Origin of the sequence: Microbacterium paraoxydans, assembly GCF_018224615.1 — a bacterium.
GTDB classification, from domain to species: Bacteria; Actinomycetota; Actinomycetes; order Actinomycetales; family Microbacteriaceae; genus Microbacterium; species Microbacterium paraoxydans_B.
In genome coordinates this window covers 621,725-678,424 of record NZ_JAGTUK010000003.1, presented here as the reverse complement: position 1 = coordinate 678,424, position 56,700 = coordinate 621,725, and the positions used below count along the sequence as shown (strand labels likewise).

The following is a 56,700-nucleotide window of genomic DNA, read 5'->3' as shown; positions in this document are numbered from 1 at the left end:
CGCTACGGGCTCACGCGCGAAGCGCAGGACCAGGTCGCTGCGCTCTCGCATCAGCGTGCCGCCGCGGCGCAGGAGTCCGGAGTGCTCGATGCGGAGATCGTGCCGGTCGAGGTGCCGCAGCGCCGCGGGACGCCCGTACGCGTCACAAGGGACGAGGGCGTGCGCCCCGACACCACGGTCGAGACGCTCGCCGGGCTGCGGGCCGCCTTCGCGGAGGGCGGCAGCATCACCGCGGGGAACTCCTCGCAGATCTCCGACGGGGCCTCGGCCGTCGTGGTCGCCACGCGTCGTGTCGCGGAGGAGAAGGGCTGGCCCGTGCTGGCGACCGTGGGAGCGAGCGGGCAGACCGCGGGGCCGGACAACTCTCTGCAGGCGCAGCCCGCGCGGGCGATCGAGCGTGCGTGCGAGAAGCAGGGCATCGCACCCGCGGACCTCGACGTGGTCGAGATCAACGAGGCCTTCGGCGCTGTCGTCGCCCGGTCCCAGACCGAGCTCGGGCTCAGCAGCGACATCGTGAACGTGCACGGCGGAGGCATCGCGATCGGACACCCGATCGGAGCGTCCGGCAATCGCCTGGTGGTGCACGCCGCTCACGAGCTCGTGCGCCGTGGTGGGGGTACCGCCGCCGTCGGCCTGTGCGGAGGCGGAGGTCAGGGGGAGGCGCTCATCCTCACGCGCTGACCCGTGGGAGCGAGTCCCGGGGGTGCGTCAGGAGCGCTTGTCCTGCGCGTGCCCCTGGGCGTCGGCGAGGGCCTTCTGGGAGCGGAACTGCAGACGCTGCGCCTTCTTCGACTTCTTCACCGACTGCGGCGAGTCCGCGTCGACCGGGATGCCCCGGCGCTCGCGACGCATGTCGACGACCGCTCCCACCGCGAGGGCCATCGTGATGCCCCAGCTCACCCACGACAGGAGCGAGCGCCAGGTGATGGGTTCGTTGCGGGTGCCGCGCAGCAGCGAGATGCCTGCCGAGATCGCGGCGACGAGTCCGGTGCTGAAGAGGTAGCGCATGCCCCTACGCTACCCGTGCTCGCACGCGGGGCACCCGTGCCTTGACAACACGGCGCGGAGGCTGGCAGGGCCCGCGTCCAGGAGCGGTCGTTATCATGGAGGAGTCGCGGGTCACCCGCGGCCGCACACACCGTGTATCTACCGGCCGTCGGCTTCTCCGGCGGACAGCGGCGGCACCCGACTTCGCGTCGTCGACGCGCGAGAGCCATGACACACGTCTCCGTCCCCACTCCTGCCCGTGCCGGCGAGCCCAGTCTCTTCCGCCTCGCCGGCCTGCCCTACTTCCTGATCGCCTTCATCGCGCGACTGCCGTTCGCCATGATGGTCGTCGGTGTGCTCACGGTGGTGGTCTCCGCCCGGGGCTCGCTCGCCCTCGGCGGCCTCACCTCCGCCGCCGTCGGCCTCGGCACCGCGTGCTTCGGTCCGCTGCTGGGCGCCGCGGCCGATCGGTTCGGTCAGCGTGCGGTGCTCCTCGTCCTGGCGCTCGGCAACGCCGCGATGCTGCTGCTGTTCACCGCCGTCGTGTACGGTCCGGCGGCGGACGGCTTCGTGCTGCTGGCGGCGGTGGGGATCGGCGCGACGGCACCCCAGGTGGCCCCGCTGTCGCGTTCCCGGCTGGTCACCCTGATCGTGGAGCGCATGCCCGAGGAGCGTCGCACCAGGACCATCTCCGGCACCATGGCGTACGAGTCGGCGGCCGACGAGACCGTGTTCGTGTTCGGGCCGTTCCTGGTGGGCCTTCTCGCGTCGGCCCTCGCGCCGTGGGCTCCGCTCGTCGGCGCGGCCGCGCTGACGCTGGTCTTCGTGGGGGCGTTCGCCCTGCACCCCAGCGGCCGTCACGTGTCGCAGGACCGCGATGCCGACGGACGTGCGCCCTCATCGGTGTCGGAGCTGTTCCGGCCCCGGCTGCTCATCGTGGTGCTCGGCATCCTGGGCGTCGGGCTGTTCTTCGGCGCCATGCTCACCTCGCTCACGTCGTTCATGGCCGACCGCGGCGTTCCCGAGCAGGCGGGTCTGCTGTACGGCGTGATGGGCGTCGGTTCGGCGGCGCTCGCTCTCGGCGTCGCGTGGCTCCCGGCACGCTTCACGCTGCGGGCGCGGTGGCTCGTGTTCTCCGCGATCCTGCTGGCGGGGACGTTGCTGCTCGGGTTCGTGGACAGCCCGGCGACCATGATGATCGCGCTGGCCATCATGGGTATCGGTATCGGTCCCACGCTTGTCACCCAGTACAGCTTCGGCGCAGCGCGGAGCCCTCGCGGGCGGTCCGCGACGGTCATGACCATGCTCGGCTCCGGTGTCGTGGTGGGGCAGTCGATCGGTGCCGCGGTGGCGGGGGAACTCGCCGAGAGCGCGGGAACCGAGGCGGCTCTGCTGCTGCCGATGGTGGCCGCGGCGATCGCGTTCGGCGCGGGCGTGGCCAACTGGGCGCTCAGCGGTGTGAATGGTCGACGGGCTCTCGTCAAGCCCTGAGCGCAGATCAGCGGCGGGAGCGGTTCCTCGATAGCCTGGACGAAACCCCCAAGGAGCCCCCGTGACCGCTGCTGACTTCGTCGTCGTCGCCAACCGCCTACCCGTCGACCGGGTGGTGGGCCCCGGCGGCGAGGAGTCGTGGCGTACCTCGCCCGGCGGCCTGGTGGCAGCGCTGGAACCCATGATGCGCCGGGTGCACGGCGCCTGGGTCGGGTGGCCGGGGCAGGCGGACGTCGAACTGGAGCCCTTCGAGGCGGACGGCATCGACCTGATCCCGGTGACGCTGAGCGCCGAGGAGGTCGCCGACTACTACGAAGGCTTCGCGAACGACACGATCTGGCCGCTGTACCACGACGTGATCGCGCCGCCCCAGTACCACCGTGAGTGGTGGGAGGCGTATGTCACCGTAAACCGGCGCTTCGCCGAGGCGGCCGCGGCGGCCGTCGCGCAGGACGGCACGGTGTGGGTGCACGACTATCAGCTGCAACTCGTGCCGCAGCTGGTGCGCGAGCTTCGTCCCGACGTGACGATCGGCTACTTCCATCACATCCCGTTCCCGGCGCACGGACTGTACGCACAGCTGCCCTGGCGTGACCAGGTGCTGCGCGGCCTGCTCGGCGCGGACGTCATCGGCTTCCAGCGGGCGCAGGACGCGACCTACTTCCTCACGGCGGTGCGGCGTCGGCTGCGCTACGAGGTCAAGGGCGCCAACGTCGCGGTGCCCGAGGGCGACGGCACCAGGACCGCGCTCGCGAAGGCGTTCCCGATCTCGATCGACACGGCACCGTACCTCGAGCTCGCGGCCCGCGAGGACGTGCGGGCCAGGGCGGCCGAGATCCGGGCGAGCCTCGGCAACCCCAAGCGGATCCTTCTCGGCGTCGACCGCCTGGACTACACCAAGGGCATCGGGCACCGGATCAAGGCGTACGGCGAGCTGCTGGAGGACGGGCGGCTGGCCGTGGAGGACGTGACGCTGATCCAGGTCGCGAGCCCGAGCCGCGAGCGCGTGGACGCCTACGCTCACCTGCGCGACGAGATCGAGCTCGCGGTCGCCAGGATCAACGGCGATCACGACACGGTCGGTCACTCCGCCATCCGCTACCTGCACCAGGGCTACCCCCGCGAGGAGATGGTGGCGCTGTACCTGGCGGCGGACGTGATGCTCGTGACCGCTCTCCGGGACGGGATGAACCTCGTCGCCAAGGAGTACATCGCGACGCGGACCGACAACCACGGAGTGCTGGTGCTGAGCGAGTTCACGGGCGCCGCGGACGAGTTGCGCCAGGCGGTCCGCGTCAACCCGCACGACATCGCCGGGCTCAAGGACGCGATCATGGAGGCCGTCGAGATGTCGCCGGGGGAGCAGGCGCGGCGCATGCGATCGCTCCGGCGCCGCGTGCTCGACAACGACGTGAACGCCTGGTCGTCGTCCTTCCTCGACGCTCTCGCCGCCGTGCGCGGGCGCTGAGCCCGCCGGCACCCGCCCATCCCTCGAAGGAGAACCTGTGACGCGCCCTTGGACCCCCGGAACCGCCGACGCCGCCCTCACCACGCTGGCGACGACCCCACGCCTCGTCGTCGCCCTGGACTTCGACGGCACCGCGTCGCCGCTGGTGGTCGACCCGATGGCGGCGAGGGCGCTTCCGGCCGTCGCGACGCAGGTCGCCCGGCTCGCGGCGATGCGCGACACCGTGGTCGCGTACGTGTCCGGCCGCAGCATGCACGACCTCCGCGAGATCACGGAGCACACGGACGACTCGGTGATCGCACTCGCGGGGTCGCACGGCGCACAGTACTGGTTCCCCGGTGAAGGCGCGGCGGACGCCCCGGGCGACGCCACGGAGGATGGTGCCCGCGAGGAGCTGTGGGCGGCCGCGCAGCCGATCATCGACCGCTACGAGGGCGCCGAGCTCGAGCCGAAGACGTTCGGCATGGGCGTGCACACCCGCCGTGCGGACCGGGAGACCGAGGAGCGCGTCTTCGCCGAGATCGATGCGCTCGTCGCCGAGCGGTTCCCCCACTGGCGCCGTCGATCGGGTCACCGCGTGCTCGAGTTCTCCTCGCGCACCGAGGGGAAGGACGCGGCCATGGCCGTGCTGCGCGAGCGGTTCCGCGCGACCGGCATCCTGTTCGCGGGAGACGACGTGACCGATGAGGACGCGATGCGCGTGCTGCAGGAGGGCGACCTCGGCGTGCGCGTCGGCCCGGGGGAGAGCGCCGCGACGCTGCGGGTGGAGTCGCCCGAGCAGGTGGCGGCGCTGCTGGAGACCCTCGCTGACGAGCGTCAGAGCGCGTTCGGGGCCTGAGCCCTTCGCGCCGGGGCGCGCGTGTGGACTCCCCACAACAGATCGTCGCGCTTCTGGAGGCGGCGGCGGACGAACCGGTCTCCGCGCAGGAATAGACTCTCGTCATGTCCTCGCATGATCCCTCCTCCAGCGCGCCCATCGACATCAAGCCCCGCAGCCGCGTCGTCACCGACGGCATCGAGGCCACGACCTCCCGCGGCATGCTCCGAGCCGTCGGCATGGGGGACGAGGACTGGGACAAGCCCCAGATCGGCATCGCGTCGAGCTGGAACGAGATCACGCCCTGCAACCTGAGCCTCGACCGGCTCGCACAGGGCGCGAAGGAGGGCGTGCACGCCGGCGGCGGCTACCCGCTGCAGTTCGGCACGATCTCGGTGTCCGACGGCATCTCGATGGGCCACGAGGGCATGCACTTCTCGCTCGTCTCGCGCGAGGTCATCGCCGACTCGGTCGAGACCGTCATGATGGCGGAGCGCCTCGACGGCTCCGTGCTTCTCGCCGGCTGCGACAAGTCGATCCCTGGCATGCTCATGGCCAGCGCCCGCCTCGACCTCTCCAGCGTGTTCCTCTATGCCGGCTCGATCGCTCCGGGCTGGGTCAAGCTGTCGGACGGCACCGAGAAGGACGTCACCATCATCGACTCGTTCGAGGCCGTCGGCGCGTGTCGTGCCGGCCTCATGAGCGAGGAGGACCTCAAGCGCATCGAGTGCGCCATCGCGCCGGGCGAGGGCGCCTGTGGCGGCATGTACACCGCCAACACCATGGCGTCGGTGGCGGAGGCGCTCGGCCTCAGCCTCCCCGGATCCGCGGCCCCGCCCGCGGCCGACCGTCGCCGCGACTACTTCGCCCACCGATCCGGCGAGGCGGTCGTGAACCTGCTGCGCCAGGGCATCACCACGCGCGACATCCTCACGAAGGAGGCGTTCGAGAACGCGATCGCGCTGGCGATGGCGCTCGGCGGCTCCACGAACGTGGTCCTCCACCTGCTCGCGATCGCCCGCGAGGCCGAGGTCGAGCTGAGCCTGCACGACTTCAACCGCATCGGCGACCGCGTGCCGCACGTGGCCGACATGAAGCCGTTCGGCAAGTACGTCATGAACGACGTCGACCGCCACGGCGGCATCCCCGTCATCATGAAGGCGATGCTCGACGAGGGGCTGCTGCACGGCGACGCCCTCACCGTGACCGGCAAGACCCTGGCGGAGAACCTCGCCGACCTCGACCCGCAGCCGATCGACGGCGAGGTCATCCACACGTTCGACAACCCGATCCACGCCACGGGCGGCCTCACGATCCTGCACGGTTCGCTGGCCCCCGAGGGCGCGGTCGTGAAGACGGCCGGATTCGACGCGGCCGTGTTCGAGGGCCCGGCCCGGGTGTTCGAGCGCGAGCGCGCGGCCATGGACGCGGTCGCCGAGGGCTCCATCGAGCCGGGCAGCGTCATCGTCATCCGCTACGAGGGCCCCAAGGGCGGACCGGGCATGCGGGAGATGCTGGCCATCACCGCGGCCATCAAGGGCGCGGGGCTCGGAAAAGATGTACTACTCTTGACGGACGGACGATTCTCAGGCGGCACAACCGGCCTGTGCATCGGCCACATAGCACCCGAAGCGGTGGACGCTGGTCCCATCGCCTTCGTGCGCGATGGTGATCTGATACGGGTCGATATCGCAGCTCGCTCTCTCGACCTACTCGTCGACGAGGCGGAGCTCGCCTCCCGCCGTTCCGGCTGGGAGCCGCTTCCCCCGCGCTACACCCGAGGCGTTCTTGCCAAGTACTCGCGCCTCGTGCGGTCCGCCGCCGAGGGAGCGACCACCGGCTGACCCGGATGCATCGGCATCCGGCGTCCTCCACAGTTCACCAGAAGGAAAGTCATGACTGCTGACACTGTCTCGGCCGTGCCGAGGCCGCCCGCCCGTTCATCCGCCCCGGAGATCACCGGTGCCGAGGCCGTCGTGCGCTCGCTCGAGCTGCTCGGCGTGACCGACGTCTTCGGTCTCCCCGGTGGCGCGATCCTCCCGGTCTACGACCCGCTCATGGACGCGTCGCAGCTGCGGCACATCCTGGTGCGTCACGAGCAGGGGGCCGGTCATGCGGCCGAGGGGTACGCCTCTGCGTCGGGCAAGGTCGGCGTGTGCATCGCGACGTCGGGTCCCGGCGCGACGAACCTCGTCACCGCGATCGCCGACGCCTACATGGACTCGGTGCCGCTGCTGGCGATCACCGGCCAGGTGTTCTCCACGCTCATGGGCACGGACGCGTTCCAGGAGGCCGACATCGTGGGCATCACGATGCCGATCACGAAGCACTCCTTCCTGGTGAAGGATGCGGCCGACATCCCCGGCGCGATCGCCGCCGCCTACGAGATCGCGGGCACCGGTCGCCCCGGTCCCGTGCTCGTGGACATCACGAAGGACGCGCAGCAGGCCGTCGCCCCGTTCGTGTGGCCTCCGAAGATCGACCTCCCCGGGTACCGTCCGGTCACCAAGGCACACGGCAAGCAGATCCAGGCCGCGGCCGCGCTGCTCGCCGAGGCCAAGAAGCCGGTGCTGTACGTGGGCGGCGGTGTCGTGCGGGGTCGCGCGGCCGCCGAGCTGCTGGAGCTCGCCGAGTCGACCGGCGCCCCCGTCGTGACCACGCTGATGGCACGCGGCGCCTTCCCCGACTCGCACCCTCAGCACCTGGGCATGCCCGGTATGCACGGCACGGTCCCGGCCGTGCTCGCGCTGCAGGAGGCCGACCTGATCGTGTCGCTCGGCGCGCGCTTCGACGACCGCGTGACCGGCAAGGCGGCCCTGTTCGCCCCTCACGCCAAGGTCGTGCACGTCGACATCGATCCGGCGGAGATCTCGAAGATCCGCACCGCCGACGTGCCGATCGTGGGGGATGTGCGGGACGTGCTGACCGACCTCGACGCCGCGTTCCGCGGCGCCACGGGTGGCACGAAGCCGGACATCGAGGAGTGGTGGTCGTACCTCGACGGTCTGCGCACCGAGTTCCCGCTCGGCTACGCGCCGACGACCGACGGTCTGCTGGCTCCGCAGTACGTGATCCAGCGCATCGGCGAGCTGACCGGTCCCGAGGGCATCTTCGCCTCGGGTGTCGGGCAGCACCAGATGTGGGCGGCGCAGTTCATCAAGTACGAGCGCCCCAACGCCTGGCTGAACTCCGGGGGAGCGGGCACGATGGGCTACTCGGTCCCGGCGGCGATGGGGGCCAAGGTCGCCGAGCCCGAGCGGCAGGTGTGGGCGATCGACGGCGACGGCTGCTTCCAGATGACGAACCAGGAACTCGCGACCTGCGCGATCAACAACATCCCGATCAAGGTCGCCATCATCAACAACTCCTCGCTCGGCATGGTGCGGCAGTGGCAGACGCTGTTCTACGACGGCCGTCACTCCAACACCGACCTGAACACGGGCCATGGCACCGTGCGCATCCCCGACTTCGTGAAGCTCGCGGAGGCCTACGGCTGCCTCGCGATCCGTGTGGAGAAGGAGGAGGAGGTCGACGCCGCCATCCAGCTCGCGCTCGACACCAACGACCGTCCGGTGGTGATCGACTTCGTGGTGAGCGCCGACTCCATGGTGTGGCCGATGGTGCCGCAGGGAGTCAGCAACAGCTACGTCCAGTACGCGCGCGACCACGCGCCCGCCTTCGATGAGGAGGACTGAGCCATGTCGACCCACGTGCTGAGCCTGCTGGTGGAGAACACCCCCGGCCTCCTGACCCGCGTCGCCGGGCTGTTCGCCCGTCGCGGCTTCAACATCGACTCCCTCGCGGTCGGCGTCACGGAGGTGCCGGGCATCTCCCGCATCACGGTCGTCGTCGATGTCGAGGAGCTGCCGCTCGAGCAGGTCACGAAGCAGCTCAACAAGCTGATCAACGTGATCAAGATCGTCGAGCTCGACCCGTCCACGTCGGTGCAGCGCGAGCACATGCTCGTGAAGGTGCGCACCGACAACGCCACCCGCTCGAACGTGATCGAGGTCGTGAACCTGTTCCGCGCCTCGGTCGTCGACTACGCCGCCGACGCGCTGGTGATCGAGGTCACCGGCGACAAGGGCAAGGTGGAGGCGCTCCTGCGCGCCCTCGAGCCGTTCGGCATCAAGGAGATCGCGCAGTCGGGTCTCCTCGCCATCGGCCGCGGCGGCAAGAGCATCACCGAGCGCGTCCTGCGCGGCTGACCAACACCCCGACTCTTCCCGAACCACAATCAAGGAGAAACACACCGTGAGCACCGAGATCTTCTACGACGACGACGCCGACCTGTCCCTGATCCAGAGCAAGAAGGTCGCGATCGTCGGCTACGGCTCGCAGGGTCACGCCCACGCTCAGAACCTGCGCGACTCGGGCGTCGAGGTCGCGATCGCCCTCAAGGAGGGCTCCACGTCGGCCGCGAAGGCGGAGGAGGCCGGCTTCCCGGTCAAGACCGTGGCCGAGGCGACCCAGTGGGCCGACGTCATCATGATCCTCGCGCCGGACCAGCACCAGCGCACGATCTACAGCGAGTCGATCGCCCCGAACCTGGCCGCGGGCAAGACTCTCGCCTTCGCGCACGGCTTCAACATCCGCTTCGGCTACATCGACGCTCCCGAGGGCGTCGACGTGATCCTCGTCGCGCCCAAGGCCCCCGGCCACACGGTGCGCCGCGAGTTCGTCGCCGGCCGCGGCATCCCGGACATCATCGCCGTGGAGCGCGACGCCTCCGGTCACGCCTGGGACCTCGCCCTCTCGTACGCGAAGGCGATCGGCGGTACCCGCGCGGGCGTCATCAAGACGACCTTCACCGAGGAGACCGAGACCGACCTGTTCGGTGAGCAGGCCGTGCTGTGCGGTGGCATGAGCCACCTCGTGCAGGCGGGCTTCGAGACGCTGGTCGAGGCGGGCTACCAGCCGCAGATCGCGTACTTCGAGGTGCTGCACGAGCTGAAGCTGATCGTCGACCTCATGTGGGAGGGCGGCATCGCCAAGCAGCGCTGGTCGATCTCCGACACGGCCGAGTTCGGTGACTACGTCTCCGGGCCGCGCGTGATCGACGAGCGCGTGAAGGAGAGCATGAAGGGTGTGCTCTCCGACATCCAGTCGGGCGCGTTCGCGAAGCGCTTCATCGAGGACCAGGACAACGGCGCGCAGGAGTTCCTGGCGCTGCGGGCCAAGGAGGAGCAGCACCCGATCGAGGCCACCGGCAAGGAGCTGCGTGCACTGTTCGCGTGGAAGCAGCAGGACGAGGACTACGTCGACGGCAGCGCCGCGCGCTGATTCGATCCTCGAACGAACGGGCGTCCCTCACGGGGCGCCCGTTCGTCGTTTTCGGTGACGTCTCCCTCGTCAAACATCGGATGTCTATGCCAGGATGGGAGGCATGCGACAGGAATGGTTTGACCACGCCCGCTTCGGCATGTTCGTGCACTTCGGGCTGTACAGCGGCGCGGCGCGGCACGAGTGGGTGCAGAACTACGAACGCCTCACCGGCGAGGACTACCGGCAGTACTTCGACAACTTCGACCCCGACCTGTTCGACGCGGCCGCCCTGGCCAAGACCGCCAAAGAGAGCGGGATGGGCTACGTCGTGCTCACCACCAAGCACCATGACGGCTTCTGCCTCTGGGACTCCGCGCTGACCGACTTCACGTCCGTCGCGGCCGTGGGGCGAGACCTCGTGCGCGAGTACGTCGAGGCACTCCGCGCCGAGGGTCTGCGCGTGGGGCTGTACCACTCCGTGATCGACTGGCATCACCCGGACTTCACTGTCGACTGGAACCACCCGCGCCGCGACGACGAGAACGCGCACGCCCTCAACGAAGGCCGCGACATGGCCCGGTACCGGGAGTACCTGCACGGGCAGGTACGCGAGCTGCTCACCGCCTACGGCGACATCGACTACCTGTTCTTCGACTTCACGTACCCGGACGAGAAGGACGGGTGGGCGGGCAAGGGCCCTCAGGACTGGGACGCAGAGGCGCTGCTGGCGCTGTGCCGCGAGCTGCAGCCGGACATGCTCGTGAACGATCGCCTCGGGATCCCCGCCGACTTCGTCACCCCGGAGCAGTATCAGCCGACGGCGCCGCTCGTGCGCGACGGTGAGCCGCTGGTGTGGGAGGCGTGCCAGACGCTGAACGGGTCGTGGGGCTACCACCGCGACAACACGGATCAGAAGTCGTCGACGCTGCTGGTGCAGATGCTGGTCGACTCGGTCTCGATGGGCGGGAACATGCTGCTCAACATCGGGCCGGACGGTCGAGGGGCCATCGCGCCGCGCGACGCCGCGACGCTCGCGGAGATCGGCGAGTGGATGCGCCTGCACGAGCGTGCGGTGATCGGGGCGGGGCACGCGCCGTTCAGCCCGCCGCGCGAGGGTGTCTACACGCTGCGCGGCGACCGGCTCTACCTCAGTCTGTTCAGCTGGCCGCTGGGCTTCGTGCACCTGCCGGGACTCGCGGGACGCGTGACGTACGCCCGCCTGCTGAACGACGGCTCGTGGCTCGCCACCTCGGTGTCGGATCCCGACCAGCAGGCCGATCTGATGACGCCCGCGGGCGAGGCTGAGGGGACGCTCACGGTTCATCTCCCGGTGCGTCGTCCGGAGGTGCTGGTGCCCGTGATCGAGTTGCGTCTGACGGCGGAGTGAGGGACGCGGTGGCGGCGCTCAGGCCGTCGCCACCGGGATCTCCATGCCCTCGAGCGCGAGCCGCGCGGCGCCATGCAGGATCGCGTCGGCGCCCGTGGTCGCCGCCTCGATGCGCAGTCTCTGCGTGGCGAGCGGGTGGCACGCCTCGTACACCCGGCTGCGCACGGCCGCGATGAACGGTTCGGACGCGCTCATGCTGCCGGTGAGGAAGACGGCGTGCGGGTTGAAGAAGTTCACGACGCCGGAGAGCGCCTGACCCAGATGCGTGCCCGCCGTGCGGACGAGCGTGGTGGCCACGGGGTCGGCGTCGCGCGCGAGGGTGAGGACGTCGCCCGTCGTGCGGACGGCGGTGTTGCCCCGCTCGCGCATCTGCCGCACCAGGCTCGCACCGCTCGCGACGGTCTCCAGGCAGCCGGTGTTGCCGCACGAGCAGGGGATGTCGCCGCTGCCGTCGATGCGCGTGTGGGTGATGTCGCCGGCCGCGGCGGTCGCCCCGCGGTGTACCCGGCCGTCGACGATGATGCCGCTGCCGATCGCCGTTCCGGCCTTCACCGTGATGCTGTGCTGCGTGTGCCCGAGCTGTTCGCGGTGCTCGCCGAGCGCGGCGAGGTTCGCGTCGTTGTCGACCACGACCGGCACGCCGAAGCGGTCGGCGAGGTGCGCACCGACGCGGAAGCCCGGCCATCCCGGCATGCGCGATGGCTGGTCGACCGCGCCCGTCGCGATGTCGACCGGCCCGGGGAGGCTCACGCCGATCGCGTGCACCCTGGTCTCCGCGACCAGGCGGTCGAAGACCTCGGCGACGCGGGCGAGAGTGGTTTCGGGTCCGTCGGCGACATCGATCGCGATCGTCTCGCTGTCGAGGAGCGCGCCGCTCAGGTCGTGTCGCCCGATGCGGGCGTGTCGGCCACCGAGGTCGGCCGACAGCACGATGCCGTCGGCGGCGATCCGCAGCACCCGCGGGCGGCGGCCGCCGCGGGAGGTGCCCGCTCCCGCCTCTTGCAGCACCCCGGCGTCGAGCAGCGCTTGCACGCGGAGGCCCACGGTCGACGCGGCGACCCCGAGCGTGGCGGCCAGCTCTGATCGCGAGCGCGCCTGACCGCGGGCCACGAGGTCGAGGATGCGCCGCGTGTGCGGGTCGTCGACGGGGGTGTCGGCGGGGTTCGTCATGGGAGCCCTTCGTCTCGGAGCATCGTCAGCGTAGCGGGGGAGCGGCGTGTTTCGGGGAGATGACGCCGTATCACCGTCCGATAAACATCGGATGTTCAGGTTGCGGCACCCCACGAACTATGACAGCGTAACTTCATACGAAATCCTATTAGGTTAATTCGACCCGCGAAATAACCTTTCCCTTCTCAGGAGGCATTCAATGAAGAAGTTGCGTGTGGGGGCCCTCGCCGCTGTCACGGGCGTCGCCGTGGCGATGACCGGTTGCGCCAGCACCGGCGGCTCCGGAGGCTCGGCCGACGGCGACACGATCGTCGTGGACATGTGGGCGGGCAGCGAGTCCGACGTCGACGCTCTGGAGGCGCAGATCAAGTTCGCGCAGGAGCAGAACCCGGACATCACCATCAAGCTGCAGACGTCGCCCTGGAGCGACTTCTTCACCAAGCTCACCACCAACATGGCCAGCGGCAACATGGCCTGCATCACCGGCATGAGCGGTGCCCAGCTGGGCGGCTACACCGGCGGGTTCCGCGAGCTGAGCGACGAAGACCTCAAGACCGCCGGCATCGACTGGTCGGAGTTCAACCCCAGCGCCGACGGCATCCTCAGCTTCGAGGGCAAGGTCTACGGCGTGCCGTTCGACGTCGCCACCATGCTCGTCTACTACAACCAGGACATGCTGACCGCCGCGGGCGCAGCGACCCCCGAGATCGGCTGGACCTTCGACGACTTCGCCACCATCGCCGCCGACGCCACCAAGGACGGCAAGTACGGCTTCGGCATGGGCATGGGCGGCTACCAGTGGATGTCGATGCCCATCGCCTACTCCGCGACGCAGCCCGCCTCCGAGGACGGCACCCTCCACATCGACGACGAGGCCTTCGTCGACGCCGCCACCTGGTACGCGGGACTCGTGACCGACAAGAAGGTCGCGGCCCCCGTCGCCTCCGCGTCCGACACCGGCTGGGGCGAGAACCAGTACACCGGCGGCAACGCGGCCATGGCCGTCGACGGCACGTGGAACGCGGTCAGCTACCTCAACAACGAGTCCGGCTTCGCTGCCGGCATGGTGCCGCTGCCCGCGGGCGTGGACGGCAACCCCGGCCCGATCCTCGGCTCCGGCTACGGCATCGCCGCGAACTGCAAGAACCCGGAGGCCGCGCTGAAGGTGCTCGGCTCGCTCGTGGGCGAGGACGCGCAGGACTACATCGCGTCTTCCGGCCGCTCGTACCCGGCACGCACCTCCTCGCAGCCGCTGTACTTCGAGTCGATCGACGAGCAGTACCGCGACCAGGTGCAGTCCGTGTTCGAGGCCGCGTTCGGCGACACCGTGCCGCTGTACATGACCAAGAACTGGCAGAAGCTCGACAGCTACATCCAGCCCAACCTCGTCAGCGTCTACAACGGCCAGATGACGATGGAGGAGCTGCTGTCGAACGCCCAGGCGCAGTTCGGCGAGTGAGCCGGCCCCGGCCACCGCAGCAGTAACAGAGAAAGACAACGAGATGACGATCACGACGAGACGTCGAGGATCGCTCGCCAAGGTCGAGGGCCGCCAGGCGCTGGGTTTCGCAAGCCCGGCCCTGGTGGGCCTCGCCCTGTTCACGATCGTGCCCGTGGGGCTGTCGATCGTGATGAGCGTCTTCGACTGGCCGACCTTCGGCGAGCGGACCTTCAACGGGGTGGACAACTACGTCAAGCTGTTCACCAGCAGCCCCGACTTCTGGCCCGCGCTGCGCAACTCCGCGGTGTACACCCTGCTGTACGTGCCGCTGAGCGTCGTCCTCTCGCTCGTGCTCGCCCTCGGCCTCGGCCCGCGCATCCGCGGTCGCGGTGCCCTGCGGGTGCTGTTCTTCATCCCCGTCGTCACCCCGATGGTGGCGAACGTGCTGGTGTGGAAGATGATGCTCCAGCCGCAGGGGCTGTTCAACGGGCTCTCCGTCACGTGGTTCGGCGTGGAACTGCCGAACTTCCTCGCCGACCCGTCGTGGGCCATGATCATGGTGGTCGTGATGAGCGTGTGGCAGGGCCTCGGGTATAACATGCTCATCTTCTCGGCCGCGCTCGAGCAGCTGCCGGATAGCGTCCTGGAGGCCGCGAGCATCGACGGCGCGCAGGGCCTGCGCCGGGTGTGGAGCATCATCATCCCGATGATCTCGCCGTCGATCTTCTTCGCCACCATCATGACGATGATCACCTCGCTCCAGGTGTTCGTGCAGCCGCAGATGCTCACCGGCGGCGGGCCGGGCAACGCCACCAAGCCGCTCGTGATGTACATCTGGGAGCAGGGCTTCACGTTCGGCGACCTCGGCCTCGCCGCGGCCGCCGCCTGGATCCTGTTCGCCATCATCATCGCGATCACCGGCATCCAGTTCGCCGCGCAGAAGAAGTGGGTGCACTATGAGCACTGAGACCCTCGTCCGACCCGCCGGCACGGCCCCGCGCCGCGAGCGCGAGCGTGAACGGGCACGCGGCGCCGCCACGACCCCTGGCGCGCGGCTCCGCCTGGTGCTGGCGCACGTGTCGATCTACATCGCTGCGCTGATCTTCATCGCGCCGCTGGTGTACGCGTTCTTCTCGGCGCTCAAGCCGAACTCCGAGATGTTCTCGATGCCCCCCACGCTGGTGGGCTCCGAGATCCGCTGGAGCAACTTCGTCGACGTCTTCGCGTACGGCCCCTTCCTGACGTACATCATGAACTCGTTCATCGTCGCGATCGGCGGCACGCTCGTGGTGCTGATCGTCTCGACCACCGCCGGCTACGCGTTCGGCCGCCTGCGCTGGAAGGGCCGCGACGCCGTCTTCGTGCTGTTCCTCGCCACGCTGATGGTGCCCGCCGAGGTGCTCGTGATCCCGATGTTCCAGGTGATGCAGTGGTTCAACTGGGTCGACACGTACCAGGCGCTCATCCTGCCGTTCGCGTTCGGCGCCTTCGGGACGTTCCTGATGCGGCAGTTCTTCCGCGGCATCCCGTACGAGCTGGAGGAGGCGGCCCGCGTCGACGGCGCCGGTCCCGTCCGCTCGTTCCTCCAGATCATCCTGCCGCTGTCGAAGTCGGCCGTCGCCGTGCTCGCGGTCTTCACGTTCCTCTCGTTCTGGAACAGCTACCTGTGGCCGCTGATCGTGACCGTGGACTACAACGCCCACGGCACGCTCCCGGTCGGTCTCGCGAGCTTCGCCGGGCTCACCGGCACGCGCTGGGACCTCCAGATGGCCGCCGCGATCATCTCGATGATCCCGACGACCGTGCTCGTGATCGTGCTGCAGAAGCACCTGGTCAAGGGCATCGCGATGGCAGGACTGGGCGGACGCTGAGCATGATCGGTCAGGAGCAGGGCATCACTGTGCCCGCAGGCACCCGTGCGCCCGTGCCAGGCGCCGTCGCCGGGATCGACATCGGCGGCACGAAGATCTCCGCCCTCGTGGTCGACGCCGAGGGGCGGGTGCTCGCCCGCGGCCACGTCCCGGCGCCGGCGTCGGTCGGGGGAGCGGCCATGGCCGACGCCGCGGCCGACCTGGTCTCCTCGCTCGCGGACGACGCCGGAGTCGCCCTGGCCGCGGCCGGCGTCGGCGCGGCGGGGGTGATCGACCACGAGACCGGCACGATCCGCGCGGCCTCGGCCACCTTCGTCGGATGGACCGGATTCCCGCTGGGCGCCGAGCTCGAGCGGCGACTCGGGGTGCCGGTGCGGGTGGAGAACGACGTGAACGCGTTCCTGCTCGGCGAGGCCGCGGCACCCGGGCGCTCGGAGCGCGACGTGCTCGGCGTCATGCTCGGCACGGGCGTGGGCGGCGCGCTCGTGATCGACGGCGAACTCCACCACGGGCCCCACGGCGCTGCGGGAGAGATCGGGCACACCCCCGGATACAGCGAGCTCGTGTGCACGTGCGGGCAGACCGGACACCTGGAGACCCTGGCGTCCGGGACCTCGATCGCGCTGCGCTACACGGAACGCTCCGGCCGCGAGGCGCGCGACGCCCGCGAGGTCGCCGACCGGGCCAGGGCCGGGGACCCCGACGCCCTCGCCGTTTTCACGGCAGCGGGTCGAGCGGTCGCGCTCGCCTGCGCCAGTGCCGCGACCCTGCTCGACGTTCCGTGCGCGATCGTGGGCGGCGGCGTCTCGGCGGCGTGGGATCTGCTGGCCCCCGCGATCGAGGACACGCTGCGCACCGACTCGCCCGTGTCCGGCATCCCCCTGCGCATCGTCCCCGCCGTGCTCGGCGGAGATGCCGTCGCACTGGGCGCGATCGAGACCGCGCGCCGCGCCGTCCACCCCGCGCTCGCCCGTTGATCACCCTTCCGAACGATGAGGAGCCCCGCACCGTGACCGCACCGCTCGACGCCCACGAGATCTGGATGCCGCCGCTTCCCCCCGCCGCCGACGGCGGACTGCCGAGGCCGCGCGTGGGCATCGCCGGCATCTCGATCGAGTCCAGCACCTTCTCGCCGCACATCTCCGGCGACGAGGCCTTCACCGTCCGCACCGGCGACGAGCTGCGCGCGTACTACCCGTTCCTCGACGCGGGGCGCGAACTGGGCGACGCCGCCGAGTGGATTCCCCTGACGCACGGCCGTTCGCTGCCCGGTGGGGCCGTCGACCCGGACACGTACCGCCGCCTGAAGGATGCGATCGTGGCGGGCATCCGCGAGCACGGGCCCTTCGACGGCTTCTTCTTCGACATCCACGGCGCCATGAGCGTGGTGGGGATGGACGACGCGGAGGGGGATCTGGCCCTCGCGGTGCGCGACGCCCTGGGCCCGGACACTCTCGTGTCGACCTCGATGGACCTGCACGGCAACGTGTCGGAGGTGCTGCGCGACGCGGTCGACCTGCTCACGTGCTACCGGATGGCCCCGCACGAGGACTGGCTCAACACCAAGGAGCGCGCGGTGTGGAACCTGCTCGACCGGCTGCGCGGCCCGCACGGCACGGACGCCCTGGCGCGGCGGCCGTACACGGCCTGGGTGCCCGTGCCCGTGCTGCTGCCCGGTGAGAAGACGAGCACGCGGCTCGAGCCCGCCCGGGGCATCTACGCACTGCTGCCCGACATCGCCGCGCTGCCCGGTGTGGTGGATGCCTCGGTCTGGATCGGTTACGCGTGGGCCGACGAGCCGCGGTGCCAGGCCTACGTCGTGGTGACCGGAGACGACCGCGACCTGATAGCGCGTGAGGCCGAGCGCGTCGCCCGGAGGTTTTGGGACGCCAGGGAGGACTTCGTGTTCGTGGCGCAGACCGGAACGCTCGACGAGGCGCTCGCGCGGGCCCTGGCGCCCGACGCCGCGCACCCCTACGTGATCTCCGACTCGGGCGACAACCCGACCGCCGGGGGAGCGGGCGACGTGACCTGGACGCTCGCGCAGCTGCTCGCTCGCCCCGAGCTCACCGACGGCAGCCGCACGACCCTCGTCGCCTCGATCTTCGACCGGGACGCGGTCGCGCGCGCGGTGGCCGCGGGTGTCGGGGCAGAGGTCGAGCTGGAGGCGGGCGCGCGCGTCGACGCCGGTCCGCACGGGCCGGTCACGATCCGCGGCACCGTGTTCTCGATCACGCACGGCGACCCCGACGCGGGCACGCAGGTCGTGATCGCGGTGGGCGGCCTGCACGCGATCGTCACCGAGCGTCGCAAGCCCTTCCACCACCTGTCCGACTTCCGGATGCTGGGGCTCGAGCCGACCACGGCGGACCTCGTCGTGGTCAAGATCGGCTATCTGGAGCCGGAGTTGTACGAGCTCGCGGCCGACTGGACGCTCGCGCTCACGCCGGGTGGCGTGGACCAGGACCTGCTGCGGCTCGGGCACCATCGCCTGCAGCCGGGCGTCTATCCGTTCGACCGGTCGGGCGACCCCGACCTGACCGCGGTCGTGGTGCGCCGCGGCGACGCAGAGGAGCAGCACGCATGATGAACTTCGAGAAGCGCACGGGCCCCGACTTCGGCGCGGCCGCCCCGGTCTACCCGGGCAACGGCGTGCCGGAGTGGTACCGCGACGCCAAGCTGGGCTTCTTCGTGCACTGGGGCCTGTACTCCGTGCCCGCGTGGGCCGTGCAGCACGGCGAGGGCGTGAACATCCCCACGGAGGACGCCTATGCGTGGCACCAGTATGCGGAGTGGTACGGCAACACCGTCCGCATCGCCGGGAGTCCCACGTGGGAGCGGCACCAGCGGCTGTACGGCCCGGGCACCTCGTACGAGGACCTGGCCGACCGGTGGGACGCCGCCGCGTTCGACGCCGACGCGTTCGTGGGCGAGCTCGTGGGCGCGGGGGCGAAGTACATCGTCCCCACGACGAAGCACCACGAGGGGTTCTGCCTGTGGGACACGACGACGACCGGGTTCAACGCGGTCGCCCGTGGCCCGCGCCGTGACCTGATCGCCGAGTTCCACGATGCGACCCGTCGCGCCGGAGCGCGGTTCGGCGTGTACTACTCCGGGGCGCTCGACTGGCACGTCAGCGACTTCCCGCCGATCGAGTCCGACACCGACCTGTTCCGCTACCGCCGCAACGACGAGCACTTCGCGCGGTACTCGGCGGCGCAGCTGGAGGAGCTCGTGGAGCGGTTCGCCCCCGATGTGCTGTGGAACGACATCGAGTGGCCGGATGGCGGCAAGGGCGACCAGGACTATGCGGTCGCCGCGCTGCTGCGCCGCTACTTCGACGCCGTCCCGGACGGTGTCGTGAACGACCGCTGGGGCGTGCCGTACCACGGCTTCCTCACGCGCGAGTACACCGACATCCCCGAGATCATCCCCGAGCCGTGGGAGTCGACGCGCGGGCTGGGCTACTCGTTCGGGTTCAACCAGGACGAGGACGAGCGGCACTCGCTGTCCGGCACGGCACTGATCCGCCTGCTGGTGGACGTCGTGGCGAAGAACGGCAACCTGCTGATCAACGTGGGGCCGGCCGCCGACGGCTCGATTCCCGAGCTCCAGCGTCGCGCGATGCGGGAGCTGGGCGGCTGGCTGGGCGACAACGGCGGCGCGGTGTACGGCACCCGCCCGTGGATTCGCATGGGCGAGCGCACGGGCGCGCCGCGTCGCTACACGACCGCGTCCGGAACGGTGCACCTCCACGCGCTCGACCCCGCGGCGGGGCGTGTCGAGGTCCCGGCCGAGCTCGAGCACGCGACGCTGCGCTGGCCGGACGGCACGGCGGCGGAGGTGTCGCACGATGTCTCCGGTGCGGTCGCCACCGTTCCGCAGGGCCTGCGGAACGCTCCGGTCGCCGTGCTGTCCGCGCACGGCGTCTGAACCGCTCTCCTGCGACCCGAGGGGCTCCGGTGCGTCACCGGAGCCCCTCGTCGTCGCCGTGTCCCTGCCTCAGGGACGTGTGAGCTCCTCCAGCACCTCGATCACGTGGCGGTAGGGGCGCCCTGTCGCGCGCGTCATGCCGATCTCGCACGTGCGGTTGGCCGACACGAACGCGCCGAAACCGCCGCGCTCCCGGTCGGCCGCGGCGACCTCGGCCGACTCCTGCGCGGTGGCGCTGGCGGTGAGCTCGGGGTGAAGCATGCCACGGTCACCGGCGAACGCGCAGCAGCCCCACCCCTCGGGCACGTACACGTCGTCCGCGACTGCCGCGGCGATCTCGGTCAGCGCTCCGGTCGCTCCCAGTGCGGTGGTGGAGCACGTGGGGTGCACCGCGACGGAGGGCAACCGCGTGCTCACGGTCAGCCGCGGCAGCACCTCACGGGCGACGAAGGTGGTCGCGTCCTCGATGCGCAGCCCCGCATACCGGGGGTTCTTCGCGACGGACTGGGCGAGCATCACGTCGAGCCCCTCGGTGCACGACGCGGCGTCGCACACGACGGGCAGCTCGCCGTGACGGCTGGCCTCCCACAGCGACTCCAGCACGCGGTCGGACATCAGCCGGTAGCCGTCGAGGTGTCCCTTCGACTTCCACGGCGTGCCGCAGCACAGTCCGCCGTTCTCCTCCGGGATCGCGGCGACGATGCCCGCGCGGTCGAGCAGGTGGTGCAGCGCGTCGCGGGACCCGTGGCCGCCGTCCTCCGCACCGAACATGGTGCCGATGCACGCGCCGAAGAACACGACCTCGGCCTCGGGCGGCGACGTCGGGCGCTCGGGCTTCGAGCCGCCGCGGGGGAGCCCGGCGTCGTACAGGGGCACCGTGTCGGCGCCGAGCACCGCGCGACCGAGCTGCGTCACCCCGCGCACGAGCGGGGCGGGGAGGGCGTCCGCGACCGTGAGGGCCACGCCGCCCGCGCGTGTGACGGTGCTCCAGTGCTTCGCAGCCGTGCCCCACACCGCGCCCTCGACCGCGTTCGACTGCTCCGCCCGCAGCCGACGCACGAGGTCGCCCGTGTTGATGTCGACCGGGCACGCCACCCCGCACATGCCGTCGACCGCGCAGGTCTGCACGCCGTCGTAGTCGTAGTCCCGGCGCAGTTCCCGCAGCAGTTCGGTGTCCCCCTGCTCCTCGGCCCACGCCATGTCGCGACGCAGCACGATGCGCTGCCGCGGGGTGAGCGTGATGCTCTTGCTGGGGCACGTGGGCTCGCAGTACCCGCACTCCACGCAGCGGTCCACCTCGTGCTCCACGGTCGGCACGCGCTTGAGGTCGTGCAGGTACGAGTCGGGGTCGTCGGAGAGCACGACACCGGGGTTGAGGATCCCGGCGGGGTCGATCAGCCGCTTGAGCTCCCACATCAGGTCGGTGAGCTCATCGCCGTACTGCCGGCGCACGAACGGGGCCATGATGCGACCCGTGCCGTGCTCGGCTTTGAGGGAGCCCTGCTGCGACAGCACGAGCTCGACGAGGTCGTCGGTGAAGCGGCGGTACCTCGCCACGCTGTCGGGGTCGTCGAAGCGCTCGTTGAGCAGGAAGTGCACGTTGCCGTCCTTCGCGTGGCCGAAGATGACGGAGCCCTCGTAACCGTGCGCGGCGAACAGCTCGATCAGGCGCTCGCACGTGGCCAGGAGCCGCGGCACGGGCACCACGATGTCCTCCAGCAGCGCGGTGGTCCCGGAGGGGCGAGCTCCCGCGACGGCGGTGTACAGGCCCTTCCGTACGTGCCAGAGGGCGGCGCGCTCGGTGGCGTCGGTCGTGAGTCGCGGCGCGATCGTGAGCGGCAGCGTGTCGAAATGCGCCTGTGCCGCTCCGGCTGCCGCATCCAGGGCGCCGGGGTCGGCGGCGTGCACCTCGACCAGCAGCGCGGCGTGTCCGCGTACGTCGATCTCAGCGATCGCGGCCGGGACGTCACTGAGCCCCTGGGCCACGCGCAGTGACGCCGCGTCCATGAGCTCGATCGTCGCCAGGCCCAGGCGAGTGAGCTCGGGCAGCGCGGCCATGGCGGCCGAGAGCGTCTCGAACACGAGCAGACCGGTGGCGATCGCCGGGCGCACCTCGATCGTGCGGAAGCGGGCCTCGGCGACGAACGCGAGGGTGCCCTCCGAGCCGATCACGAGGTGCTCCAGGATGCGTACGGGGTCGTCGAAGTCGAGTAGCGCGTTGAGGCCGTAGCCCATGGTGTTCTTCATCGAGAACTGCTGGCGAAGGAAGGCGACGTGCGCGGAGGAGGAGAGCAGCCGGGCGCGCAGGGCCAGCAGACCGTCGGCGATCTCCGGCTCCGCGGCGCGCAGGATGTGGTTCGCGTCGGGGCGGCCCGTGTCGAGGATCGTTCCGCTGGGCAGCACGAGCGTCAGCGACTCGACCGTCTGGTAGGAGTTCTCGGTGATGCCGCAGGCCATGCCGCTGGAGTTGTTGGCGATGACCCCGCCGATCGTGCAGGCGATCTCGCTCGCCGGGTCGGGTCCGAGCTTGCGACGGTAGCGTGCGAGGCGCGTGTTGACCTGGCGGACCGTGGCGCCGGGCCCGACGCGCACCGTGGCGCCGTCGTCTTCGACGTGGATGTCGCGGAAGTGGCTTCGGGTGTCCACGAGGATGTCGCCACTGACGCCCTGGCCGGACAGGCTCGTTCCACCGGAGCGGAACGTGAGGGTGCGACCCGCCGCACGGACGGCGTCGAACGCGCGGGCCACGCCTTCTGCATCGGCGGGGGAGAGCACGGCGTCCGGGACGAGCAGGTAGTGCGACGCGTCGTGGGCCCGCGCGAACCGGTCGATGGATCGGGCGTGCACCTCCGTGTCCGGACCGAGGAGGGCGGGGTCCAGGGGTTCGGCGATGGTGGTCGGCACGGTGCTCCTCTGCTCCGGGATCAGATTGTCTGACAAGTGTACTGGCGTGGGACGGATTCGCTAGGCTGGCGCGCATGACCACCGCCACCGACCGCCCGCTCGGCGTGATCGGCGTGGTCGATGCCGTGACGGCGCAACTGCGGTCACGCATCCTCGCGGGTGACATCCGGTCGGGGGAACCCCTCACCGAAGCCGCCGTCTCCCAGGCCTACGGGGTCGCACGGCCCAGTGCCAAGGCCGCGATCGAGCAGCTCGTCGCGAGCGGCCTCCTCGTGCGCACGGCTCATCGCACAGCGCGCGTCGTGGGCATCGACCAGGACACGGTGCGCGATGTGTACCGCACCCGCACGCGGCTCGAGAGCGCGGCGTTGCGCGAGCTCGCCCACGCGCGCACGGTCCCTGCCGCCGCGGTCGAGGCGAACGCCGAACTGCTCGCCATGGGGCCCGGTCCCGATCCCGCGACGGTGGATCCGGACCTGCGGTTCCACACCGCACTCATCGATGCGCTGGAGAGCGAGCGCACGGGCCGGATGTACCGGAGCGTGCTCGACGAGGTACGGCTCTGCATGGCGCAGGTGCAGGGCCGTCGACTCCTCAACGCGGCAGAGATCGCCGCACAGCACCGGGAGATGCTCAACGCCGTCGCCGCCGGGGCGGCGGACACGGCGGCCGAGCTGCTGCGGGCGCACCTCGCGTCGGCCGAGGAACGCCTGGTCGAAGCGCTCGGACGCGACTGAACGCTCAGCCCGCGTTCGCGGGAGCGTCCTCGATCTCGATCGGCGCGTCGGCGGGGTCGGCCCAGACCGGCGCGGGCAGCGGCGTATCGACCTGCCCATCCTGGATCGCACGGAGCGCCTCAGTGATCTCATCCGCGTTCTCCGGCACTGCGAGCCCGCATGTGCGCAGTTCCGAGACGAACTGGAGGGTGAGGCGGATCTTGCCCGCCTCGATCGCCTGCGACGTGGTGCCCGTGCGGATCTCGCTGCCGGTCTGGATCGCCGGAACCTCATCGCACACGTGGTACACCTTGCCGCCGTCCACCCACACGACCTCGTCCTTGCCGAGCAGCTGGATCACCGTGGACTGGTCGGCGGTGTACTGCTCGACCGACGGCGGCGCGAAGTCCACGCCCACGAAGACGGCCAGCGCTGCGAGCACGATGCCGACGATGCCGGCCGTGGCCTTCTGGCCCTTGTCCATGTCCTTGTTCAGGAAGATGAGGATCACGAGCGGCAGGAACGCCACGATGGCGATGATCGCACCGAGCTGGTTCTGCACGAAGAAGCGCGTGCGATCCGACCTTCGCGCCGGGTCGAGACGGTTCGCCTTCTTCCAGAGGATCGACCCCGTGATCGACAGTGCCGCGATCACGACCAGCAGCACGAGCAGCGCGACGAAGGCCCACTGCGGGAACTGCGCGCTGACGCCCTGTTCCTCCAGCAATCCGGTGTCGGGGTCGCGCACGAGCGTGCCGTCCTCGCCGACGTAGACCCGCTGTCTCAGAAGCCAGAAGATGCCGAAGGCTTCGCCCGCGATCGCGACGGCCCAGAGCACGGCGGCGATCCAGCGGAACCGCGTCGCCTTCGCCTTCGCCTCGGCGCTCGGCGTCCAGCCGGCGGGCGGCTCGGGTGTCGCGGCGCGGTTCGTGGCGGCGGCGTTCGACTCCCCGCCGGTGGTCGTGTCGTTGCTCTCGGCCACGCTGATTCCCTTCCCCCGAAGGCCCGGCCGCACCGGCCGGGGCATGCAAGATCCTAGTGGAGCGGTTGTTCTACGCTGGAGGCATGACCTCCGACTCCGACGACGCTCTGAGCTGGGAGGGCGACGACCACGCGACGCCGCGTCGTCCCGGTCGCCCACGGCAGCGTGAAACCGCCGCCTCGCCTGTCGATCCCGCGCCCGTCGGAGCGTCGTCCCTCGATGACGCCGAGATCGACGACCCGACCGCTGACGCGTCCACCGTTCCCGCGCCCTCTGGCGACCGCGCCGTGATGTCCGAGTCCGCGGGCACGGCCGGCCGGGCGGCGACACCGTCCGCCGTCGCCGTCGAGGACGACGACGCGCCCGCCGGCCTCAGCAATGCCATGCTGCTGCTCGTCGGCGTGGTCGGCGGCATCTATCTCCTGTACTCGATCGGATGGATCGTCGGCGGGCTCCGGCTTCAGCCGCTCGCCTCCTTCCTCGTCGCCGACGCGATGTTCCTGCCGTGGTTCGTGCTCGCGATCGCCGCCCCCGCGCTCTGGTTCCTCGCCACGTGGGTGCTCACCCGGGGCAGGGCCGCCTGGGTGCGGGTGGTGCTGCTCCTCGCCGGGGTCGTGCTGCTGGTGCCCTGGCCCTTCGTCACGGTGGGGGTGGTCGGATCATGAGCGCACCGGAGCGCACGTCCGCGGTGTCGTCCGGATCGCCGCGCTGGCTCGTGGCGACCGTGATCGTGCTCGCGGGTCTGTTCTACGCGTACGCGGTGTGGAACGCCGTCGCGCACCTGATCACGATGGCGCAGACCGGACTGACCGGAACCGGGTGGGCGGTGCTGTTGTTCGGCGTGGTGTTCCCCCTGATCGTGTTCGGCTTCGCGTACGCGATCGGGCGTCGGCGTCGCGTGGGGGAGCTGGCGCTGGTGTTCCTCGCCGGTCTCGGCGTGGTCGCGGTGTTCTGGATGAGCCTGCTCGCGCTGAGCCTCACCCTGCCGAGCGCCTGACGCGGGGCCCGGTCGCTCGGGCGCGGCCCCGCGACGTCACACGGCACGGAGCCGCACGGTGGCTCCGGTAGAGTTGTCGCGATCGCGCCCCCGACGGTGTGCGGCGCATCGGCCCCTCCCGCCTGTCGCGCTGCCCCGAAGGATCCACTGTGCCGAAGCCCGTCGTGCTCATCGCCGAAGTTCTGTCCCCCGCCACGATCGAGGCGCTCGGCCCCGACTTCGACGTCCGCCACGTCGACGGCACCGACCGCGAGGCTCTGTTCGCCGCTCTCGCAGATGCCGACGCGGTGCTGATCCGCTCGGCGACCCGCATCGACGAGGAGGCGCTGTCGCACGCGCCGAAGCTCAAGGTGGTCGCTCGCGCCGGTGTGGGCCTCGACAACGTCGACATCAAGGCCGCCACCACGGCCGGCGTCATGGTCGTCAACGCGCCGACCTCCAACATCGTCTCGGCCGCGGAGCTCACGGTCGGCCACATCCTCAGCCTCGCGCGCCGCATCCCCGCCGCGCACGCCTCGCTCGCTGCGGGGCAGTGGAAGCGCAGCTCCTTCACGGGGGCCGAGCTCTTCGAGAAGACGGTCGGCATCGTGGGGCTCGGCCGGATCGGTGCCCTGGTCGCCGCTCGTCTCGCCGCGTTCGACATGCGCGTCGTCGCGTACGACCCCTACGTCACGTCCGCCCGCGCGCAGCAGCTCGGCGTGCAGCTCCTGTCACTCGACGAGCTGGTCGCGGAAGCCGACTTCCTCACGATCCACATGCCGAAGACCCCGGAGACCACGGGCATGATCGGCGCGGAGCAGTTCGCCGCCATGAAGCCGACGGCCTTCGTGGTCAACGTCGCGCGCGGTGGCCTGATCGACGAGGAGGCGCTGCACGAGGCGCTGGTCGCCGGCGAGATCGCCGGCGCGGGTCTCGACGTGTTCACGACGGAGCCTCCGGCCGAGGGCGGCAGCGCCCGCGCCCTGCTCGACCTGCCGAACGTGGTCGTCACGCCGCACCTCGGTGCCAGCACGGAGGAGGCGCAGGAGAAGGCGGGCGTCTCGGTCGCGCGCTCGGTGCGGCTCGCGCTCGGCGGCGACCTGGTGCCCGACGCGGTCAACGTCGCGGGCGGCGTGATCGACCCGTACGTGCGCCCCGGAATCTCGCTCGTGGAGAAGCTCGGCCAGATCTTCGCGGCCCTCGCGACCTCGCCGCTCACGAGCCTCGACGTCGAGGTGCACGGCGAGCTGAACGACTACGACGTCAGCGTCCTCAAGCTCGCGGCGCTCAAGGGTGTCTTCACCAATATCGTCAGCGAGACCGTTTCCTACGTGAACGCGCCCCTGCTGGCCGAGCAGCGCGGCATCGCGGTGCGTCTGCTCAAGGACGACGTGAGCGAGGAGTACCGCAACGTCATCACGCTGACCGGCGCGCTGTCCGACGGTTCGCAGCTGTCGGTGTCCGGCACGCTGACCGGGCCGAAGCAGGCGGAGAAGCTGGTGGGCATCAACGACCACGCTCTGGAGCTCCCGATCGAGAAGCACCACGTCGTGATGCTGTACACCGACCGCCCGGGCATCGTGGCGGTGTACGGCCAGAAGTTCGGCGAGGCCGGCATCAACATCGCCGGGATGCAGATCGCCCGCCGCGCGGCCGGCGACCAGGCGCTGAGCGTGCTGACGCTCGACTCGCCGGTGTCGGAGGAACTGCTCGACGACGTGCGCGACGCGATCGACGCCGACCTGTTCCGGCAGATCGAGATCACCGAGGTCTGAACGTCGACCACGGGAAGGGCGGGGGCGTGGTGCTCCCGCCCTTCCGTCTTGCTGCAGTGGGGTCTCAGGCGGTGGCGCGGAGGACCAGGGCGATCAGGTCGGCTAGCTCGTCGCTGCGTGGCACGAGCCGCTCGGGCCCGTGCACGTCGAGCGAGTTGTTGAAGTAGAGCCCGTCGCTCACGAGCATCACCAGGTCGAGGCTGGCGGTGTCGCGCACGTGCGGCCGGATGGTGTCCGCCCAGCGACGCCGGGTCTCGCGCAGCATGTCTGCGGCGCGTGCCGAGCCGCCCTGCGCGAGCCGGGTCGTCGCGATGAGCACGCGGTCGAGGGCGTCGTCCTCCATCACGGAGGTGCGCACGTAGTAGGCGACCGGGCCCTCCTCGGCGGCCGTCATGCGCTCCAGGTCGAGGGTCGTGAGGCGGTCGAGCCGGTCCAGCAGCCCGCTCTCGAGGTCGTCCTTGGAGTGGAAGTGGTACAGCAGCCCGCCCTTCGAGACGCCGGCGGCCTTGGCCGTCGCCTCGAGTGTCGCGGCACGTTCCCCCTCGGCGATGAGGATCTCCTCGAACGCATCGAGGACCTTTTCGCGGGCGAGGGGTGGTCGCGGCATGGTCATCCTCTGTTCGGGAAAGGGGCGATTCTGTTACTATACCAGCCGGACGGTTCATAAACGGAGCCGTCACGAGTCTGAGAGGTGTTCCATGAACCGTACTGCGTCGATCCCGACGACAGAGACGGAAGCCCCCCGCGTCGGAGCCAGGGGATGGGCGGCGCTCGTCGTCCTCATGCTCCCCGTGCTGCTGGTGTCGGTCGACAACACGGTGCTGAGCTTCGCGCTGCCCGAGATCTCCATCTCGCTCGCCCCCACCGGCGCCGAGCAGCTGTGGATCATCGACGTGTACCCGCTCGTGCTCGCCGGCCTCCTGGTGACCATGGGCACGCTCGGCGACCGCTTCGGCCGTCGTCGCCTGCTGCTGATCGGCGCCACCGGGTTCGCCGTGGTCTCGGCGCTGGCTGCGTTCGCCCCCACCGCCGGACTCCTCATCGCCGCCCGCGCCCTGCTCGGCTTCTTCGGCGCGATGCTCATGCCCTCCACGCTGTCGCTCCTGCGCTCGATCTTCCAGAACCGCGACCAGCGGCGGATGGCGATCGCGGTGTGGGCCTCGGCGTTCTCCGCCGGTGCCGCGCTGGGCCCGATCGTCGGCGGATTCCTGCTCGAGCACTTCGCGTGGGGGTCCGTGTTCCTCATCGCCGTCCCCGTGCTGATCCCACTGCTCATTGCCGCGCCGCTGCTGGTGCCCGAGAGCCGCGACCCGCACCCGGGCCGGATCGACCCGCTGAGCATCGCGCTGTCGATGGCCGCGATGATCCCGGTCGTCTACGCCATCAAGTCGTTCGCGGTCGACGGTCCCTCGCTGTACGCGGGCGGCTGGGCTGTGCTCGGCCTGGCGATGGGGGCGCTGTTCGTGCGTCGCCAGCTGCGCGCCGAGGTGCCGATGCTCGACATGGCCCTGTTCCGCCGCGGGTCGTTCTCCGGGGCGATCCTGGTGAACCTGCTCAGCGTGGTCGCCCTCGTCGGCTTCCTCTACTTCGTGTCGCAGCACGTGCAGCTCGTGCTCGGGCTGTCGCCCATGATGGCCGGTCTCGCGCTCGTGCCTGGCATGGCGGCCATGATCGTCGCCGGTCTCACGGTCGTGCCGATCTCACGTCGCGTGCCGCCGCACGTGCTGATCCCGGCGGCCCTGGTGTTCTCGGTCGTCGGCTACCTGATCGTGGCGGTCACGACACACGATCACGGCGTGCTGCCGCTGATCCTCGCGTTCGTCGTGCTGGGTATCGGCATCGGTGCGGCGGAGACCATCTCCAACGAGCTGATCCTCTCCAGCGCTCCCGCCGCGAAGGCGGGCGCGGCCAGCGCGGTGTCGGAGACGGCGTACGAGCTCGGCGCGGTCCTCGGCACGGCGATCCTCGGTGGCCTCATCACGGCGTTCTATCGCGGCGCGCTCGTGCTCCCCGACGGGCTGCCCGCCGAGGTCGCGCACGCCGCGCAGGAGACGCTCGCGGGTGCGTACACGGCCGCCCAGCAGCTGCCGGCGCAGCTCGGTGACGCGCTGTGGCAGGCCGCCGCCGACGCGTTCGGCTCCGGCGTGACCGTGACCTCGCTGATCGGTGCGGGGCTCGTCGTGATCGCCGCGGTGATCGCGGCCGTCACACTGCGCAAGGCACCCACGCACTGACCACTACGCTGGGGGGACCGGCCCGTTCGACCCGCGGTCGCGCCGCGGCCGGTCCACCCCCGTGCAGTGCGCAAGGAGTCTCATGTCGCGTGTCGTGAAGCTGGCCGTCATCCCGGGTGACGGCATCGGTCCCGAGGTCATCGCGGAGGCGGAGAAGGTGCTCGACGCCGTCACCGCCGACAGCGGCGTGACGTTCGACAAGACCCGCTTCTCGCTCGGCGCTGGCCGGTACCTCGAGACCGGTGACACGCTGACCGACGACGACCTCGCAGCGATCGCGGCGCACGATGCCATCCTCCTCGGCGCCGTGGGCGGGACGCCGGGCGACCCGCGGCTGAAGAACGCCAACATCGAGCGCGGGCTCCTGCTGAAGCTGCGATTCACGCTCGACCACTACGTGAACCTGCGCCCGTCGAAGCTGTTCACCGGGGCTCCCGGGCCCCTCGCCGACCCGGGCGACATCGACTTCGTGGTCGTGCGCGAGGGCACGGAGGGTCCCTACGTCGGCAACGGCGGCGCCATCCGCACAGGGACGCCGCAGGAGGTCGCGAACGAGACCTCGGTCAACACCGCCTTCGGCGTGGAGCGCGTCGTCCGCTACGCGTTCGACCTGGCGGAGCGGCGGCAGAAGAAGCTCACGCTCGTGCACAAGACCAACGTGCTGGTGCACGCTGGGGCGATCTGGCAGCGCATCGTGAACGAGGTGGCCACCGAGCACCCCGACGTGACCGTGGACTACCTGCACGTCGACGCCGCCACGATCTTCCTGGTCACCGACCCCTCACGGTTCGACGTGATCGTGACCGACAATCTCTTCGGTGACATCCTCACCGACCTCGCCGGCGCCGTCACGGGCGGCATCGGCCTCGCAGCCTCGGGGAACATCAACCCCGACGGCGCCTTCCCGTCGATGTTCGAGCCCGTGCACGGCTCGGCGCCGGACATCGCGGGTCAGCAGAAGGCCGACCCGACCGCGGCGATCCTGTCGATCGCCCTGCTGCTCGATCACCTCGGCCTCGCCGCCGAGTCGGCGCGGGTGAGCGCCGCGGTCGAGGCGGACATCGCCGCTCGCAGCGGCGCCCGCACCACCGCGGAGATCGGCTCCGCGATCACTGCCCGCCTGTGAAGCGCGGGCGTAGGCTGACAGGGCGCGAGGATGCGCCCGCCCACGAGGATTGGATGAGGACATGACGACCATCGAGACCGAGACGACCGTGGCTCCCCTGGAGTTCGCCGTCACGAAGAACCTGAACGCGGCCAGCCCGGCGCGTCTCGCCGAGGTGCTGGAGAACCCGGGCTTCGGGGTCGTCTTCACCGATCACATGGTCGACATCTGCTGGTCGGCCAAGGGAGGCTGGCACCGCCCCCGCGTGCAGCCCTACGGTCCCATCCCGCTCGACCCCGCCGCGTCGGTGCTGCACTACGCGCAGGAGATCTTCGAAGGCATCAAGGCCTATCGTCACGCGGACGGCTCGATCCACACCTTCCGTCCCGACCGCAACGCCGCCCGCCTGCAGGCGAGCGCTCGTCGCCTCGCCCTTCCCGAGCTTCCCACCGAGTACTTCATCCAGTCGCTGCGCGAGCTGATCGCGGTCGACGGTCGCTGGGTCCCCTCCGGTGCCGACCAGAGCCTGTACCTGCGGCCGTTCATGTTCGCCAAGGAGGCATTCCTCGGAGTGCGCGCGGCACAGAAGGTCGCGTACTACGTGATCGCGAGCCCCGCCGGCGCCTACTTCACCGGCGGCGTGAAGCCCGTGCGCATCTGGCTCTCGGAGGAGTACGCCCGCGCGGGCAAGGGCGGCACCGGCAAGGCGAAGACGGGTGGCAATTACGCCTCCAGCCTCCTGCCACAGGCCGAGGCGAGTGCGAAGGGCTGCGACCAGGTCGTGTTCCTCAACGAGAAGCGCCACGTCGAGGAGCTCGGCGGCATGAACGTCGTGTTCGTGTTCAAGGACGGTCGGGTGGTCACGCCGGAGTCCGACAGCATCCTCGAGGGCATCACGCGCGACTCGCTGCTGCAGCTCGCGGAGGACCGCGGCTACACAGTCGAGAAGCGGCCCATCTCGATCGACGAGTGGCGCCAGGGCGTGGCCTCCGGCGACATCGTCGAGGTGTTCGCGTGCGGCACCGCCGCGGTGGTCACGCCGATCGGCGCGCTGGTGGGTGAGGGCTTCGACGAGCCGCAGCCGCTCGGCGAGCTGGCGCTGTCGCTGCGCGAAGAGCTCACCGACATCCAGTACGGGCGCCGTGAGGACAAGCACGGCTGGCTCGTGCGCCTCGACGCCTGACCTCTGCTGGTGAAGACCCCGAGCCGGATCGCCCGGTTCGGGGTCTTCTGTGCTCGCTAGGCTGGACGCATGAAGATCGCCCGGTTCAGCCACGACGACGCCATCATGTACGGGATCATCGACGAGCGCGAGCTCGTGGTGCTGGCGGGGGACCCGATGTTCACCGGCTACGAGACGACCGGCGCCCGCGTCCCGCTGAGTGAGGCGACGCTGCTGGCGCCCGTGATCCCGCGCTCGAAGGTGGTGTGCGTCGGCAAGAACTATCACGATCACGCCGCCGAGATGGGCGGGGTGGCTCCCGAGGAGCCGCTGCTGTTCCTCAAGCCGAACACGGCCGTCATCGGTCCGGACGACGCGATCGTGCGACCGACGCTTTCGGAGCGCACCGAGTACGAGGGCGAGCTGGTGGTGGTGATCGGCAAGATCGCCAAGAACGTCAGCGCGGAGAACGCCCTCGACTACGTGCTCGGCTACACGATCGGCAACGATGTGACGGCGCGCGATCTGCAGCGCAAGGACGGGCAGTGGTCTCGGGCCAAGGGCTTCGACACCTTCTGCCCGCTCGGGCCGGTGATCGAGACCGATTTCGACCCGTCGACCGCCACGATCGAGACGCGCGTGAACGGCGAGGTGCGGCAGCACGCGCCACTCACCGACATGATCCACTCGGTCGCCGACATCATCGCCTACGCGTCGGCCGTGTTCACCCTCCTCCCGGGCGACGTCATCATGACCGGCACCCCGGCCGGGGTCGGCACGTTCGGCGCGGGTGACGTGGTCGAGGTGGAGATCTCGGGTCTCGGCATCCTTCGCAACACCGCACGCGACGCCGTTCCCGCGGCATGACAACGGGCGCCCTGTCCGCGGCGCAACGGACGGCGGTGCAGCGGCGCACGGTCCTGGTGCTGTCGCTCGGACAGGTGCTGGGCGGCATCGCGTTCGGTGCGACCGTGTCGCTGGGGGCGCTGCTCGCGGCGGACATCTCCGGGAACGACGCGCTGTCCGGCTTGGCCACGGCCTCGGTCACCCTCGGCGCCGCGGTGTGTGCGATCCCGCTCGCGCGCCTGGCCGCGCGGCTCGGGCGCCGCCGCGCGCTGACACTCGGGAACGTGTTCGCCCTCGTCGGCATCGCCGTGGTGATCCTCGCCGCGTCCGTGCGGGTGTTCCCGCTGCTGCTCGCCGGCATCGTGCTGATCGGCGCCGGCAACGCGGGCAACCTGCAGTCGCGGTTCGCGGCGACCGACCTGGCCGCGCCGGAGCATCGGGGGCGTGACCTGTCGATCGTGGTGTGGTCCACGACGATCGGGGGCGTCGCCGGACCACTGCTGCTCGGTCCCGGCGAACTCGTGGGCCATGCGATCGGCATGCCCCCGCAGACCGGGTCGTACGTGTTCTCCTTCGTCGCACAGTGCGCCGCGCTCGTGCTGTATCTCGTGGCGCTCCGCCCCGACCCGCTGCTCGCGGCGCAGCACCTGGCGACGCAGGCCGCAGCGACGACCGGCGTGGTCGCGCCGGATCGGCCGCGGGTCGCACGGTACGTCATCTTCGCGATCGCCGGATCCCACGTGGTCATGGCATCGGTGATGGCGATGACTCCCGTGCACCTGTCGCACATGGCCCACGGCGCGCACGGCGCAGCGGCCACACCGGCCGACGTCTCCGCGCTCGTGGGCGTCACGATCGCGCTGCACGTGGGGGGCATGTACGCACTGTCGCCCGTGTTCGGCGTGCTCGCCGACCGGTGGGGGCGGCTGCGCGTCGTGCTGCTCGGACAGGGCCTGCTCGGCGGCGCTCTGGCGTTCGCGGTGTTCGCCGGGACGGAGGCGTGGGGCGTGATGGTCGCGCTCATCCTGCTGGGCCTGGGGTGGAGCGCCGCAACGGTGGCGGGAGCGGCCCTCCTCACGGAGGCGTCCGCACCCGAGCTGCGCACACGCAGGCAGGGCCGCAGCGACTCGCTCATGAGCTTCTCCGCGGCGGCCGGCTCTGTGCTCGCGGGCATCGTGCTGTCCAACTTCCAGTACGCCGGGCTGGGTATCGCGGCCTCGGTGCTCGTGGTCGCGATCGTCGTGCTGGCTCCGCTGGGGCGCACTCGCGCGGGCGCAGGTCCGCGGGTCGCGTGACGGCCGGGGGAGTGCAGGCCACCCCCGTAGAATCGAAGGGCTATGGCTACTCCTCACCCCCTCACCACGACCGCCAGCGGCGCCGACGTCCGCGTTCGCTTCTGCCCCTCTCCGACGGGGCTGCCGCACGTCGGCATGGTCCGCACGGCTCTGTACAACTGGGCGTACGCGCGCCACAACGGCGGGAAGATGGTGTTCCGCATCGAGGACACAGACGCCGCGCGCGACAGCGAGGAGAGCTTCCGTCAGCTCGTCGACGCGCTCACTTGGCTCAAGATCGACTGGGACGAGGGCGTGGAGGTCGGCGGCCCGCACGCGCCCTACCGGCAGTCCGAGCGTCACGACATCTACCGCGAGGTGATCGACAAGCTCCTGGCGACGGGAGCGCTGTACGAGAGCTACTCGACCGCGGAGGAGATCGACGCGCGCAACGAGGCGAACGGCCGCGCCAAGCAGCTCGGCTACGACAACTACGACCGCGACCTGACGGACGAGCAGAAGGCCGCGTTCCGCGCCGAGGGGCGCCAGCCTGCGTTGCGCTTGCGCGTGCCCGACGAAGACGTCACCTATGTCGACCTCATCCGCGGCGAGGTCACGTTCCCGGCGGGGTCGTTCCCCGACTTCGTGGTCGTGCGGCCGAACGGCGTTCCGCTGTACACGTTCGTGAACCCGGTCGATGACGCGCTCATGGGCATCACGCACGTGCTGCGCGGTGAAGACCTGATGCCGTCCACGGCCCGCCAGCTGTCGCTGTACGCCGCCCTGATCGAGGCCGGTGTCACGACGTTCGTGCCGCGCTTCGCGCACATGCCGCTCGTGCTGGGGGAGACGGGCACCAAGAAGCTCTCCAAGCGCGACCCGCAGGCCGACCTGTTCCTGCATCGGGAGCGCGGCTTCATCCACGAGGGCCTGCTGAACTACCTCGCACTGCTCGGCTGGTCGATCGGGCCCGACCGCGACGTGTTCTCGCTGGACGAGTTCATCGCCGCGTTCGACATCGAGAACGTCAACCCGAACCCGGCCCGCTTCGACCAGAAGAAGGCGGAGTCGATCAACGGTGACCACATCCGCATGCTCGACGTGAAGGACTTCGCCGAACGCAGCGTGCCCTACCTTGCTGCCGCCGGGCTGTTCGACGAGCCGACGCACGAGCAGCTGGTGCTGGCCTTCCGTGCGGCGCCTCTCGTGCAGGAGCGCGTGCAGCTGCTGGGCGAGGTGCCCGGGATGCTCGGCTTCCTGTTCCGCGATGAGGTGTCGTACGACGCTGACGCACTCAAGGGTCTCCCGGCCAATGCGGGTGAGGTGCTCGACGCATGTGTCACGGCTCTCGAGCCGGTCGCCGACTTCACGCCGGACAAGATCCAGGAGGCGCTGGCCGCGGCCCTCGTGGAGAACCTCGAGCTCAAGCCGCGCGTGGCCTACGGTCCGCCTCGCGTCGCCATCACGGGGCGTCGGGTCTCGCCGCCGCTGTTCGAGTCGATGGAGCTGTTGGGCAAGGACGAGTCGCTGCGACGTCTGCGCGCACTGTCGGCCTTCCTCGCGAGCTGAGAGGCGACGCGCCCGAGTGGCGTCCGGGAGCCGCTGGTTTTGGCGATCGGTCGCCGCTCGGGTAAGCTTGACTCTCGGTGCGAGGCTCCGGTTTCGCCCTTGGGGTATGGTGTAATTGGCAACACGGCTGATTCTGGTTCAGTTGTTCTTGGTTCGAGTCCAGGTACCCCAGCACTGTACGAAGCCCGGAAATCCGCAACGGCGGAGGCCCGGGCTTCCGCCGTTTCTGGGCCGGGTGACGACCGCGGTCTTCCGCACATCAGGTCAGCACGAGCGCGCCGCTGCGCACGGCCAAGACGATCACCTGCACACGGTCCCGCGCATTCCACTTCGCCATGATCGAGCTCAGGTACCCCTTGACCGTGCCGACCGACAGGTGAAGCGCGGCGGCGATCTCCGAGGTGGACTTGCCCTCGCCCAGCGCCTCCAACACCTCCTGCTCCCGCGAGGTCAGCTCCGGGAGCGGAGAGAGGGTCGGACGGACGCGCAGGGCGCCCGGATTCGCCGAATGACGCCGCGGCACCCGTGAGTCGTGCGCGCGGAGAAGGTGGCCGACGGTCGCACCAGGCCCGTCTTCACGCGCGGGGGCATGGGGTGGTCGCCTCGTCGCGGCGTCGTCGAGCGAGAGGCTTCCCCGTACGCGAAGCGTGTGAGCGTCGACGAGAAGGAATTGGAGATCTCGCGTCGTCGATGTCCCTGGTCTGTCGTGTTCGCGTCGTCCCTGCAACCGCATGCCTTTTCCCCGAGCGACGGGCGTGTCCGTTCGATCCCCACCGTGCGTACCCGTTCGACAACCAGTGTGCCTCACATGAGGACTTTTGTCTGTCGGCTGTTTGGGGGACAACCGGTCGTCGGCTCACCCGGGCGCGACGTCACCGTCGCGCAACGACCAGCGGGCGGCGACGCCCAGTCCGTCGGGAAGCGTGTGACCGACCAGCACGATCAACGCGCGCTCGGCCCAGTGGTTCAGCTCCTCCACCATGAGGGCGGTGCTCTCGCGGTCCACGCCGTTGAAGGGCTCGTCCAGCAGCGCCACGGAGAAGTCGCCCATCGTGCACAGGAGGTACCAGAGCTTCCGCGTGGTGCCGGTGGACAACGCCGTCGTCCGCGAGCCGAACCACTCTTCGAGACCGAACCGGCGGGCGCGCTCGACGGCCGCCGCTCGATCCGTCCCGGCCAGGTCGGCCCCGAGAGCCAGATGGTCCACCAGGCTCAGGCGCGGATGGAGTGCCGGAGTTGCCCGGCACACACGCCGGACGGCCCTCGCATGCGACGTGCGCGCCTCGTGTCCGCTGATCCGGATGCTTCCGGCGCTCGGTCGCAGATAGCCCGAAGCGGCCTCGATGAACGTCGACTTGCCTGAGCCGTTCGGTGCGTCCAGGCGGATGATGCCCGGCCCCCGCAGCCTCGCGGTCAGGTCGACCAGCACCGGACGCGCGGGGCTGTAGCCCGCGGTCAGACCAGCGACCTGGATGGAAGGAACAGGATGCGTCGACGAGTGATCCACAGGGCACCTCCGAGGGTGAGAACGACGAGAACCAGGCCGAGCAGGGAGAGCCTCGCCGTCGCGGCGCTCAGCAGGGCGAGCGCGAGGGCCGCGGAGACGATCACGCAGAGGACGGCGCCCGCGAGGGACGTGCCGGCGGTACCATCCGGACCCGGCGGTTCGCCCGGGACCGCGGCCGCCGCGAACCACGCCGCCGCCAATGCGGACCACAGCACGGCGACGACCACGGCCACATCGCCGCCGAGCGTTGCCGAGGCCGCCGCGACCGGGACCGCTACGAGGGTCATGGCGGCCACTCCCACGGCCAGCGGAGTCGCCGCGAGAGCGGTCAGGTTGCCGCCCGCCTCCCAGCACGCCCGCCACCGTGCGGACAGTGCGGCCGGTCCGATCCAGCGAGTGAGCATCTCGGCCAGCGCCAGACCGAGGAAGAACGAGAACGCGACTGCCAGGCGATCGACGATCACCGTGGGCGGCGCCCAGGGAAAGACGTCTCGCGTCGTCAGCGACACACCCACGACCGCCGCGCCGACCGCCCAGCTGACGAAGACCAGCCGCGAGAATGCGGCCCGGCGTGCGGGCGGACGCAGGTCGCTCAGAACGATCCGGAGCCACGGCAGAGGGTGGCGCGCGGTGCCGCGCGTGGCGTCGCCGGGACCATCCGCGGTGATCGCCACGATCGGGAAGTTCTGCACACCGAGGTCCCGCAGGGCGCAGGAGGCAGCGGCCGCCGCAAGGACAGCGACGAGCAGGAGCACGGGCGCCGCCGCCCCCCAGAGATCGAGGGGGACCCCCGTGCGCTCCTGAGCCTCGGCGGCCGCGTCGACCGCACCACGCGCGATCACCGCGAGTGCGCCGCCGGCGGCGAGCCCGTACAGTCCGGCGCCGAGCGGTCCGGGGCGTCCGCCTCGGCGCGACCATGCCGCCACGGAGGCCGTGATCGCGAGGGCTCCCGCGGCGACCGCGAGGGGCATTGCACACACCGCGGCGAGCAGGGACCCCGCCGCCTGCCCCGCTGACGCCCGGACGAACACCCCCGCTGCGACGCCGAAGGCCACCGCGGCCATCACGACCAGACGCCCCGCAGCCTCCGTGAGCACGACCAACCGCCGCGGGATGCCCACCGCACGGAAGAAGTCTGCGCGGGGATGATCGGTCAACAGTGCGCGCCGCACCGTCAGGGTCTCGCGCACGGCGTGAGCGACGAGAGCGTAGAGGCCGACGGTGAGCGCCCCGAGCGCCGCGAACTCGACGCCGACCGGAGGAAACGCGCTGCGCAGGGCGTCGGTCGCGATCGCGGCAACGATGCCACAGCCGCAGACGAGTGCGAGAACCCCGACCATCTTCGCTCCGCGGAAGGTCGACAGCGGGAGTGACCAGCCGAGACTGTCGAGCGTGGCGGCATCTCTGATGTTCCGCGCCGCGCGCACCGCGGTGCGGGTCATAGCCGGTCGCGGGTGTGCGCCGCGCTCTCCTCCGCGCCGAGCGTGACCGCGACGGTGGCGTACCCCACAGCCACGACGAGGGCGGGCAGGTAGGTGAGAACGGCACCGCTCAGCGGAGAAGCGCCCCACGCCACGGCGATGGCGCTGGCGGCCAGGAAGTACGCTGTCGCGTCTCGCTTCACCCGCACCGTCGACGGGACGATCGCGAACACGAGCAGGGGCACCGCGATCGCCGCGACGATCGCGCTCACGAGCGCACCCGTACTCGGGCCGGACACGAGTGCGAGCACGGCGAACACCACGAGTGCCACCGCGAGCAGGATCGCGACGATGCGGCGGGTCTTCACATAGAGGTTCTGCATGCGGGCTCCTCGGATCAGAAGGCGAGTGACAGGGCCGCGACGGCCGCGAGGATGAGAGGGACGAGCAGCCAGGTCCGGGCGGAACGCCCGGACGCAGACGAGCGCCGGATGGTCAGGGCGGCCGCGACGGTGACGAGTCCGATCAGCCAGAGATACAGAAGCGGCGAGTCCTTCGGCGCGGCGACGCCGAGGGCCAGTGCCACGAGCTGCACGGGAATGGTCGCGCCTGCCCCCACCAGCACCGCGAAGCCCACGCCGGTCCGCCGCTCGCCGCCGCGGCAGACGCCGGTCGTGATCATCGCGCCGGGCAGGAGTCGCTCATCGATGGTGGCGCACAGGAGCAGGTACAGCCCCTGAAAGATCACGGACGCGACCACGGCCAGAGTCACTCCCGCCCGGACGGCGAGCTCGGCGAGGGCGGGGTCGTGCAGATCGGCGGTGAGTCCGCGCACCTGCGCGTCGCTCGCAATGCGCTCGAGCAGTTGGCCGGAGAGCCGGACGGTGGTCAGCACACCGAGGGCCAGCACCGCACCCCACAGGACGCGGCGGTCGGTCCGGGTGCGCGCTCGCACGGGCTCGTGCACCGGGGGAGCGGGCGGCGGAGGGGAGAAGGACATCAGTGACTCCGAGACGTGATCAGAGAGGTTTCGACGGCCGCGCCGACGACCAGTAGGAGGAGGGCCGCGCCCAAGACGAACAGAGCGGGGCGGAAGGCCGCGACGTACCGGGACAGTGGCGCCGCTGGTGGCACGCCACGAGAGGCGAGAAGCGCGGCTACCGCGGGAAGCATCCCCGCGGCCGCGGCGAGCAGCAGAGCGGGGATCTCGATCACGGCATAGCCGACCACCGAGCCGAGTGCCGAGGCGGCGCCGACCTCCGTGGCCGCCGCTCCCGTGCTCGCCCCCACCACGAACCCCTGGAAAGCGATCCCGAGCACCGAACCGATGCCGACCGTGAGCACGCCGCTGAAGAGGGCGAGTGCGACGGCTGTGTTGCGGAGCAGGATGCCCAGGAGGAGAGGGCTGCCGGTGTCGCCCAGGGGAGCCGCGAGCACCCCGCCTCCGCCCGCGGTCCGTCCGTGGAGCGTGGCGAAACCGACGCCGGCCGCCACCGTGAAGGGGAGGAGAGCGCTCAGGAACGCAATGACGAGTCGCCACCACCCCGATCGCACTCCTCCGCCCGTACGGGGGTGTTCAGGCAACGGCCGCCTTCTTGCCCCACGCGGTGATCGCCCAGCGCGCGGTCGCGACGACCGCGCCCGCGATGCCGCCGGAGACGACCGCCATCGCGATCGCGAGGACGGCGCCGCCCACGGTGATCGCGTTCACGATCTGCGAGGCGACGGCGGTGGAGAGGCCGAACATGCCGGCGATGTACGCCGCACTGAGGCCGGCGAACACGAGGCCGAGTGCGGCGACGACGGCGGCCGCGGTGATCGTGCCTCGCGACGTCCTCGATTCGGTGATCGGATTCTGCATGGTGTCCTTCTTTCGTCCTCCGTCTCGCGGGACGGGCCCGGGCTCTCTGCCCGACAACGAAAATCGTCGCTCGCGAGGTGTCGCGATGCGTAGGACGATCGACCGGACCTTCACCGGTCGATGGTTCAGAACCCGGGGATGCCGAGCGTCCGGCTCACTCGCATTCGCCGAGGAAGCCGAGGTAGCACACGGCTTCGTGCGTCACGGCGGGCTCGTAGTCGTCGTTGGACACTTGGCGCGTCGCGGTCTCCGGGGTGCGCGTGAGATGGCCGAAGTCTCCCAGGGAGGCGACGTAGGTGCCGTCGACGTCCTCCGCGATCATGCGGTCGATCTCGGCGCGGTGCTGGGCGCACAGCTCGGCGGCGGAGGGCACCAGTTCCACGTCGGCACAGGCTCCCGCGTACTGCGCCTCCATGGCGGCGATGCAGTCCGTCCAGTCCTGGTCGACGTAGCAGGGGCTCACGCCGTCGTCGGTCACGAAGTAGGCGCCCGTCTCGTATTCCTCGCTGTGGAACGTCTCCGGCTTCTCCGGCACGTCCACCTTGGTCCAGTGCCGGGCGGTGGCGAACGCGAAGACCGTGACGATCGCGGCGATCAGGAGCAGGGCCCCGACGATCGAGAGCGCGACCCAGAGTCCGACGCGACGCGGGCGAGCCGTGCCGCTCCCACCCGGGTCGAGGGGCGGCGTGCTGAACGGGGCGGCACCGGTCGCGTACGCCTCGGTCGTCGCACCGTAGGCGGCGGGATACGCGGTCGGGGCGGAGGTGGGCAGGTCGTGACCACCGAGCGGTATGGTCGCGGCGACGGTCTCCACGGGGGGTCTCGCCTGACCGCTGACGGTGAGCCAGTAGTCGTACCAGCTGCGGCTGGCCTGCTCATCGGCCTGCACCCGCCGGGCCTCGTCCGCGGTCAGCGGCAGGCCGAGGGCGCGCAGCCCCTCGTCGCTCAGCAGAGACGACCGGAACTCCTCGTATGACAGCGGCATGGTCGCAGAATATCGGTTCGGGCGTGTTCCGGCCGTTCGCGCCGCCGATGTCCGAGGTCGCTGGAACACTATCGAGGTGATCGGAATGAGCTCCTTCTGGCAAGCGCTGCCCACCGAGGGTCGGTGGCTGCTGTCGACCGTGGCCATACAGACGCTGGGCCGCGGCATGACCCTGCCGTTCACGATCATCTATCTCCACGAGGTGCGCGGCTTCGACCTGGGCTTCTCTGGCGCGCTCATGAGCCTGATCGCCATCACCGGCCTCGTCGTGACCGGACCGGGTGGCACGCTGATCGACCGCTACGGGGCCCGCCGCGTGCTGATCATCGGACTCGTGTCGATGATCGCCGGGTGCACGCTCCTCGCGTACGCGACGCACCCCGCCGTGGCCACGGTGGCGGTGGTCCTGATCGGCGTGAACTTCGGGGTCTCCTGGCCGGGCTTCAACGCGCTCATCGCCTCGGTGGTCGAGGGGGAGCTCCGCCAGCAGTACTTCGGCGTCAACTTCGCGCTTGTGAACCTGGGCATCGGCGTCGGCGGCATCATCGGCGGCTTCTTCGTGAACGTGGACGATCCCGCGACCTTCACCGCGATCTTCCTGGTGGATGCCGCGACCAGCCTCATCCCGCTCGCCCTGCTGCTCGGACCGCTCCGGCGCGTGCGCACGCAGCCGGAGCACGACGCGGCGGCAGACGACACCGCGGGCCGCTATCGCGAGATCGTGCGTCGTCCCGCGGTGCTGTGGCTGACGCTGCTCACGTTCCTGTCCGTCTTCATCGGCTATGGGCAGCTGGAGGCCGGGTTCCCGGCGTTCGCCCGGCAGGTCGCCGAGGTGTCGACGCGTGTCGTTGGCATCTCGTTCGCCGTCAACACCGCGGTCATCGTGCTGCTGCAGTTCGCGGTGCTGCGGCTCATCTCCGGCAGGCGACGCACGCGCGTGATGCAGGTCATGGCGCTCATCTGGGCCCTGTCCTGGGTCACGCTCGGGGCAGCGGGGCTGCTGCCCGGATCGCTCGCGGCCGCGATCGGAGTGATCGCCTTCATGGGGGTGTTCGCGTTCGGGGAGACCATGCTGCAGCCCACGGTGCCCGCCATCTACAACGACCTCGCGACGGACCGTACGCGTGGTCGATACAACGCGATCAACTCCGCGGCTTTCCAGGGCGGCGCGATCACCGGGCCGCTCGTCGCCGGACTGCTCCTCGGCGTCGGTGCCGACGGCTGGTTCGTCGCCGTCATGGTCGCGGGCAGCCTCGCGGTGGGAGTGCTGGCGCTCGTCCTCGAACGCGTCGTGCCCGCGGCCGCCAACGGGACGCCCGAGGTCCATCGAACGGTGGAGGCCACGGGCGACGCCCCGGTCTAGGCTCCGTTCCATGGCCCTCGAATCGCTGTTCCTCCGACTCGACCGGATCGCCGGCGGCCGACAGGCCGGGGTCGCGATCAGCGAGGCCGGCCGCACCCACCCGAAGACCGTTCGCGCGTTCACCTGGATCCTGTGGCTGCTCGTCGCGGAGCTCGTGCTGGGAGTGGGGGCGGTGGTGGTCGCCCTCGTCCTCGCGGTGGACGGCGAGCAGGTGCCGTTCGCGGTCTGGATGCGCACGCTCATCGTCCTGGCGATGACCGCCACCCTGTTCTACTTCGCCTGGCGGGCGCGGCGGGGATGGCGCTGGGCGTATCAGCGGCTCCGCCTGTTCGCGCAGATCTTCCCGGTGATCACACTGGTCATGGCGGCGATCCCCGGGCTGTACCCCGTGTGGATGGTGACCGAGCAGATCGTGTTCAGCCTGATCATGATCGGCATCGCCGACTTCCTCACGAGCGACCACATGCGCACGGTGTTCGCGAAGGAGCGGGCGGCGGATAGCACCTCGCCGGGGTGAGGCGCCACTCCCTTTTCGCGCGCGGCGTGCTCGGGCAGGCTCGCCTCGTGACCGGATGGGAGGAGCAGGCATGGCGCGGCTGATCAGGGTGGTGCCGGGTGTCGATCCCGGGTTCCGGCGACAGCGGTCAGGGTCGGGCTTCCGTTATGTCGACCCGACCGGGGCGCCCGCGCCGGAAGCCGACCGCGAACGCATCGGCGACCTGGTGATCCCTCCGGCGTGGCGCGACGTGTGGATCGCGGCCGATCCGCTCGCCCATATCCAGGCCGTCGGCATCGACCAGGCCGGACGCAAGCAGTACCTCTACCATCCGCTGTGGCGTGTCTCGCGGGACCGCCGGAAGTTCGTCCGTGCGCTCGACCTCGCCTCTGCGCTTCCGAGCGCACGAGCGCAGGTGACCAGGGCGCTGCGAGAAGAGGGCCAGACGAAGGAGAGGGCGCTCGCGATCGCGTTCCGCCTGCTCGACGACGCCGCCCTCCGCATCGGCTCGGAGCGGTACCTGGCGCGTCATGGCAGCCGCGGCCTGACCACCCTGCGGCGCCGCGACGTGCGCCTGGACGGCCGTGACGTCGCCCTGTCCTTCCCGGCGAAGAGCGGCCGCACCGCCTCGATCGAGATCACGGACGAGGCCCTCGCCGATGCTCTCACCGACTTCTCCGCCGGTGCCTCGAATGCGTTCCTGCTGGCGTACCGCAAGGGTCGGCGCCGGGTGAAGATCACCCCGGCCGAGGTCAACGCGTACCTGAAGGACGTCCTGGGGGCGAGCTTCACGGCGAAGGACTTCCGCACGCTGCACGGCACGATCATCGCGGCCGACGCCCTCGCACGCATCGGGGTGCTCGACCGGAAGGGGCAGCGCGCGCAGGCCGAGCGATTGGCCGTGCAGGCGGCGGCCACCGCGCTCGGGAACACGACTGCCGTCGCGCGCAACAGCTACATCGACCCGCGGGTGTTCCGTCAGTACGCGCGTGGGCGCACGCTCGACCTCGACGTGACTCCGGAGACGGCGATCCGCCGGCTGCTCGGCGGCCCGGAGACCTCGCGCAAGATCAACCGGAGAGAGACGGGAAGAGGGCGGCGATCCGCCGCGGCGTCGACCGCGTAGGCACGGCCGGAAACGCGCCGCCGGAGATCCGCGCCTGACCGCCGGCACCGTGCGAACCCGGTCAGGATGCCAGGATGGAGGGATGGACACCGCCAACCTGACCCGCGAGGAGACCGCTGCGCGATCCGTGGCCGTCACCCTCCACCGCATCCGCGTCGAGCTCGACCTGACCGGAGCGCCGGAGCGGGCCCGCACCGGATTCCCCACGGCCACGACGCTGGAGTTCGACGCGACGACCGACGCGACCTGGCTCGACTTCATCGGCGAAGAGGTACGCCGTGTCGAGGTCAACGGCGAGGAGCGCGAGGTGGAGTACGACGGCGCCCGCATCGCCCTCACCGGCCTCGCTGCGTCGAACGTCGTCCGGGTCGAGGCCATCGGCGCCTACAGTCGCTCGGGCGAGGGACTGCACCGCTTCCACGATCCCGCCGACGACCGCACGTACCTGTACACGCAGTACGAGCCGGCCGATTCGCGTCGCGTGATGGCGTGCTTCGAGCAGCCCGACCTCAAGGCCGCGTACACCTTCGTGGTGGATGCACCGTCGGGCTGGGAGGTGCTGTCGAACCAGTCACCCGCGCACGTCGATCTCGGCGTGGGTGTCCAGCGCGTGGAATTCGCACCCACGCTGCCGATCTCCAGTTACATCACCGCGGTCGCCGCCGGCCCCTACACGCGCGTGGACGGCGAGTGGACGCGTGACGAACAGCGCATCGCACTCGGCCTCTTCGTGCGGCGGTCGCTCGCGGAGCACCTCGAGGCGGAGGAGATCCTGGAGGTCACCCGACAGGGTCTCGACTTCTTCACCGATGCGTTCGCCTACCCGTACCCGTGGGGCAAGTACGACCAGATCTTCGTCCCCGAGTACAACCTCGGCGCGATGGAGAACCCGGGGCTGGTGACGTTCACCGAGTCGTACCTGTCTCGGGGCGCGGCCACGGAGGCGCAGCGGGCGGCCAGGGCGAACACGATCCTGCACGAGATGGCGCACATGTGGTTCGGTGACCTCGTGACCATGACGTGGTGGGACGACCTGTGGCTCAAGGAGTCGTTCGCCGACTACATGGGGTCGCACGCGTCGGCCGTCGCGACGCGGTTCCACGATGCGTGGGTCACGTTCGCGATGCGCCGCAAGTCGTGGGCGTATCAGCAGGATCAGCTGCCGACGACCCACCCGATCGTGGCGGACATCCCCGACCTCGAGGCCGCGAAGCTCAACTTCGACGGCATCACCTACGCCAAGGGCGCCTCGGTGCTGAAGCAGCTGGTCGCCTATGTCGGCGACGACGCGTTCTTCGAGGGCGCGCGCCGGTACTTCGCGGCGAACGCGTTCGGCAACACCACGCTCGAGGATTTCCTCGTGCAGCTCAGCGCGGTCTCCGGTCGCGACATGACCGACTGGGCGGCCGCGTGGTTGCAGACGACCGGGGTCTCCACGCTGCGCATCGAGGCCGATGACGACGGCCACCGCTTCCTCACGCAGAGCGGTTCGCGTCCGCATCGGCTGCGCATCGGTTTCTACGACCGCGTCGACGGTCGGGTCGTGCGCCGCGAGCAACGGGAGCTGGATCTTCCCGGCGAGCGCGTGCAGATCGACGTGCCCGACGCGGATCTCGTGCTGCTGAACGACGACGACCTCACGTACGCGAAGACCCGGTTGGACGAGCGGTCTCTTGCGACGGTGGAGGAGTCGCTGTCGGCGATCGAGGATCCGCTGGCTCGAGCACTCGTCTGGTCGGCGCTGTGGAACGCGACCCGTGACGGGGAGCTCGATGCGTCGCGGTTCCTGCGCATCGTCCGCGCGCACGCGCCGGCGGAGCCGAACGGCGCGCTCCAGGCTGCGGCGCTGCAGAACGCGGCGTTCACGGTGCGGCACTTCGTCGCCGACGACCGGCGCACCGAGGAGCAGCGCGCGTGGACCGAGGCGTGCTGGTCGGCACTGCAGTCCGCGGCGGCGGGCAGTGACGCGCAGCTGTCGTGGGCGCGGGCCCTGGCGGCGGCGTCGGCGTTCGATGACGTGCACCACGGTGACCTGCGCGACATGCTCGACGGTCGTGCCCCCGACGGACTCGTGATCGACCCCGATCTGCGGTGGCAGCTGCTGACGGCGCTTGTGACGACAGGGCACGCCGATGGCATGGACATCGCCGCCGAGGAGGAGCGCGACGACACCGGCGACGGGCGCACCGCCGCCCGCCGTGCACGGGCGTCGCGTCCCGACGCGTCCGCGCGCGCTGCGGCGTGGGCGGCGGCCTGGGACGATCACTCGCTCACGAACGACCACCTCGACGCCGAGATCGCCGGTTTCCGCGCGGGCGGTCGCCGCGACCTGATCGCCGGCTTCGACGCCGAGTACTTCTCCCGCATCCGCGAGGCCTGGAGCGAACGCAGCATCGAGCTCGCGCAGCGCCTCGTGCTCGGGCTGTTCCCGGCGAGTGACACGCTCGACCCGGTGGACGCCTGGCTCGACGCCAACCCGGACGCGCCGGGGGCGCTGCGCCGCCTCGTGGTGGAGCAGCGCGACCATCTGGCCAGGGACCTCCGGGTCCGCGCGGCCCAGGGCTAGTCCGGCTCGACCGTCATCCCCATGACCGTGCGCACGATCCACTCGTGCGCACGGTCATCCTCGATGTGCCGCATGCCCAGGTTCTCCGCGACTCGGCGCGACGCGGTGTTGTCGGGGTGGATGATCGCGGTCAACAGCGTCGGTGCGAGTTCACGCGCGACGAGCTCGACGCAGGCGCGCGCGGCCTCGGTGGCATAGCCCCGCCCCTGGAGCTCGCGCCGCACGTGGTAGCCGACCTCGAGCACGGGCCTGCCGTTGGACGATTGCCACGTGAGTCCGCAGTCGCCGACGAACGTGCCGTCGCGGGTCTCCACGGTCCACAGTCCGTGCCCGTCTCTCGCATAGCGCTCGCGCATCCGCGCGATCCACTCCGCACTCTCCGCCCGGGTCTTCGGCGCGGGGTAGTACGTCATCACCGCGGGGTCGCCGAGGAGCGCGGCGAGGTCGTCCAGGTCGGCCTCGGTCATCTCCCGGAACACGAGCCGCGCGGTCGGACGGGGGAGCAGTCGTCGCGGGGCGGCCGACGGTGCCGTGCTCACAGGTCGAGCGAGTCGCCGGGATCCAGCACGAAGAACTCGCCGCCGTGCTGCTCGGTCGCCCACTGCAGGCGCTGCCGATGCATGTTGCGCCCGATCACGGAGAGCGTCATGTCATGGGTGCCGAACGCGCGGCGCGGCTTGACCGCGAGCACGTAGTCCATCGCCTCGCCGATCTTGAGCCACGGACCGCCGAGCGGTGCGGCCAGGGTCGGCACGTCGACGCCCTCCGGTACCGCGTACGAGTCGCCCGGATAGTAGAGCTCATCGTTGACCAGCACGCCGACGTTGTCGATGGTCGGGATGGACGAGTGGATCACGGCGTGGGTGCCGCCGAAGAAGCGCAGCGTGAAAGGCCCGACCTCGACGGTGTCGCCGGGAGAGACGACCGTGATGTCGTAGCCCTCCGCCGCCCGCGCGACCCCCTCGGGTCCATAGACGGGCGTGCCGGGTGCGGCGCGCAGGATCCGATCCAACTGTTCCGGAGTCCAGTGATCGGGATGCTCGTGGGTGAGCACCACCCCTACCAGTCCGCTGAGGTCGTCGGGCGGGGTCGTGAACGAGCCCGGGTCGACCAAGAGGGTCTGGCCGTTGAGGTCGAGGCGGAGGGCGGCATGTTCGAACTTGGAGACGCGCATGACACGAGTCAACCCCTCCACGGTCGCTGCGGCAATCACCCCGGCGGCGCGCCACGCCCGGGCGTCGCGTCCCTGCGGCGTCGATTTGGCGCGCGGAGAAATGCCATGCCATACTTGAACGGTTGTCGCGGGACGGAAACGCTCCGCCAGACGGCCCCATCGTATAGCGGCCTAGTACGCCGCCCTCTCACGGCGGTAACGCGGGTTCGAATCCCGCTGGGGTCACACAACACGACGAAAGCCCTCCGGTTTGCCCGGGGGGCTTTCGTCGTTGTCGCCCGGTCACGCAGGGCGACCACCCGTGAGCCAGAGCGCGACGGCGGTCGCGGCGGTGGCCGTGGCCGCCAGCACCGGATCGAGACCGTACAGGGTGATGCCGAGGATCGGGGCTGCGAAGACGACCACCGCGGCGACCGTGGCGACCGGTGAGGGGAAGCGGAGTGCGGCGATGCGGGGAAGCACCTCGAAGCGCACGAGCCGCAGCGACGCGAGCCACACCACCGCGAGCACCGCCAGGAGGAACAGCGGGCGGGTCGACCACCACGAGATGCTCCCGGGCGTCGGCAGAGGAAGCGGGAGCAGCAGCTCGAGTCCGGTGAGCAGCAGGATCACGGGCAGATGCCAGAGATAGACGGTCATCAGTCGGGAACCGACCACGAGCACGACCCCCTGTGCGGCCTTGGTTCGCATGAGCATTGTGAGGGGACGATGCAGCAGCGCCAGGGTCGCGGCCTGGACCACGGCGAGCACGGCGAGCGGCGCGCTCGGAGGCCACTGGTTCGCGAGCATGCTCGTGGGATACCCGGCGACCGCCACCAGAGCCCCCAGCGCACCGTACCCGCCGAGCACCAGGGCGAGCAGCTGCGCGACCGATCGTCGCGCGAACCATCCGTCGAAAAGGAAGAAGCCCACCTGCTGGGCGAACAGCCACACCGCGAACACGTTGGGAACGCCGAAAAGTTCGTGTCCGAAGCCGTAGCCGGTGGCCGGCACGGGACCGATGTCGAGGATCCCCGCGACGAGCACGAGGCGGACGACGTCGACCAGCAGCGAGGCGGCGAGGAGCACCATCGGCACGCGCACACCGAACCGCTCGTGCAACCGCATCATGCCTGGCGCGCAGGCCTGGACGAGCAGGTACGCCGCCAGGAACCACAGCGGCGAGCCGACGCCGATCGCGATCGTGTCGACGAGGTCCGGATCCACGCCGAGAGCGAGGGCGCCACCGAGCGCAACCGTCAGGAACACGAAGAGCGGCAGCGCGGGTCGTGCCAGACGGGCGAGGCGGACCCGGATGAACCGGTCGGCGGATTCGCCGCGCGCCATCGCAGAGCGCCATCCCGCCCGCAGCGCGTAGCCGCCCACCACGAAGAACAGCGGCATGATGTCGAGGAACCACGTCGCCACGTCGAAGAACGGGAGGTGCTCGGCTGTCCGTTCGATGACGAGTCCGCCGTCGTCGCGTCGTCCGACGCCGACGAAAAGGAGGTGGATGCCGACGACCAGGATCACGCAGACCACGCGGGCGAGATCGAGGGTCAGGTCGCGTCCGGCGAGAGCGGTGCGGGGCGGGGTGTCGGTGGCGTGCGTCATGCGGACGAGGCTACGGGCGGGCGCAGGTGCGCCGTCGCCGCCTGTGGATGACGGAATCGCGCCACGTCGGCCGCTCGCGACCGCAGCTCAGCGGGCAGGCCGCAACGACAGCGCGCGGAACTCTGGATGGGCCAGCGGGACGATCATGAGCGCCATCATCGTCGTGCCGAAGACCGCGAACGGCACCCAGATCGCGGTTGCGGAGGCGAGCGCCCCGAAGCCCGCCATCGCCACCGGCATCAGGCAGTCGTCGCCGAGGCGGGTGAGCGCGCCCATCCGGCCGAGATACGCGGTGTCGACGGTCGCGGAGAACGTCGCGCTGAGCAGCACGGATGCGAATCCGGCCGTGCCGCCGATGAGGAACGCCGCCGCGCCCACCGTCCACGCCGGTCCGATGCCGAGCGCGACGATCCCTGCGCCCTGGACCACCAGGGCCCAGAAGCCGCTGTACGCCTCGCGCCGTGGTCGCCAGGCCGCGACCGTGATCGCGCCGAGCGCGGCACCGAGGCCGAGCAGCGCCTCGAACAATCCGACGGCCGGCGCGCCCCACCCTGCCTCGTCGGCACGCAGCGCCAGCCCGATCCCGACCGCGGGCCCGACGGCCAGATTCAGTCCGGACAGGGCGAGCACCAGGGTGCGCGTGGGCCGGTTCGCGGCGAGGTGGGCGAACCCGGCGGCGATGCCCCGCAGTGTGGACTCGCGCGGGGCCCGGGCGAGGCGGAACCGCGGGCGCAGCCCCAACGCGAGGAACGCCAGCACGACCGTGAAGGTGAGCGCGTTGACCGAGGCACTTCCCGCGAGCCCGGCGTGCGCGACCACCAGACCACCCACCGCGGCGCCGCCCATCGTGCCGAGGCGCGAGGCCGTCTGCGCCGCGGCCCCGTACGACGGGAGGTCGGACGTGCGGACGAGCTGACGAGCGACGGTGCCGGCCGACGGCTCGTAGAACGCGTCGCACACCCCGAAGGCCACCGCGGCGAGCAGCAGCACGGTGACGGTCGGCGGCGTCGCCAGCACCCACAGGGCGACCGTGACCAGCACGGCGACACGGGCCACGGTGAACAGCAGCATCACGCGGCGGGCGTCCACGCGGTCGGCGAGGACTCCGCCGAACAGCAGGATCAGCGCCCGCGGCACGGTCCCGGCGGCCACGATGAGACCGGCGACCGCGGGGGAGGCGATCTGCACCGCTGTCCACGCCAGGGCGATGGTCCAGAGCGCGTCGCCGGCGTCGGACAGGGCCTTCACCCCGATCCAGGCCTGCACCATCCGGTCACGGCGGAAGGGTGGTGGCGGCGTGAGCTCGACGGGTTCCGTGACCGCGGTCATCAGGGCTCCGTGGGGAACGCGTGCGCGAACACGAACACCGGCACACGCTGCTGCCCGTCATCGGGGTCGATCGCGCGCTGCCACTCGCGGATAGTCTCCAGCAGTCGCCCCGAGAGATCACGCAGTTCGTCGGGTGAGGCCCAGGCGGTGGTCTCGGTGTTGGACGCGTCGTAGTCGCGGTACGCGGGGTCGTCCCGGTGGCGGTGCCAGCGCTGCAGCCGTTCGATCTGCATGCGGATGCCCTGCCGCTGTGCCTCTCTGGCGAGCAGGGCGTCCGCGGGGGAATCGGCGAAGTCGTCGACCGACCAGGTGAGGCCGCGCCGTGCGACCCGCCACCAGCTCGTGCGCCGGTCCCCGGACGGGTCGGGCGCTCGCTCGACGACGCCGGCACGTTCGAGCATGCGCAGGTGGTGGCTGATGCTGCCCACCTGGCTGTCGAGTGCGCGCGCGAGCGTGGTCACCTGGCAGGTGCCGTACAGGAGGAGGTAGTCGTAGATGCGGCGGCGGAGCGGATGGTGCACGGCGGTGATCACGGAGATGTCTTCCACGGAGGATCACGCTAGGTGCGACCGCGAAACTGCACAAGGGTTCTTGTATACCTCGGAAAGACGCGGCGCAGGCCACCCATCATGAGTGATCTGCGCCGCGTGGAGCCGCGTCAGTCCTCGTCGTCGGCGCGGGCTGCGGCCACGGACGACCGGGCCCGGCGCGTGCGGCGCGCCCGACGGATCAGCCAGACGACGAGCACCACCACGGCGGCGACCGCGAGCCAGGGGAGCAGGAAGCCCACCGCGATCACGAGCGCGTTCAGCGACACGACCAGTCCGTTCCATCCGGCCAAGAGCCCGTCGCCGAAGCCCGCGGGATCGGCCGTGCTCGGCGCCGCGGCCTTCGTCAGCTGTACTTGCAGCGACGACATCGCCACCTGGTCGTCGAGGGCCGCGAGCTGCTGTTCGTACGACTCCAGCTGCGCCTGCCGTTCGGTCAGTGCGACCTCGGCCTCGATCAGCTCCGACACGCTGCCGGACTGCGCCATGAGCTGCGTGAGTCGCTCGACGGACGCCCTGGTGGAGTCGACGCGCGCCTGGAGGTCGATCGCGGTGGAGGTGACGTCCTGTTTCGACGTCGACGACGACAGCACCTCGCCGGTCTCGCCGAGCGCCGAGATCACGACGGTGAGGTCGGCCGAGGGCACCCGGACGCTGATCCAGCCGTACGCGGAGTCCGTGGGCGCGGGGGCGCGGGTGTCGTCCACCGCGAGCGCCTTGCCCACCTCGGTGCTCTCGACGTAGCCGCCCTTCTCCTCCGCGAGCGCCGCGATGGCGTCGGCGGCGTCGGGGATGCTCTTCACCTGCACGGTCGCCTGCGCGGTCGTGATGATCTCCCGGTCGGAGTCCGCCGCGGCCTCATCCGACGTGGAGGTGCCCGGCATCGTCACCCCGGGCAGTGCACCACCGCCGGTGTCGGAGCGCGCGCCGTCCGGCAGTGAGCCGGGCGCCACCGGCACCGTGCCTTCGGGCGCGGCGTCGGTGGACTCGGTCACGGCGTCGCCCGGCAGGCTCAGCCCCTCCACCGTGGAGACCGCGGAGCCCCCCACGCTGTCGAGGATCGGCGGGGTCACCAGCACCCCGACGACGAAGGCCGCCGCGATGCCGCCGCCGGTGAGCCAGGCCCGCCGGCGACGGTGCGCCTTCGCCTGCGCGGGCCGCACAGGCGCGCGCTCCTCGGCGATCTCGGCGAAGACGGCGTGCTCGATGCGGGCCATGGTCTCGTCGGACAGCTCGGGGAGCTCATCGGGGGTCTGTGCGTTCATGCGTCTCTCACTTCCTTCACGGCGCCGCGCAACTGCGTGCGCACTCGCGAGAGACGGGTCCGGACGACCGCGTGCGTGACTCCGAGCTCTTCCGCCGCGGCCTGATACGCGTAGCCCTCCGATGCGCACAGCCGGAAGATCTCGCGGTCGAGTTCGCTCAGCGTGCCCACCTCGGCGGCGATCCGGTCGGCGAGCGCAGCGGTGATCACCTGCTCCTCCACGCTGACCGTGTCTGCCAGTTCTTCCTCGACGGCGTCGGCCGTGTGCGCCTGATCCCGACGACGCTGCCGAAGGCGGTTCGCCGCCTGGAACCGGCAGATCGTCGCGAGCCAGGGCAGGATCGACTCGCCCTGGAGTTCGAGGCCGGGGAGCTTGCGCCACGCGACCACGAACGTCTCCTGGGTCACGTCCTCGGCGTCGGCGGGGGAGGCGAGGATGCCCTGCGCGATCCAGTACACGGGTCGCACGTGGGCACGGTACAGCTCGCGGAAGGCGCTCTCGTCGCCGGCCGCGGCCTGCGCCGCCCACCTCTGGTCAATCGTCTGGGAAGGCATCGGGTGTCCGTTCGGTGTCTCTCACCGGTGAGTGTCGCGATCGGGCCCATCGTCTCAGATCGCGGTTTCCGCGTGTGATCGGTCGCTCCGGCGGCCCGATGCTCCGGTAGCATGGCTCCGGCGAGAGGGAGTATCCCGGACCCGCGCGTAACGTCATCACGAGCACCGACACCGCTGCTCCGGGCGCGCGACGCACTTCGGTGCGGGGGAGAGACTTTCGAACATCACCGACCCCTCGCGAAAGGTGCAGTGCGCCGTTGGACATCCCCGTCTGGTTCGAGATCAGCTCGATGATCGTCCTCACGATCATCCTGATCGGCGACCTCCTGCTCATCCGGTTGCGGCCGCACATCCCCTCGACCAAGGAGTCCACGCTCTGGGTGGTGTTCTACGTCGGGCTCGCGCTGTTGTTCGCCGTGCTGCTGGGGAACGTGAGCGGCTGGCAGAACGCGGGCGACTTCATCACCGGATGGGCCCTCGAGTACAGCCTCTCGGTCGACAACCTGTTCGTGTTCGTGCTGATCATGGCGCAGTTCGCCGTGCCGCGGCGCCTCCAGCAGCAGGTGCTGATGGTGGGCATCATCATCGCGCTGATCCTGCGCGGGCTGTTCATCCTGGTCGGCGTCGCGGTGATCGAGAACTTCTCGCCGATCTTCTACGTGTTCGGCGCGTTCCTGGTCTACACGGCGATCCGTCAGGCGATGCCGGAGGGGGAGCACGACGACGACGTGAAGCGTGAGAACTTCATCGTCCGGCTCCTGCGCCGCCGCATCGACATCAGCGAGACCTACGACGGGTCGAAGATCCGCACCACGGTCGACGGCACGCGCATGTGGACCCCGATGGTGATCGTCTTCATCACGATCGGCGTGACCGACCTGATCTTCGCGATCGACTCGATCCCGGCGATCTTCGAGATCACGACGAACGGCTTCCTGGTGTTCGCCGCCAACATCTTCGCGCTGATGGGCCTGCGGCAGCTGTACTTCCTGCTCGGCGATCTGCTCGACCGCCTGCGTTACCTGCACTACGGCATCGCCGTGATCCTCGGGTTCATCGGCGTCAAGCTGATCCTGCATGCGCTGCACGTGAACGAACTGCCGTTCATCAACGGCGGACAGCACGTCGAGTGGGTTCCCGACATCGACAACATGGTGTCGCTGGGCGTGATCCTCGTGTCGATGACGGTGGCGACGATCGCGAGCCTCGTGGCGTCGTCGCGGGAGAAGCGGGCCGAGAAGCGCAGCGCGCCGGTCGCGGAGTGAGTTGCGGGGGAGACCCCGTCAGAACGCGCGCAGGTTCGCCTGCAGCCCGCCGTCCGCGTACTCGCGTCGGAGCAGTCCGCGCCGTCGCAGGATCGGCACCAGCTCGTCGAGCGTGCGGTGCAGCGTGACGGGGTGGAAGTCGCCCCACAGCAGCACGCCGTCGTTGCCCCAGTCGCCCAGCTCCTCGATCAGGTCGGCGAACTCGTCCGCGGTGCCGACGAACCCGGTCCGGTCGGCGATGCGACCCGCACGGGCGAGCGCGGTGAGGTGCGCGCGCAGCGGGGCGTCCTCGTCGCGGTCGCCCACCAGACGCTGGATGCTGCCGCGCGACACGTGAGCGCCGAAGATCGACAGGTCGAGCGGCCGATCGAGGTCGAGCGCGGTGAGGTCGGTCTCCAGGTCGCTCGACTGCTTGCGGGCGATCTGCTGCAGGGCGGCGTCGTCGGGGTGCGCCGAGGCCGCGACGATGCGGTCGGCCTCTTCGCGGGAGGAGGTGATGACGGGCTGGATCGCGAACAGGATCTTGATGTCGTCCGGCCGGCGGCCCTTCGCGATCGCGGCCTCGTGCACCCTGGCACGGTAGTCGCGCACCGACTTCTCGTGCAGCGGGGCGAGCGCGAGCTGCACGTCGGAGTTCGCGCCGGCGAAGCCGAGGCCGCGTCCCGAACCGCCGGGCGACACGATCGCGGGCTCGCCGTCGGTGAAGGGGATGGCGTTGAGCGGCCCGTCGAACGCGAAGTGGCGTCCGCGATGCTGCACCGGCCGCAGCCGGGTGCCGTCGGCGTACACGTCGGTCGCTCGGTCGGCGACGAGGGCACCGTCGTCCCAGCTGCGCCACAGCGCCCGGATGCCGTCGAGCCATTCCTCGGCGCGGTCGTACGCCTCGTCGTGGCCGAGCTGCGGGGCGTCGGAGAAGTGCCGGGCGCTCCCGGTGTCGGTGACCACGTTGAGGCCGAGCCGGTGACCGCTGAGGTGCTGCAACGTGGCGAACTGTCGTGCTGAGGTGTAGGGCAGCGACGCGGCGGGGTTCACGGTGGGTACGACGCCGAGGTGCTGCGTGGCATGGAAGAGGTACGGCGCGAGCAGCAGCGGGTCGTGCTTGGGACCCCCGAACGCATGGCGGACGCGCAGGTCGATGGTCTCGGGCGAGCCGAGCGAGGGACTGTCCTCGATGATGACGAGGTCGAACCCCGCCTGCTCCAGAGTGCGCGCCGCTTCCTGGTAGATCTCGGGGCGCGTCCAGTCGTAGTCCCAGTCGAGCGACGGGTAGCCCCACCCCTGCGGGCCGAAGCCGCGGGCGAGGAACCAGCCGAAATGCTGCGGGCGGCTCATGCCACCGTCTCCCGTACCGACTCGAGCACGCGCGCCAGGTCGGCCACGAGGTCGTCGACGTCTTCGATGCCGATCGACAGCCGCAGCGTGCCCGGTGACACACCCAGCACGCGGCGCTCCTCGTCCGTGCGCTGCGCGTGGCTGGTGGTGCCGGGGTGCAGGACGAGCGAGCGCACATCGCCGATGTGCGTCATGTGGGTGAACACCTCCACCTCCTCCACGAACCGCCGTGCCGCGGGAAGACCGCCGCGCAGGGTGACGGTGAAGATCGAGCCGAAGCCGCCGTCGAGGTAGCGGAGGGCGGTTGCGTGGTGGGGGTGCGTCGGAAGCCCGGCGTAGTCCACGCTCTCCACGGCCTCGTGCGCCGCGAGCCAACGGGCGACCTCCAGCGCGTTGCGCGACTGCCGCTCGACGCGCAGGCCGAGCGTCTCCGCACCCTGGCCGATCAGGAAGGCGTTGAGCGGGGAGGGGGAGGCGCCGAACCGCGGTGCGACGGATTCCCGCACGTACGCGATCCGGGCCCTGCGGCCGTGGCGGGCGTACACGCTCGGCAGTCCGCCGCGGCCGGGCAGCACGAGGTGCGGGGCATTGTGCCCAGCCCGCTCGGCATCGAACCGTCCGTCGTCGACGATGACGCCGCCGAGGACGGAACCGTGTCCGGCGAGGAACTTGGAGGCGGAGTGCACGACGATCGCGGCGCCGTGCTCGAGCGGCCGCAGCAGTGCGGGCGTGGCGAGGGTGTTGTCGACGATGAGGGGGATCGCGGACTCGTCGCCGACCGCGCTCACCGCTGCGACGTCGAGCACGTCGTTGCGCGCGTTGGCGAGCGACTCGGCGAACAGGGCGCGCGTGGTGGGGCGGATGGCTTCGCGCCACGCGTCGGGGTCGGCGATGTCGTCGACGAACGTGGTCTCGATGCCGAGGCGGGCGAGGTTGTCGAGG

Annotated in this window: 52 protein-coding genes and 2 tRNA genes (2 of these 54 only partly in view); 32 read left to right on the top strand and 22 right to left on the bottom strand. The window is 70.5% G+C overall.

Annotation, left to right across the window (positions count from 1 at the left end; genetic code table 11):
• Nucleotides 1-681, top strand: the 3' portion of a protein-coding gene (locus KE274_RS13465) for an acetyl-CoA C-acetyltransferase (RefSeq protein ID WP_211544546.1). 504 nt of this gene lie to the left of the window's left edge; only the last 681 of its 1,185 coding nucleotides appear in the window; its start codon lies beyond the left edge, outside the window; the stop codon is at nt 679-681.
• 27 nt (nt 682-708) lie between these two features.
• On the opposite strand, the gene KE274_RS13460 is transcribed toward KE274_RS13465, so the two are convergent.
• Nucleotides 709-1,008 (bottom strand): hypothetical protein, encoded by a 300-nt coding sequence (locus KE274_RS13460; RefSeq protein WP_211544545.1) that lies wholly within the window; start codon nt 1,006-1,008, stop codon nt 709-711.
• A gap of 207 nt (nt 1,009-1,215) precedes the next feature.
• Between KE274_RS13460 and KE274_RS13455 the strand changes: the two genes are divergently transcribed.
• From KE274_RS13455 to KE274_RS13420, 8 genes are all read left to right on the top strand, one after another.
• Nucleotides 1,216-2,478: an MFS transporter gene (locus KE274_RS13455; protein WP_211544543.1), complete on the top strand. Its 1,263-nt coding sequence runs from the start codon at nt 1,216-1,218 to the stop codon at nt 2,476-2,478.
• A gap of 61 nt (nt 2,479-2,539) precedes the next feature.
• Nucleotides 2,540-3,946 carry an alpha,alpha-trehalose-phosphate synthase (UDP-forming) gene (locus tag KE274_RS13450; RefSeq protein ID WP_211544542.1) on the top strand — a complete coding sequence of 469 codons (1,407 nt, stop codon included), beginning with the start codon at nt 2,540-2,542 and terminating at the stop codon, nt 3,944-3,946.
• Nucleotides 3,947-3,983: 37 nt separating this feature from the next.
• Nucleotides 3,984-4,784 carry a trehalose-phosphatase gene (otsB, locus tag KE274_RS13445; RefSeq protein ID WP_211544540.1) on the top strand — a complete coding sequence of 267 codons (801 nt, stop codon included), beginning with the start codon at nt 3,984-3,986 and terminating at the stop codon, nt 4,782-4,784.
• A 104-nt stretch (nt 4,785-4,888) separates the two neighbouring features.
• A complete protein-coding gene (gene ilvD / locus KE274_RS13440; RefSeq protein WP_136034959.1) occupies nt 4,889-6,607 on the top strand; it encodes a dihydroxy-acid dehydratase in 1,719 nt (572 codons plus the stop codon).
• 51 nt (nt 6,608-6,658) lie between these two features.
• Nucleotides 6,659-8,458: an acetolactate synthase large subunit gene (locus tag KE274_RS13435; protein WP_211544538.1), complete on the top strand. Its 1,800-nt coding sequence runs from the start codon at nt 6,659-6,661 to the stop codon at nt 8,456-8,458.
• Between the two features lie 3 nt (nt 8,459-8,461).
• Nucleotides 8,462-8,971 carry an acetolactate synthase small subunit gene (gene ilvN, locus KE274_RS13430; protein WP_211544536.1) on the top strand — a complete coding sequence of 170 codons (510 nt, stop codon included), beginning with the start codon at nt 8,462-8,464 and terminating at the stop codon, nt 8,969-8,971.
• A 46-nt stretch (nt 8,972-9,017) separates the two neighbouring features.
• Nucleotides 9,018-10,046 (top strand): ketol-acid reductoisomerase, encoded by a 1,029-nt coding sequence (gene ilvC, locus KE274_RS13425; RefSeq protein ID WP_211544535.1) that lies wholly within the window; start codon nt 9,018-9,020, stop codon nt 10,044-10,046.
• 94 nt (nt 10,047-10,140) lie between these two features.
• Nucleotides 10,141-11,415 carry an alpha-L-fucosidase gene (locus KE274_RS13420; protein WP_439957715.1) on the top strand — a complete coding sequence of 425 codons (1,275 nt, stop codon included), beginning with the start codon at nt 10,141-10,143 and terminating at the stop codon, nt 11,413-11,415.
• Between the two features lie 18 nt (nt 11,416-11,433).
• On the opposite strand, the gene KE274_RS13415 is transcribed toward KE274_RS13420, so the two are convergent.
• Entirely contained in the window at nt 11,434-12,585 is a 1,152-nt protein-coding gene (locus tag KE274_RS13415; RefSeq protein WP_211544532.1) for an ROK family transcriptional regulator, read from the bottom strand.
• Between the two features lie 199 nt (nt 12,586-12,784).
• Here KE274_RS13415 and KE274_RS13410 point away from each other — a divergent pair, with 199 nt between their 5' ends.
• The 6 genes from KE274_RS13410 (at nt 12,785) to KE274_RS13385 (ending at nt 19,830) form a co-directional block, all read left to right on the top strand.
• Entirely contained in the window at nt 12,785-14,044 is a 1,260-nt protein-coding gene (locus tag KE274_RS13410; protein ID WP_211544530.1) for an ABC transporter substrate-binding protein, read from the top strand.
• Between the two features lie 43 nt (nt 14,045-14,087).
• The gene (locus KE274_RS13405) at nt 14,088-14,993 is read left to right on the top strand and encodes a carbohydrate ABC transporter permease (RefSeq protein ID WP_211544528.1); all 906 of its coding nucleotides are present in this window, start codon (nt 14,088-14,090) and stop codon (nt 14,991-14,993) included.
• A complete protein-coding gene (locus KE274_RS13400) occupies nt 14,983-15,897 on the top strand; it encodes a carbohydrate ABC transporter permease (protein ID WP_211544526.1) in 915 nt (304 codons plus the stop codon). The genes KE274_RS13405 and KE274_RS13400 overlap by 11 nt, the downstream gene beginning before the upstream one ends.
• Nucleotides 15,898-15,899: 2 nt before the next feature.
• Nucleotides 15,900-16,874, top strand: a complete 975-nt coding sequence (locus tag KE274_RS13395; RefSeq protein WP_211544524.1) for an ROK family protein — start codon at nt 15,900-15,902, stop codon at nt 16,872-16,874.
• Nucleotides 16,875-16,939: 65 nt separating this feature from the next.
• Nucleotides 16,940-18,484 (top strand): M81 family metallopeptidase, encoded by a 1,545-nt coding sequence (locus KE274_RS13390; protein WP_249186450.1) that lies wholly within the window; start codon nt 16,940-16,942, stop codon nt 18,482-18,484.
• On the top strand, nt 18,481-19,830 hold the full coding sequence (locus KE274_RS13385; RefSeq protein WP_211544520.1) for an alpha-L-fucosidase: 1,350 nt from the start codon (nt 18,481-18,483) through the stop codon (nt 19,828-19,830). The genes KE274_RS13390 and KE274_RS13385 overlap by 4 nt, the downstream gene beginning before the upstream one ends.
• Nucleotides 19,831-19,899: 69 nt before the next feature.
• Here KE274_RS13385 and KE274_RS13380 read toward each other — a convergent pair whose 3' ends face one another.
• Nucleotides 19,900-22,734, bottom strand: a complete 2,835-nt coding sequence (locus tag KE274_RS13380) for an FAD-binding and (Fe-S)-binding domain-containing protein (RefSeq protein WP_211544518.1) — start codon at nt 22,732-22,734, stop codon at nt 19,900-19,902.
• A gap of 74 nt (nt 22,735-22,808) precedes the next feature.
• On the opposite strand from KE274_RS13380, the gene KE274_RS13375 reads away from it, so the two are divergent.
• Nucleotides 22,809-23,471, top strand: coding sequence for a GntR family transcriptional regulator (locus KE274_RS13375; RefSeq protein WP_211544516.1), 663 nt, complete (start codon nt 22,809-22,811; stop codon nt 23,469-23,471).
• A 4-nt stretch (nt 23,472-23,475) separates the two neighbouring features.
• On the opposite strand, the gene KE274_RS13370 is transcribed toward KE274_RS13375, so the two are convergent.
• Nucleotides 23,476-24,432 carry a hypothetical protein gene (locus KE274_RS13370; RefSeq protein WP_211544514.1) on the bottom strand — a complete coding sequence of 319 codons (957 nt, stop codon included), beginning with the start codon at nt 24,430-24,432 and terminating at the stop codon, nt 23,476-23,478.
• Nucleotides 24,433-24,515: 83 nt separating this feature from the next.
• Between KE274_RS13370 and KE274_RS13365 the strand changes: the two genes are divergently transcribed.
• The 3 genes from KE274_RS13365 to serA all read left to right on the top strand — a co-directional run bounded on the left by KE274_RS13365 (nt 24,516) and on the right by serA (nt 27,183).
• Entirely contained in the window at nt 24,516-25,097 is a 582-nt protein-coding gene (locus KE274_RS13365) for a hypothetical protein (protein ID WP_249186324.1), read from the top strand.
• Nucleotides 25,094-25,429, top strand: a complete 336-nt coding sequence (locus KE274_RS13360) for a hypothetical protein (protein WP_211544510.1) — start codon at nt 25,094-25,096, stop codon at nt 25,427-25,429. The genes KE274_RS13365 and KE274_RS13360 overlap by 4 nt, the downstream gene beginning before the upstream one ends.
• 149 nt (nt 25,430-25,578) lie before the next feature.
• Nucleotides 25,579-27,183, top strand: a complete 1,605-nt coding sequence (gene serA, locus KE274_RS13355; RefSeq protein WP_211544509.1) for a phosphoglycerate dehydrogenase — start codon at nt 25,579-25,581, stop codon at nt 27,181-27,183.
• Between the two features lie 64 nt (nt 27,184-27,247).
• Here the strand turns inward: serA and KE274_RS13350 are convergent, their stop codons facing one another.
• On the bottom strand, nt 27,248-27,790 hold the full coding sequence (locus KE274_RS13350) for a TetR/AcrR family transcriptional regulator (RefSeq protein ID WP_211544507.1): 543 nt from the start codon (nt 27,788-27,790) through the stop codon (nt 27,248-27,250).
• Between the two features lie 91 nt (nt 27,791-27,881).
• Between KE274_RS13350 and KE274_RS13345 the strand changes: the two genes are divergently transcribed.
• From KE274_RS13345 to KE274_RS13315, 7 genes are all read left to right on the top strand, one after another.
• A complete protein-coding gene (locus KE274_RS13345; protein ID WP_211544505.1) occupies nt 27,882-29,417 on the top strand; it encodes an MFS transporter in 1,536 nt (511 codons plus the stop codon).
• Nucleotides 29,418-29,499: 82 nt separating this feature from the next.
• Nucleotides 29,500-30,543: a 3-isopropylmalate dehydrogenase gene (locus KE274_RS13340; RefSeq protein ID WP_211544496.1), complete on the top strand. Its 1,044-nt coding sequence runs from the start codon at nt 29,500-29,502 to the stop codon at nt 30,541-30,543.
• A gap of 61 nt (nt 30,544-30,604) precedes the next feature.
• On the top strand, nt 30,605-31,705 hold the full coding sequence (locus KE274_RS13335) for a branched-chain amino acid aminotransferase (protein ID WP_211544488.1): 1,101 nt from the start codon (nt 30,605-30,607) through the stop codon (nt 31,703-31,705).
• Nucleotides 31,706-31,774: 69 nt separating this feature from the next.
• Nucleotides 31,775-32,551, top strand: a complete 777-nt coding sequence (locus KE274_RS13330) for a fumarylacetoacetate hydrolase family protein (RefSeq protein ID WP_211544486.1) — start codon at nt 31,775-31,777, stop codon at nt 32,549-32,551.
• Entirely contained in the window at nt 32,548-33,825 is a 1,278-nt protein-coding gene (locus KE274_RS13325; RefSeq protein WP_211544484.1) for an MFS transporter, read from the top strand. Before KE274_RS13330 ends, KE274_RS13325 begins: the two co-directional genes overlap by 4 nt.
• Before the next feature lie 42 nt (nt 33,826-33,867).
• Entirely contained in the window at nt 33,868-35,373 is a 1,506-nt protein-coding gene (gene gltX / locus KE274_RS13320; protein ID WP_211544481.1) for a glutamate--tRNA ligase, read from the top strand.
• 100 nt (nt 35,374-35,473) lie between these two features.
• A tRNA-Gln gene (locus tag KE274_RS13315) sits at nt 35,474-35,545 on the top strand.
• A gap of 87 nt (nt 35,546-35,632) precedes the next feature.
• On the opposite strand, the gene KE274_RS16795 is transcribed toward KE274_RS13315, so the two are convergent.
• From KE274_RS16795 to KE274_RS13275, 8 genes are all read right to left on the bottom strand, one after another.
• Nucleotides 35,633-35,896, bottom strand: coding sequence for a response regulator transcription factor (locus KE274_RS16795; protein ID WP_211544479.1), 264 nt, complete (start codon nt 35,894-35,896; stop codon nt 35,633-35,635).
• Nucleotides 35,897-36,229: 333 nt separating this feature from the next.
• Nucleotides 36,230-36,880, bottom strand: coding sequence for an ABC transporter ATP-binding protein (locus tag KE274_RS13305; RefSeq protein WP_211544477.1), 651 nt, complete (start codon nt 36,878-36,880; stop codon nt 36,230-36,232).
• Nucleotides 36,829-38,322, bottom strand: a complete 1,494-nt coding sequence (locus KE274_RS13300; protein ID WP_211544475.1) for a hypothetical protein — start codon at nt 38,320-38,322, stop codon at nt 36,829-36,831. The genes KE274_RS13305 and KE274_RS13300 overlap by 52 nt, the downstream gene beginning before the upstream one ends.
• Complete coding sequence (locus KE274_RS13295; protein WP_211544473.1) at nt 38,319-38,684, bottom strand: hypothetical protein; 366 nt, start codon at nt 38,682-38,684, stop codon at nt 38,319-38,321. Before KE274_RS13295 ends, KE274_RS13300 begins: the two co-directional genes overlap by 4 nt.
• Nucleotides 38,685-38,698: 14 nt before the next feature.
• Complete coding sequence (locus KE274_RS13290; protein ID WP_211544472.1) at nt 38,699-39,301, bottom strand: hypothetical protein; 603 nt, start codon at nt 39,299-39,301, stop codon at nt 38,699-38,701.
• Nucleotides 39,301-39,885, bottom strand: coding sequence for a stage II sporulation protein M (locus tag KE274_RS13285; protein WP_211544470.1), 585 nt, complete (start codon nt 39,883-39,885; stop codon nt 39,301-39,303). Before KE274_RS13285 ends, KE274_RS13290 begins: the two co-directional genes overlap by 1 nt.
• On the bottom strand, nt 39,878-40,162 hold the full coding sequence (locus KE274_RS13280) for an uberolysin/carnocyclin family circular bacteriocin (RefSeq protein ID WP_211544468.1): 285 nt from the start codon (nt 40,160-40,162) through the stop codon (nt 39,878-39,880). Before KE274_RS13280 ends, KE274_RS13285 begins: the two co-directional genes overlap by 8 nt.
• 154 nt (nt 40,163-40,316) lie before the next feature.
• Nucleotides 40,317-41,147: a hypothetical protein gene (locus KE274_RS13275; protein WP_211544466.1), complete on the bottom strand. Its 831-nt coding sequence runs from the start codon at nt 41,145-41,147 to the stop codon at nt 40,317-40,319.
• Between the two features lie 85 nt (nt 41,148-41,232).
• Here KE274_RS13275 and KE274_RS13270 point away from each other — a divergent pair, with 85 nt between their 5' ends.
• The 4 genes from KE274_RS13270 to pepN all read left to right on the top strand — a co-directional run bounded on the left by KE274_RS13270 (nt 41,233) and on the right by pepN (nt 46,698).
• On the top strand, nt 41,233-42,510 hold the full coding sequence (locus KE274_RS13270) for an MFS transporter (protein WP_249186322.1): 1,278 nt from the start codon (nt 41,233-41,235) through the stop codon (nt 42,508-42,510).
• A gap of 10 nt (nt 42,511-42,520) precedes the next feature.
• Nucleotides 42,521-43,027: a hypothetical protein gene (locus KE274_RS13265; protein ID WP_211544462.1), complete on the top strand. Its 507-nt coding sequence runs from the start codon at nt 42,521-42,523 to the stop codon at nt 43,025-43,027.
• Between the two features lie 70 nt (nt 43,028-43,097).
• Complete coding sequence (locus KE274_RS13260; RefSeq protein ID WP_211544460.1) at nt 43,098-44,132, top strand: DNA topoisomerase IB; 1,035 nt, start codon at nt 43,098-43,100, stop codon at nt 44,130-44,132.
• Between the two features lie 82 nt (nt 44,133-44,214).
• On the top strand, nt 44,215-46,698 hold the full coding sequence (gene pepN / locus KE274_RS13255) for an aminopeptidase N (RefSeq protein WP_211544458.1): 2,484 nt from the start codon (nt 44,215-44,217) through the stop codon (nt 46,696-46,698).
• Here pepN and KE274_RS13250 read toward each other — a convergent pair.
• On the bottom strand, nt 46,695-47,237 hold the full coding sequence (locus KE274_RS13250) for a GNAT family N-acetyltransferase (RefSeq protein WP_307872210.1): 543 nt from the start codon (nt 47,235-47,237) through the stop codon (nt 46,695-46,697). The two genes, pepN and KE274_RS13250, sit on opposite strands and share 4 nt — an antisense overlap.
• A complete protein-coding gene (locus tag KE274_RS13245; protein ID WP_211544456.1) occupies nt 47,234-47,872 on the bottom strand; it encodes an MBL fold metallo-hydrolase in 639 nt (212 codons plus the stop codon). The genes KE274_RS13250 and KE274_RS13245 overlap by 4 nt, the downstream gene beginning before the upstream one ends.
• A 152-nt stretch (nt 47,873-48,024) precedes the next feature.
• Between KE274_RS13245 and KE274_RS13240 the strand changes: the two genes are divergently transcribed.
• Nucleotides 48,025-48,097: transfer RNA gene (locus tag KE274_RS13240), tRNA-Glu, on the top strand.
• A 57-nt stretch (nt 48,098-48,154) separates the two neighbouring features.
• Here KE274_RS13240 and KE274_RS13235 read toward each other — a convergent pair.
• From KE274_RS13235 to KE274_RS13215, 5 genes are all read right to left on the bottom strand, one after another.
• Nucleotides 48,155-49,465: an acyltransferase family protein gene (locus tag KE274_RS13235; RefSeq protein WP_211544454.1), complete on the bottom strand. Its 1,311-nt coding sequence runs from the start codon at nt 49,463-49,465 to the stop codon at nt 48,155-48,157.
• Nucleotides 49,466-49,552: 87 nt separating this feature from the next.
• A complete protein-coding gene (locus KE274_RS13230; RefSeq protein WP_211544452.1) occupies nt 49,553-50,794 on the bottom strand; it encodes an MFS transporter in 1,242 nt (413 codons plus the stop codon).
• Entirely contained in the window at nt 50,794-51,342 is a 549-nt protein-coding gene (locus tag KE274_RS13225) for an ArsR/SmtB family transcription factor (RefSeq protein ID WP_211544450.1), read from the bottom strand. The genes KE274_RS13230 and KE274_RS13225 overlap by 1 nt, the downstream gene beginning before the upstream one ends.
• A 110-nt stretch (nt 51,343-51,452) precedes the next feature.
• Complete coding sequence (locus KE274_RS13220; protein WP_211544448.1) at nt 51,453-52,607, bottom strand: DUF4349 domain-containing protein; 1,155 nt, start codon at nt 52,605-52,607, stop codon at nt 51,453-51,455.
• Nucleotides 52,604-53,161, bottom strand: coding sequence for an RNA polymerase sigma factor (locus tag KE274_RS13215; protein ID WP_211544446.1), 558 nt, complete (start codon nt 53,159-53,161; stop codon nt 52,604-52,606). The genes KE274_RS13220 and KE274_RS13215 overlap by 4 nt, the downstream gene beginning before the upstream one ends.
• A gap of 257 nt (nt 53,162-53,418) precedes the next feature.
• On the opposite strand from KE274_RS13215, the gene KE274_RS13210 reads away from it, so the two are divergent.
• On the top strand, nt 53,419-54,426 hold the full coding sequence (locus KE274_RS13210; protein ID WP_211544444.1) for a TerC/Alx family metal homeostasis membrane protein: 1,008 nt from the start codon (nt 53,419-53,421) through the stop codon (nt 54,424-54,426).
• A gap of 18 nt (nt 54,427-54,444) precedes the next feature.
• Here the strand turns inward: KE274_RS13210 and KE274_RS13205 are convergent, their stop codons facing one another.
• Both KE274_RS13205 and KE274_RS13200 read right to left on the bottom strand, forming a co-directional pair.
• Nucleotides 54,445-55,758: an LLM class flavin-dependent oxidoreductase gene (locus KE274_RS13205; protein WP_211544442.1), complete on the bottom strand. Its 1,314-nt coding sequence runs from the start codon at nt 55,756-55,758 to the stop codon at nt 54,445-54,447.
• A protein-coding gene (locus KE274_RS13200; protein ID WP_211544440.1) for an O-acetylhomoserine aminocarboxypropyltransferase/cysteine synthase family protein crosses the window boundary here: on the bottom strand, nt 55,755-56,700 show its 3' portion. The gene runs 350 nt beyond the window's last position; only the last 946 of its 1,296 coding nucleotides appear in the window; its start codon lies beyond the right edge, outside the window — the gene reads right to left on this strand; the stop codon is at nt 55,755-55,757. The genes KE274_RS13205 and KE274_RS13200 overlap by 4 nt, the downstream gene beginning before the upstream one ends.

What these genes read in the sequence shown, in the direction of transcription:
- KE274_RS13340 (WP_211544496.1), top strand. Translation starts at nt 29,500, where the DNA reads ATGTCGCGTGTCGTGAAGCTGGCCGTCATCCCGGGTGACGGCATCGGT.
- KE274_RS13215 (WP_211544446.1), bottom strand. Translation starts at nt 53,161, where the DNA reads ATGCCTTCCCAGACGATTGACCAGAGGTGGGCGGCGCAGGCCGCGGCC.
- KE274_RS13385 (WP_211544520.1), top strand. Translation starts at nt 18,481, where the DNA reads ATGATGAACTTCGAGAAGCGCACGGGCCCCGACTTCGGCGCGGCCGCC.
- KE274_RS13295 (WP_211544473.1), bottom strand. Translation starts at nt 38,684, where the DNA reads ATGCAGAACCTCTATGTGAAGACCCGCCGCATCGTCGCGATCCTGCTC.
- KE274_RS13335 (WP_211544488.1), top strand. Translation starts at nt 30,605, where the DNA reads ATGACGACCATCGAGACCGAGACGACCGTGGCTCCCCTGGAGTTCGCC.
- KE274_RS13395 (WP_211544524.1), top strand. Translation starts at nt 15,900, where the DNA reads ATGATCGGTCAGGAGCAGGGCATCACTGTGCCCGCAGGCACCCGTGCG.
- KE274_RS13460 (WP_211544545.1), bottom strand. Translation starts at nt 1,008, where the DNA reads ATGCGCTACCTCTTCAGCACCGGACTCGTCGCCGCGATCTCGGCAGGC.
- ilvN (WP_211544536.1), top strand. Translation starts at nt 8,462, where the DNA reads ATGTCGACCCACGTGCTGAGCCTGCTGGTGGAGAACACCCCCGGCCTC.
- KE274_RS13245 (WP_211544456.1), bottom strand. Translation starts at nt 47,872, where the DNA reads ATGCGCGTCTCCAAGTTCGAACATGCCGCCCTCCGCCTCGACCTCAAC.
- KE274_RS13435 (WP_211544538.1), top strand. Translation starts at nt 6,659, where the DNA reads ATGACTGCTGACACTGTCTCGGCCGTGCCGAGGCCGCCCGCCCGTTCA.
- KE274_RS13280 (WP_211544468.1), bottom strand. Translation starts at nt 40,162, where the DNA reads ATGCAGAATCCGATCACCGAATCGAGGACGTCGCGAGGCACGATCACC.
- ilvD (WP_136034959.1), top strand. Translation starts at nt 4,889, where the DNA reads ATGTCCTCGCATGATCCCTCCTCCAGCGCGCCCATCGACATCAAGCCC.
- KE274_RS13390 (WP_249186450.1), top strand. Translation starts at nt 16,940, where the DNA reads ATGCCGCCGCTTCCCCCCGCCGCCGACGGCGGACTGCCGAGGCCGCGC.
- gltX (WP_211544481.1), top strand. Translation starts at nt 33,868, where the DNA reads ATGGCTACTCCTCACCCCCTCACCACGACCGCCAGCGGCGCCGACGTC.
- KE274_RS13230 (WP_211544452.1), bottom strand. Translation starts at nt 50,794, where the DNA reads ATGACCGCGGTCACGGAACCCGTCGAGCTCACGCCGCCACCACCCTTC.
- KE274_RS13325 (WP_211544484.1), top strand. Translation starts at nt 32,548, where the DNA reads ATGACAACGGGCGCCCTGTCCGCGGCGCAACGGACGGCGGTGCAGCGG.
- KE274_RS13415 (WP_211544532.1), bottom strand. Translation starts at nt 12,585, where the DNA reads ATGACGAACCCCGCCGACACCCCCGTCGACGACCCGCACACGCGGCGC.
- KE274_RS13400 (WP_211544526.1), top strand. Translation starts at nt 14,983, where the DNA reads ATGAGCACTGAGACCCTCGTCCGACCCGCCGGCACGGCCCCGCGCCGC.
- KE274_RS13205 (WP_211544442.1), bottom strand. Translation starts at nt 55,758, where the DNA reads ATGAGCCGCCCGCAGCATTTCGGCTGGTTCCTCGCCCGCGGCTTCGGC.
- KE274_RS13350 (WP_211544507.1), bottom strand. Translation starts at nt 27,790, where the DNA reads ATGCCGCGACCACCCCTCGCCCGCGAAAAGGTCCTCGATGCGTTCGAG.
- KE274_RS13260 (WP_211544460.1), top strand. Translation starts at nt 43,098, where the DNA reads ATGGCGCGGCTGATCAGGGTGGTGCCGGGTGTCGATCCCGGGTTCCGG.
- KE274_RS13410 (WP_211544530.1), top strand. Translation starts at nt 12,785, where the DNA reads ATGAAGAAGTTGCGTGTGGGGGCCCTCGCCGCTGTCACGGGCGTCGCC.
- KE274_RS13365 (WP_249186324.1), top strand. Translation starts at nt 24,516, where the DNA reads ATGACCTCCGACTCCGACGACGCTCTGAGCTGGGAGGGCGACGACCAC.
- KE274_RS13330 (WP_211544486.1), top strand. Translation starts at nt 31,775, where the DNA reads ATGAAGATCGCCCGGTTCAGCCACGACGACGCCATCATGTACGGGATC.
- KE274_RS13290 (WP_211544472.1), bottom strand. Translation starts at nt 39,301, where the DNA reads ATGTCCTTCTCCCCTCCGCCGCCCGCTCCCCCGGTGCACGAGCCCGTG.
- KE274_RS13360 (WP_211544510.1), top strand. Translation starts at nt 25,094, where the DNA reads ATGAGCGCACCGGAGCGCACGTCCGCGGTGTCGTCCGGATCGCCGCGC.
- KE274_RS13420 (WP_439957715.1), top strand. Translation starts at nt 10,141, where the DNA reads ATGGGAGGCATGCGACAGGAATGGTTTGACCACGCCCGCTTCGGCATG.
- KE274_RS13300 (WP_211544475.1), bottom strand. Translation starts at nt 38,322, where the DNA reads ATGACCCGCACCGCGGTGCGCGCGGCGCGGAACATCAGAGATGCCGCC.
- KE274_RS13345 (WP_211544505.1), top strand. Translation starts at nt 27,882, where the DNA reads ATGAACCGTACTGCGTCGATCCCGACGACAGAGACGGAAGCCCCCCGC.
- KE274_RS13375 (WP_211544516.1), top strand. Translation starts at nt 22,809, where the DNA reads ATGACCACCGCCACCGACCGCCCGCTCGGCGTGATCGGCGTGGTCGAT.
- KE274_RS13220 (WP_211544448.1), bottom strand. Translation starts at nt 52,607, where the DNA reads ATGAACGCACAGACCCCCGATGAGCTCCCCGAGCTGTCCGACGAGACC.
- KE274_RS13275 (WP_211544466.1), bottom strand. Translation starts at nt 41,147, where the DNA reads ATGCCGCTGTCATACGAGGAGTTCCGGTCGTCTCTGCTGAGCGACGAG.
- KE274_RS13455 (WP_211544543.1), top strand. Translation starts at nt 1,216, where the DNA reads ATGACACACGTCTCCGTCCCCACTCCTGCCCGTGCCGGCGAGCCCAGT.
- KE274_RS13405 (WP_211544528.1), top strand. Translation starts at nt 14,088, where the DNA reads ATGACGATCACGACGAGACGTCGAGGATCGCTCGCCAAGGTCGAGGGC.
- KE274_RS13265 (WP_211544462.1), top strand. Translation starts at nt 42,521, where the DNA reads ATGGCCCTCGAATCGCTGTTCCTCCGACTCGACCGGATCGCCGGCGGC.
- KE274_RS13235 (WP_211544454.1), bottom strand. Translation starts at nt 49,465, where the DNA reads ATGACGCACGCCACCGACACCCCGCCCCGCACCGCTCTCGCCGGACGC.
- pepN (WP_211544458.1), top strand. Translation starts at nt 44,215, where the DNA reads ATGGACACCGCCAACCTGACCCGCGAGGAGACCGCTGCGCGATCCGTG.
- KE274_RS13270 (WP_249186322.1), top strand. Translation starts at nt 41,233, where the DNA reads ATGAGCTCCTTCTGGCAAGCGCTGCCCACCGAGGGTCGGTGGCTGCTG.